We start from the raw sequence: 57,671 nt of genomic DNA on the forward strand, positions 1-57,671 counted from the left end.
GAGCGGACCGTCTCCCCGCGGAGCGGGTGCTGTATCGCTGCGCGATACACAAGCGGCCGGCCCCGCTCCGCGGGGCCGCCCGCTTCCGCTCCGCGGAAGCGGGCGCGGCTCGCTCCGCTCCCCGCCGAACCGAAGATGGCTCGCTCCGCTCGCCAACAACCCGTAGCGCTCCACACCATGTAAGCGAAGCGCAGCACTCCGCACTGCCCAAAACACCACGCCCGCGCTCCGCGCGGGCAAACATAACGCTTCGCTGTGAAAAGCCGTCATACCTCTACTTCATGCGGGCCATGACGGAACACCACGCCGCCAGGCCGGCCAACCCCCACTCCCGCGCGCCCCTGTCGAGGGCGGCGATGACGGACCATCAAAAGCCTCATACCGAGAATCCACACCTACACGCCACAGCAAGAGTGCATCAAAACGAATAGCAGATAAGAACTGGCCCACCCTGCCCCAGCTCCCTAAGGGTTGTCCCGTAAACAATCTACGAGTCGCCTCAGACATACTCGGTGCTCGTGTGGCCCACTGATCTATCCGGCGAGGGCAAGGTCGTGCCGATACCGAGCACGGCGTCGTGGACGCCCTCGAGGCGGCAGTCGCGAAAGATCTCCCAGGCCTTCAAGCGGGCGAGGACCTACTCGACACGGGCTCGGACCTGCGTATGGGACTTGTTGTGTCCCTCCTTCCAGTCCGGGAGCTCGGTCTGGCCACGCTGCCGGCGGTGCAGGATGACAAGTCCGGTGCCCAGGTAACCGCCGTCGGCGATCGTGAGGATCTTGCCGACGGCAGCCTTGGCCCCAAACTCCTCCCACGCCCTACAGTCGTTGCGGTTCCCCGCAAGCGGCCGGCCCACCACAACGACCAGACGGGTGTCAGCGTCGATGACGACCCGGCGGTAGGTGGAGTACCGATAGTTCTTCGACCGCTCGACGATCGGGCCGCGTCAGCGTCGCTTGAGCCACTTGGTCGCGGCAACCGCGAGGGCGATCGCAGCTACGGTGACGGCCACTGCCATGATCTTCATCCAGGTGTCCATCATTGCGATCATCGGTGACTCCTTATTGGTACATGGATAGGTTGGGGTTCTTCATGCTGATTCGAAGCTGCTGTCGTCGGCTTCGCGGTAGCTGAGAAGGTCTCCCGGCTGGCAGTCCAGCGCGTGGCAGATGCTGGTGAGGGTGGTGAAGCGAATCGCTTTTGCGCGGCCGTTCTTGAGGATCGACAGGTTGACGTTGGTGACACCGACCGCGGCCGCGAGTTCTGTGAGCGTCATACCTCGCTCTGCGAGGAGACGGTCGAGATGCACATGGATGGCGCGGTTCTCGTTCGCCTCTGCCGGCATCAGACAGTCCCTTCGAGGTCCTCACGCATGGCTGCGCCGACGTTCATGATCCGCGCGAAGGTCAGCAGCCCGAGACCCGTCAGCATCGCCAGATAGGGGGCTGTCATGGTGTTCACCACCGTGTCGGGGGAGAACGCGACGTCCTTGGCAAGTGTCGCCAGCAGAGCCGCCTGGGCTACCGCCTGGGCGACCTCGGCGACCAGGCTGCCGACCAGCAGCAGCCACCCCAGGAGCCGCAGCCTGGCGGCGGTCTGCTCGGTGTAGACGCCGTCTTGCGCGGCCGATTGCAGGAGCCGGTTGAGTACCAGGAGCCCGCAGATCAGGAGAATCAGCGACGGGACGTCGGTGCAGAGTCCAAGGAACCGCTGGTAGCCGCTGGGGTTCTCGACGCAGTACTCGGGGATCGCGGAGACATGGGCTCCCGGACGGGTGCCGAAGAGGGCTTCAGTGGCACTCGAACTGCCTGCCGTCCAGTGGGCGGTGACGCAGTTCTCCGCGGCACTCCAGAACGGGACGCCCTGGTTGAACAGGCTGAAGGCGAGGGCGATAAGAAGCAGGCCGACAAGCAGCCGCAGAAGGCCTGAGACCGTTTTGGAGAAGGGTTCGAGGAGCTTGCGGTCCTCAGCCATCACGACCTCCGTGTATCGTTTTTCGATGTTATCGAGAAACGATACACGGCGATCGGGGATGAGGGAAGCTCCTGCCAGCGCGCCACCTCCCCGCTCACCCGCGGGACCGGCGCGTCGCGCACACCAGTGCGCACTTCGGCGGCCGTGGCCCTCACCATTCCCGCGCTGGCACTCATGCCATGCGTGAGAAGGCAGAGGGACCACGGCCGCCGGAGTTGCCTGCATCAGCCGGCGGCGGGGGCAGGCGATCAGGCAGGCACGCCCCACGTCATGTCGGAGCGGGTCACACGCGCTTGAGGTATCCGCCCTTGAAGCCGTCCTGGTCGGCCCAGACGCGGTGACGGCAGGACCAGACGCCGTACACCGCGAACTCGCCCTTCCAAACCGTCTCCGAATGCGCATTGTTGCCCGGGTCGGCGGAGATCCAGTTCCTGATCGGGCTGTGCTCGAACTTCAGAGCCGGCACCCAGTTCGTGTGGCTTGCCCACCCTCCGTAGACCTTCGTGGTCCTCGTGGCGGTAGTGCGGTAGTTGACACCGAGCTTCACCGTCGTGACCTTGACCCCGAAGATCGTGTCGGAAACGCTGTGCCAGACGCTCTTGTCGCCCGCAGTCCCCCGCGCGGACACCACCCCACCCTCCTCTTCCCTGTCGATGACGATGTCGCCGTCGGCAAGCACACTCCGCTTGGCGGCAGGACTCTCCACCGCATCCATGAACGCCTCAAAGTGATCCGGCGCGTTCAGGTAGCCGATGAACTTCTTCTGCTTCTCCGCAGGCAGCTCCTTGAACTGCGCGATCGTCTCAGCCGCACCAGGCTCCGACTTGGCCTCGAGCCACGCGACGTACGCCTCCGGCGTAGAGGGGATCTGGCTCTCCGCAGCCACGGCCTGGCCAGGCAGCCCCGCCAGAGTCATGGCCCCCATCGCCGCGGCAAGAATCCCGACAAATCCTCGTCGGGTGGTATTACGCATTCCACTTCACCCGGGGCGGTTCACCCAATGCATTCAAGCAAGCAGTGAAACGCAAGGACGAGGAGCACAAAGCTCCTCCACGCACGGCAGAATCCCCCGACGCCCCCCGCGTAGGCCGCGGTTGGTCTCCCACGGCCGTGACAGAACCTTCACACCGTCACCACCAGCACGGCAACAGGTGATCAAGAATTCTGAGGTTAACTTGAGCATCCACGGCGACTACGCCTAATGGGAGCTACGGAACCGGGGAATGCTCGGTTCCGTAAGGGCTGTCCCGTAACTGCTGGTCACAGGTGAGATGATCTTGGTGTGGCTGGTGTGATCACGGCGTCGGAGCCGTCCTGGATAGCCCCGTTCACCGGGCTGAGCCCGAGGCAGTTCGGGAAGCTGGTGACGGTTCTGCGTCGTGAGGGTGCGGACAGGCTGTTGCAAGGGCCGGCCGTGGAGCCTTCCGCTGGAGGACCGGGCACTGCTGGTCGCGGCGTACTGGCGCACGAACCTGACCATGCAGCAGCTCGCCCCGCTGTTCGGGGTGTCCAAGTCGGCGGCGGACCGCATCATCGACCATCTCGGGCCGATGCTCGCCCTCCAGCCCCGCAAGCGGTTCGCCAAGGACACCGTGCTCATCGTGGACGGCACCCTGGTCCCCACCCGGGATCACACCATCGCCGAGCGGTCGAAGAACTACCGGTACTCCACCAACCACCCAGGGCTGTTGCAAGGTTAGTTGATCTTGTGTTCGTGCTGGTCAGCGGGCCGTGTCCGAGACGGACGAAGCTCCGTTGTGATCGATGACGTCTCAAGTCCTCGATGAGCAACGGAGCTTCGGTGCTTCCTGAGTCTGCCATGTCCTGCCGGTGTCCGGGGTGCGCTGGGGGCGTGTCACCCGATGCCGGGGTGTTCGCGCTGGTCAACAACCTGCGTGACCCGCGTGATCCGCGCGGGTGTCAGTACCCGCTCGGTGCGGTGCTGCTTGTCGCGCTGTGTGCGCCGGCCTGTCGTTTCGACTCCTTCCGGGCGATGGGGCAGTGGGCGGCGGTGGCGCCCAGTGCCACGCTGGAACGGCTGGGGCTGCGCCGCCGCGGCGCCTTCGGCCTGGTGAAGACACCGAGCTCGGACACGATCCGCCGCGTGGTCAACGCGGTCATGCCGGGCGGGCTGGAGGGACTGCTGCGGGCCTTCCAGGACAAGGCGCGGGTGGTGGCCGTGGACGGCAAGTGCCTGCGGGGCTCGCGGGACGCGGCCGGGCAGGCAGTGATGGTGCTGGGGGCGATGCTGCAGGACGGCACGCTGATCGCACAGCAGAAGGTGGCGGACAAGGGCAGCGAGATCACCGGCTTCGCCGCGCTGCTGGCCGCGCTGGAGCTGGAGGACGCGGTAGTGGTCGCGGACGCGCTGCATACCCAGCGCGAGCACGCCAGGGTCCTGGTGGAGGAGTTCGGCGCGCACTACGCCTTCCCCGTCAAGCGCAACCAGCCCGAGCTGTGGAAGGCGTGCCGGAAGGTTCCCTGGCAGGGCGTGCGGGCCGCCTTCCGCTCCACCGTACGTGCTCACGGCCGCATCGATACGCGGGTGGTGGAGGTGGTGAGCTTCGACGGCCTGGACTTCCCCTGCGCGCGTCAGGTCGCCCGCATCACCCGGTACCGCACCGTGCAGGCGACCGGGAAGCGCAGCCGGGAGACGGTGTACGTGATCACCGACCTGCCCTCCGGCCAGGCCGACCCGCAGCGCATCGGGGAGATCGTGCAGGCCGAGTGGGGCATCGAGAACAAGATCCATTATGTGCAGGATGCGACCTTCGGCGAGGATGCCTCCCGTATTCGTACCGGCCACGGACCGCAGAACATGGCCACGTTGAGGTCGGTCGCCATGAACTTCCCGCGCAGGATAGGCAGTTCGATCGCAGACGCGCGTCGACAGCTCGCCCTCGCGCCACACACCACTCCACTTGACCTCCTCGGTATCCCCTGTGACCTGCACATTCGTGCCTGAAATCCGACCTTGCAACAGCCCTGCCGGCGAAGGGGGGTGCTCGGCGATGCGAGGAAGCCGGCGGGTGGCGCACGTGTGGTGCCGGACGGTGGCCGAAACGGCCGGGGCCGGGGACGTCCTTCGTGCGGCGGACGTCGAGTGGGCCCTGGACGAGGCCGAGTTGCGGCGCAGAGAAACGTTACGCCGCCCATCGGACCGGTCCCTGTTCACCGCGGCCTGGGGGCTGGTGCGCCACGCTCTCAGCGAGGTCGAACCCCGGGTCGGTCCCCACGAGTGGCGATTCCTGCGCTCGGGTCTCGGCCGCCCCGAGGTGCACGCCCCCGACTGGTGCCGTTCGCTGCGGTTCAACCTCTCGCACACGGACGGGACGGTGGCCTGCGTGGTCACCCGGGAGCTGCGGTGCGGGGTGGACGTGGAGCGCTCCGGCCGCGCGCTGCCGCTGCCCCGGCTGGCCCGGGCGGTGCTGTCGCCGCGCGAGCGGCGGGAGCTGGACGCGGCCCCCGCCGGGCGGCGCCAGGAACTGTTCCTGCGCTACTGGACGGTGAAGGAGGCGTACCTGAAGGCGATCGGGAGCGGGCTGCGATTCCCCATGCCGGCCTGCGAGTTCGACGTGGGGACCGGCCGGCCACGGCTGCGTTCGCTCGGCGCGGGGCACGAGCACGCCCGGTACACGTTCCGGCAGTGGGCGGCGCCCGACGGCGGGTTCCTCGCGGTCGCGATCCAGGGCCGCACCGTGCACGGGCCGGAGCGGGACGTCCCGGTCCGGGTGCGGACACCCCGGCCCCGCGAAGAAAGTCCGCAGCCCACCGCCTTCTGATTGGATTCACGCATGAGCGAATCAACCAGCCCTTTCGAGGATCAGGCCCAGTGGGAGCACTGGCTGGAGGAGAACCACGAAAGCGCGGCCGGAGTGTGGGTGAAGATCGCCAAGAAGGACAGCGGCATTCCGAGCGTCACCTATGTGCGTCCTGCGCACGGTCCGGGAGATGGCCGGCGACCATGTACGGCACAACGCGTACTGCATCGACTTTCCGGCCGACGTCCCGGACACCGCCGACTTCCGGCGGGAGTGCGTCGCCGGGGCGCCGGCCGACGACCGGACGCGGGCGAGCACTCTGGAGCGGCTCGGCAGCGGCGTGGTGGACCTGCGCACCCTCCCGTCGTACGGGCAGGTACCGGCACCGGGCCGCAGCCCGAGTCGGTCCCGGTGCCGCCACGGTCGCCGCGCTGCTGCCCACCGGCTGCACAGGCACGGGACAAAGCCGCCGAGAGCCTCCGCGACGGCCCCGCCGACCGCCAAGGCGTCACCAACCGGCGCCCGCAAGTCCATGGGGCAGGTGCTGCGCGATATCCACGACGCTGCCCAAGGCGTCAGCGACGACCACACGCGGATCCGGCGGTGAGGACGCCGCCGCGCCCGGGAAGACCGGGTGCGGCCACCGGCCCTGCCCGGGCATCACACGGGAATCGGCGTCTCACCGGCATCCGCACCAGGACCTGCTCGCCCGCCACGGCACCGGCTTGCCCGCGCGGACCGGCCCGTCCGACCACACTGCTCCTCGCGGGCGGGCGCCCGGGGCGCCCGTCGCTCGTCTGAACGCGCCGGGCCGCGCGTGCGTAGGGAGAAGGGGACGACACGCCCCGCCGGGCTCCCGCATGCCCGACGTGCCCGGAACACCGCGACATCCACGAGGAGCGCCCGATGAACACCGCACGCCTCAGCGATCGGCTGACGGCCCGTCAACCAATCGTCCTGGGCCTGTTCCGCATCGTCCTCGGGGTGCTGTTCACCAGCGAGGGCGCGGCCACCCTCTTCGGCGTGCTGGACCGCAGGGCCAGTCCGGTGGGCGAGTGGCCGTTCTGGTACGCCGGGGTGATCGAGCTGGTGTGCGGCGCGCTGGTCCTCCTCGGTGCCGGGACGCGCGGGGCGGCCTTCCTCAGCTCCGGGATCATGGCGTTCGCCTACTTCACCGAACACCAGCAGGACGGCCTGTTCCCGTTGCAGAACGGCGGTCTCGCCCCCGCGCTGTTCTGCTGGGGCTTCCTGCTCCTGGTCTTCTTCGGTCCGGGCTCCCCGGGCCTGGCGGGCGGCCGCCGCGCACCCGGCTCCCGGCCGACCGGGAGCCCCCTCCCCCCGCAGCAGGCGCGGGACTGACGCCCGGGGCCGCCGCGCGCCCGAACCGCCGGCCCGGCGGTCGGGCGGGCCCCACGCCGGTTGGCGGTGCCGTGGCTGACGCCGTCAATCCCCTGGTTTCGTGGAGACCGGATCTCGGCGTCACACGGCGGCTTCTTCCTGGACCCCGTGAATCCCAACTTCCCCTGCGATCACGGACTCCACGCCACGAGGGGACACTCATGGCCTTTCGCCGAGAAGGGCCTCAGGGAGGTTGCAGCGGTGCGTACGGGGAAGTGGTGAAGAGTTCACGCACGGTTCCCGGTGCCCGGATTCGGCAGCGGAGCTTCGGAGAGCCCTTTCGGCGCTTCCGCACGACCCGGGTGCCAGACATGCGACGGGAGACCAGCCCACGATGTTCGATCAGGTACGGAACAGAGTACGGACAGCCGCGCTCGCCCTCTCGGCCGTCACAGCCCTCACCTTGTGTACGACCGGAGCGGCGGCGGACACCGCTCCCGCCGAACAGGGGCCGACCTCGGTGGTCTACGTCGAGGTGAACAGCAACAGCCTCCTCAACGTCGGCAGGTACACGCTCGCCGACGGTGGCGGCAACGCCTTCGACGTCGCCGTGATCTTCGCGGCGAACATCAACTACGACACGAACACGAAGTCGGCGTACCTGCACTTCAACGAGAACGTGCAGCGCGTCCTCGACAACGCGGCCACGGAGATACGGCCGCTCCAGCAGCAGGGCATCAAGGTCGTGCTCTCGGTACTCGGCAACCACCAGGGCGCGGGGTTCGCCAACTTCACCTCCCAGCAGGCGGCGTCGGCGTTCGCGAAGGAGATGTCGGACGCCGTGGCCCGGTACGGCCTCGACGGCATCGACTTCGACGACGAGTACGCCGAGTACGGCCGCAACGGCACGGCCCTGCCCAACGACAGTTCGTTCGTGCACCTGGTGACGGCGCTGCGGGCGAACATGCCGGACAAGATCATCAGCCTCTACAACATCGGTCCGGCAGCCTCGCGCCTGTCCTACGACGGCGTCGACATCTCCTCCGCGTTCGACTACGCCTCGAACCCGTACTACGGCACCTGGGGGGTTCCCCGCGTCGCACTGCCCAAGTCGCGGTTGTCGCCGGCAGCCGTCTGGATCGGCCGCACCTCGCCGAGCACATCCGCCTACCTCGCCCGCCGCACCGTCACCGAGGGCTACGGCGTCTATCTCACGTACGACCTCGACGGCACCGATCGCAGCGCCGACGTCTCCGCGTTCACCAGGGAGCTGTACGGCAGTGACGCCGTCTACACGCCGTAGGCCACCCGCGCGTCCCCGCACGCGCCCCGTTCCGCGGCCAGCCCGCCCCGTCCCATAGCCCCGCGCCCGCACAGGCACTTTGACAACGATGTCTGAACGGAGGTCGGACGCCTGCCTGTTGCCTCGCGGCGGGGCGGCAGGCAGGCCCTCGCGGCATCCCCGGGAGGGAAGATCCCGCGGTGCGGCCGTACCTGGACGGGCACACGGCTTCTCCACGAGATAGCCCCTCCGGTTGCGCGGACGGTGACACCCCGCGTTCGGCGGGGACATGTCGCCGGCCGTCACCGGCCCTTCCACAGCGAGGGCGGCGCTGCCGTGAGGGCCTTCGCCCTCACCGGGCGCGATCCCCGGCACGGCGTGTCTGATCCGCCGAGCCAGGGGAAGCTCTGGGACGAGAGTCGGATGCGGCCGGGCCCACCCGGGCCGGAACAGGGGGACCCATGGGCTGGGCCGAGCAGATGCGGGAGGCAGAGCACCGGTTGGAGGAGGGCGACCTCGACGAGGCGATCGACCGCTTCGGGGCCGCCCTGCGGGAGGGCGACCTCCAGAGCGCAGGTGTCGACCGGGAGACCGACATCCGGCGGAGCCTGGCCCGGCTTCACAAGACCAGGGACGACTACCCGAAAGCCCGAGCGGCTCTCGACACCGCGTTGAGCAGACTGCGATCCCATCCCCGGGCCGTGCGGGCCGAGGCGCTCGTACTGGTGGACCTGGCCTCGCTCCAGCGGGAGTGGGGCGACAACATCGAAGCGGAACGTACCCTCTCGCGAGTACCGGCCGGGTCCGGCTCGCTGGACGACGAGGTACTGGCCGCGCTCCACGTGGAGCGCGGCATCGTACGCAAGGACCTGGGCCGGCTGAGCGATGCGCGTGGAGACCTCGAGGAGGGGCTGCGGCTGGCCCGGCGGGCCCGGCTGACCGGTCTGGCCGGGCATGCCAGGACAGGTCTGGGACTGCTCGCCGTACTGCTCAACGACCTCAAGGGAGCCGAACGGCACTACCGTGCCGCCCGCCGCGCCTACCGGTCGATCCCCGACGCCGAGAACGAGTCGATCATCTGGCACAACCTCGGTGTCCTGTACGACAAGCAGGACCGGCCCGCCGACGCGTTGCGGTGCTACCGCAAGGCGCTGGAGATGGACGCGGCACTTGGTTCCGAGGTGGGCGTCGCGGAGAACCTCTCCGCGACGGCCTCGCTGCTGCAGGCCCGCGGGCGGGCAGCCGATGCGCGCGCCCTGCACCTCCGCGCCCTGGAGCTGTACACCGGGGTCGAGCACAAGCAGGGTGCCGTGACCGCTCTCGTGAACCTTGCGATCGTGGCCAGGCAGTCGGGCGAGCCGGTCGAGGAACACCTGCGGGCGGCGCTGCGGCTGGCCGAGGAGGTGGGCAACCCGCGCGATGTCGCCGACGTCCGGTTCGTATGGGGCGACTGCCATCTCGTGGACGGACGGACGGACGACGCCTTCGCGCACTACCTGGAGGCGGCGCGGGCCCAGTCCGGGATGCGCAGCATGCTGAGCGAGCGGGAAGCACTGAGCTACTTCGACGAGTCACGCGGCGACGAGGTGCTGGACAGGCTGGTCCGGCTGTCCGCCGACGCGGGAGACACGCGCCGCGCGCTGATGTGTGCCGAAGCGGCCAAGGGCCGGGAACTGATCCGCCGTCTGGCCGGGGCCCCAGGGCCCGATGGAACGGATCGTCGGCTGCGTTCGCCGGACCCGGAACTGGCGCTCTTCACGGCGGACGAAGGCGCCTGGTTCGAGCAGGTGACCGCACTACTGCAGCACCACGGCAGCGGGGGCCGCCCGTGTCACCTCGTGGAGTTCCACCTCGCCGAGAAGACCGCCGTGGTGTTCGTCCTCACCGCGCACGATACCGAGCCCATCGCGGTTCCGGTCAGCACCGACCGCGCGCTGCTCCGGGACGTGACGCGGCGATGGGCCGGCAACGGCGCGGTCCGGGGAGACCGTCGCGAGGAATGGCTTCAGCTGACGGTCCCGCTGCTGGAACCGCTTGCGGACCGGATTCCCCCCGGCGAACGAATCGTCCTGGTCCCCCACGACGCGCTCCATCGCGTACCGCTCCACGCCGTCCCGCTGCAGGGGACACCGCTGGGCATTCGCAACCCGGTCACCTACGCCCCCAGCATCACGGTGCTGGAACACATCAGGCAGCGCGCGCACCATACCGGCGATGCCCTCGTGATCGACACCTCGGGCCACTCCGGTGACCTCGTCTTCGCCTCCGAGCAGGCCCTGAGCGTCACGGAGACACTGACCGGCGCGGGCCATCGGGTCACCGCACTGCCCGCGGCGAACACCGCCCGAAGGCCGCCGGGCCGCCGGGAGGTGCTCGGCGCACTGCGGAGTGTGGACGGGCCTCGCATCCTGCACATCGCCGGACACGGACGATTCGATCCGCAGGACCCCATGCGGTCCGGTATTCCGCTGGGCGAACGGTCGCTGACCGCACGCGATCTCGCGGAGCTGCGGCTGCGCTGCGAACTGGTGACGGTGGGGACCTGTGAGAGCGGCGTGGTGGACCGGCACCCGGGGGACGAGTTGCTCGGTCTCGCCCGCGCTCTGGTCATCGCCGGCGCGGACGCCTTGCTGCTCAGCCTGTGGGAAGTGGACCAGCTCTCCACCGGCATGCTGCTGCGGCACTTCTACGGTGCGTGGCTCACCGACGGGGAGCCGAAGGCGCAAGCGCTTCGGACGGCGCAACGCGCCCTGCGTGACAGCACCGCTCACGACGCCCGCCGCTACGCGCAGACGGCGCGTGAGCGCTCCACGATCGATCCGCACGCCGAGGCCGCGATCAAGCTGGCCGAAGCCAAGGTGTGCCTGGCAGCCCGTGACCACACCGCAGCCCACGCCCTGGCAGCCGACGCCGACGGCTCGCACACTCTGTCGGATTCGGAACGCCTCGATGCCGAACGGGTGCAGAGGATGGCCAGACTGGGCAGTCTGGACGAGTCGGAGCCGGACTACGATCGCCGACTGTACGACGACATGCGCCACTGGGCCGCCTTCGTGCTCGTCGGACTGGGCGGCTGATCGGAAGGGGGATCGCCGTGGTGGACTGGGGAGCACGCGTACGAGAGGTCATGGAAGGGGAGATCCCCGCGTCGGACGAGGCCGGGGAGACCCCCGTGGTGGCGTGCGCTCCGGACGTCGGCCTGGACGCCGTGCTCGCCGACGTGAACGTACTCGACCTGCTGGAGGCCGGGATGCCGGGGCTCGTGGTGGTCGACGCCGGACGTCCCGTCGGGTACGTGCCCGCGCGCGTGCTGCGGGAGCACCTGCTGGAGTACCTGCCCGACACCGGAACCATGGGCCCGGAGGCACTCGACGGCGACCTCCAGCCGCCGCCGGCATTGACGTTGACCTGCTCGGTCTGCCGCACGTCGAACACCGTGCTCGTCTACGTCCGGGGCCGCACGCTGTGCACACAGGGCCACACACTGACCCTTGACTGGGCCTGACATGCTCACCGGGACACTGGAGAAGCTCGGCGGGCAGCTCGGGCGGCGCTTCCTGATCGCGGTGTGGCTGCCCAACCTCCTCTTCTGGGGTGGTCTCACGGCCCTGGCCGTCACGGGGTGGGGCTGGACGGAGGCCGCGCGATGGTGGCACGAGCGCAGCACCGAGGCCCGGGCCGCGATGGCGTTGGGAGCCTTCACCGCCTCGCTGCTGATCGGCTCCGTGTGGTCGGCGCGTCTTCCGGCACTGGTGCGACTGCTCGCGGGCTACTGGCCCGGACTCCCTGGCCTGGCCCGGCTGCGCCGGCGGCGCGCCGGGCGGTACCGGCGGCGGCACGGGACCGTGGTGACGGATCCGAGGGTCTTCGCGCGCGAGGCCCCGTACTACCCCTCGGCGGCCGAGGACGTGATGCCGACCCGCTTCGGCAACGTGCTCCGATCCGCCGAGACCCACCCGTACGACCGCTACGGGATCGACGCCGTCCTCGTCTGGCCCCGGCTCTACCCGGTGCTCCCGCAGCGCTTCGCCGCCCAGCTCGCGGTTGCCGCGTCCGACGTCGATCTGATGGTGACGCTGTGCGGTCTGGGCGTGCTGTTCGCCGGGGGCGGCGGGGTGCTCGCGGCAGCCGTCGTGTCCTGGTACGCCGCGCTGCTGTGCTGTGGCGGCGGGCTGCTGCTGGCATGGATCGCCTACCGCGGGGCGGTCCAGACCGCGCTCGCCTACGCGGCAATGGTCAAATCGGCGTTCGACGTGCACCGCGGCCGCCTCATCGACGCCATGGGCCTGGAGCGGCCGGTGAGCTGGAAGACGGAACTCGACCAGTGGCGACAGCTCGGACACGTCTGGCTGCAGGGGACACCTGAAGACGGACCGGGAGCCGGGAAGCTGCGCTATCCGGAACGGCCCTGCCCGCCCTGCCCGGTGTGCCACCCCGTCCGATCCGGAAGCCCGTCCCCGACGCCGTGACACGGTGCCTCCCACGAGCCCGAGCGTCGGCCACACCCCCCGGGCGGCGGCCCGGCACTGTCCCAGCCGCCCTCCAGGGGCCGGCCGATCAGAGGACGCGCTCCCAGGGCCTCCGGCGGAGCCGGGAGCGGGCCCGCAGTCCGCCAGAACCGCCAGAACCGCCAGGACCGCCAGAGCCGCCACGACCGGCGTCCCCGGCGTCATCCGCCGGGTCCGCGACCGGGCCACCCCCGACCCGGGTGCCCGCGGGCCGCACCGGGGCGGGGAAGACCGGGGCAGCGCTCGCGCCATCGCCGCCGACCCGGCCTTCCGCCGGGGTCCGGTCTTCCCCGTCCCGCCGCCGGTCGGCGCCGCCCTCGGCACCGGCGCGACACGCCCGGTGCGGGGACCGCCTCGGCCGCCGCGGTGGCCGGGACTGCCCGTTCCGTCCACCGGCGCCTCCTCCTCCGGGCCGGAACAGGTCGCAACGCCGGCGTCCGGCCCGGTCGAAATCCGGACAGCCACGTGGGCCGACGGCGGGCAATCGGCCCACGGTGACATTGCGCCCGCGCCACCGGACGAATGAGAAAGCGAGCGGGAATTCCCGCTTGGACGCCGTTCTTCCTGCGTCCGGAAACAGCCTGATGAGAAGTTGCCGCATTCAACGGAATATTTCGTTCCGACTATGTGTCGCCATCCTGTCGCCATAAGCGGCCGCAGGTTTTCCGCCATCACGCAGAGCGATCCCGCACCGACGGCGAGTGGCGATCGTCACAGACCCGCAGCGTGAGACCTCCCGTATCGGTGCGATAGCGTCGATGTACAGCACACCGGCGTCAGGGATCCTCTGTCGGCGGACCATGTCCCGCCGACGGTGAAACCAGAATTTTGCGACGGCTTCACGGAACCGGAACATGACGCGGACAAGGATTCCCTGACACCTGTTCATGGTTCACCGCGACATCGCGCCGGGTGAACGAGAAACCACCGGGAGAAGTTCGTGTACCACAGTCGCTTAGAGTCCATCGGGGCCTATCTGCCATCGGCATCCATGAGCACTCCGGAACTCCTCGCCCGTATGGAGAAAGCGCCTGAGTTCGACCTGCAGAGAATTACCGGAATGGCCGAGCGCCGGGTCGCGGACGACACCGCCGGCAACCCCGAGGACTGCCTCACCATGGCCCTCTCGGCGGCCCGCACATGCCTCGGCCGCTCGCGCTACGCCGCCGGCGAGATCGACATCGTGGTCTCGTGCTCCATCAGCCGTACGACGGACGGCCGGCGCCACCAGTTCGAGCCCTCGTTCGCCCGGCGCATCGCCGGGGAACTGGGCGCGCACGAGGCGATCCACTTCGATGTGTCCAACGCCTGCGCAGGCATGATGACCGGTGTCTACCTCGTGGACCGGATGATCCGCTCCGGTGAGGTGCGCAGCGGTCTGGTGCTCAGCGGAGAGCACATCACCCCGATCGCCTTCACCGCCGCGCGCGAGATGGCCGACAGCCGGGACCCGCAGTTCGCCTCGCTCTCCGTCGGCGACTCCGCCGTCGCCGTCCTCGTCGACCGCGCCGCCGACGACGCCGACGTCATCCACGACATCGAGCTGATGACCTGCTCGGAGTACGCGCATCTGTGCCTGGGCATGCCCAGCGACGACACCGGCGATCTGGCCATGTACACCAACAACAAGGAGATGCACGCCGAGGACCGTCTCTCGCTGTGGCCGGCCTTCCACCGCGACAGGCTCGCCGGCGACGGCCGCCGGTTCGCCGACGAGGGGTACGACTTCGTGATCCAGCACCAGGTCGGCAGCCGCTTCATCGACTTCATGAACCGGGTGGGCGAGAGCGGTTTCGGGACACCGATGCCCGAGTCGCTGTCGGTGGTCGGGGAGTTCGCCAACACCGCGACCACATCCCACTACCTGGCCCTGCACCAGGCGCTCACGGAGCGCCGCATCCCCAGGGGCTCGAAGATCCTCATGGTGCCCGCCGCCTCCGGCGTGGTGACCGGGTTCCTGTCCGCCACCGTCTCCTCCCTGGAGGTGTGAGCATGGCCACCGTCATCACCTCGACGGCGCTCAGCCCGGCCGACGAGACCGGCAGCGCGATCGGATACGCGGCGTCCGCCGGCAGTGCGTGCCTGCGGCGGGCGGGGCTCACCCCCGCGGACGTCGACGTGCTGATCAACGTCGGCGTCTACCGCGACTCCAACCTCTCCGAGCCTTCGATCGCCGCGCTCATCCAGAAGCGCATCGGCATCAACCCGGACTACCTCCACGCCACCGAACGGCGTGCCGCGTTCTCGTTCGACCTGATGAACGGTGCCTGCGGTGTGCTCAACGCCGTCCAGGCCGGGGGTTCGCTGCTGGCGGCCGGCAGCGCCCGCCGGGTGCTGGTCGTCTCGGCCGACACCCACCCCTCGACGGACCCCGCACGAGCGGGGACGGCCGAATTCCCGTACGCGAGCACCGGCGCGGCCCTGCTGCTGGAACGCGGGCCCGGTGACCGCGGCTTCGGGCGGGTGCACCACCGCTCGGCGCGGGGAGCCCACGGCGTCAACGGATACCTGCCGCTGTACGAGGCCGGCTCCGACGGCCGGAACACCATAGCCGTCGACCGCGAGCGAGGCGTGGTGGAGCGGATGCTCGATCTCGCGGTCGACTCGGTGCGCGGCGCGCTGGCGGCCGAGTACGGTGCGGAAGCGGCCCAGGCTCCGACGGTCCTGGACGGCACGCTGCTGATCACCTCTCAGCCGTCGCACGACTTCGCCTCCCGTCTGTCCAAGCGCCTGGGCCTGGCATCCGACGCCGCGGTGACCGTCGAAGGGCTCACGGGCGACCCGCACACCTCGGCACTCGCCTACGGTTTCACCCAGGCCCGGGACTCGGGACGGCTCCGGGGCCACGACCGGATCCTCTTCCTCGCCGTCGGGGCGGGCCTGAGTTCGGCGACGTCCCTCTACCGGCTGAGCGGCGGCGCCGAGGAAGCGGCCCGCTGATGTCCGCCACCGTCACCGGGACGGCCCGGCACACGTCCCTGCCCGGGCTGCTCGCCCGGCACGCCGCCCGCACCCCCGGCAGGACGGCCGTCGTCCATCCCTCCGGAGGGCGGGGACCGTCCGGATCACCCGCCTACACGTCGGTCGGCTACGGCGACTTCGCCGCCCGGGTCACCGCGTGCTCCGCCGGTCTGCGCGCTCGGGGCATCGGCCCCGGTACCCGTACGGCCCTGCTGGTGACCCCCGGCGCCGACCTGCTCGTCCTGGTCTTCGCCCTGCTGCACACGGGCGCGGTTCCCGTGGTGGTGGACCCCGGCATGGGACTGGGACGCATGCTGGACTGCATCCGCCGGGTGGGGGTCCAGGCCTTCGTCGGCGTACCGTCCGCGCAGCTGCTCCGGCGCCTCCGGCCGCGTGCCTTCGCCGGAGTGAAGAGCGTGGTCACGCTGCCCCGGGGAGGCGGGCTCGGGGAGCTGACCGCACTCGGCGCGGACCGGCCCCAGCCGCCTCCGCACGCGTGCGGGCCGGACGACGTCGCGCTGATCGGCTACACCACCGGCAGTACGGGTCCGGCCAAGCCCGTCGAGATCACCGCCGGCATGCTGCGGGGGATGGCGCACGGCGTCGAGGCCGGCCACTTCACCGCCGAGATGACCAGCACCCTGGTCACCATGCCGCTGATGGGTGTGTTCGACCTCGCGGCGGGCCGCACGGTGGTGGTGCCGAGGATGAACATGGGCCGGGTCGGCGCCGCCGACCCGAGGCTGCTCACCGACGCGATCCGGCGCTTCGGTGTGCACGCCGTGTTCGCCTCGCCCGCCCTGCTGGGACCGCTCTCGGCCCATCTGGCGGACACCGGCACCCGGGTGCCGTCACTGCGTCTGGTCGTCTCCGGTGGAGCCCCGGTGAGTCCTGGGCTGATGCGCGCGCTGCGCGCCGTACTGCCGGGCGACGCCCGGGTGTTCAGCACCTACGGATCGACCGAGGCGCTGCCGGTGGCGCTGGTCGAGAGCCGGGAGGCACTGGCCGGACCCGCCGACGGCCCGGCCGCCGCCCTCGGCGTCTGCGTGGGGCGGCCCGCGCCCGGCGCGACGGTCCGCACCATCGAGGTCGGCGACGGGCCCATACCCTCCTGGACACCGGGACTCCCCGTCGCCGAAGGCGAGATCGGCGAGATCGTGGTCAGCGGCGAGGCGGTCAGCCCGCGCTACTTCCGCTCACCCTGGGCCGACGCCGCGCACAAGATCCAGGACGGCGGGCGCCGCTGGCACCGCACCGGTGACGTCGGATGGATCGACGGCGAGGGCCGCATCTGGTTCTGCGGACGCAAGAGCCACCGCGTCCGCACGGCGCACGGCGACCTGCACACCGTGCGGTGCGAAGGGGTCTTCAACTCCCATCCGCAGGTCCAACGCACGGCGCTGGTGGGCTTCGGCCCGCACGGTGGGCAGCGGCCCGTGCTGTGCGTGGAACTCCGGCCGGACACGGGTCCGGGGCACTGGCCGCGGATCGAGCGGGAGTTGCGCGCTCTGGGCGCCGGCAACCCGGTGACCAAGGGGATCGAGGACTTCCTGCCGCACCCGGGGTTCCCCGTGGACATCCGCCACAACGCCAAGATCCGCCGGGAGCTGCTGGCCGGCTGGGCCGAGGACCGGCTCACCGGCAGCCGCCGCCCGACCGCCGCGGACCGGGCGCTGCGCGCCGTCCCGCTGCTCGGCTGGGCCTATCTGGCCGCCTGGCCGCTGCTGCCCTGGGACCACCCGGCGCTGACCGCGCTGTGGTGGCTCGACGCCTTCCTGAGCGTCGTCGTCCATGCGCTCCAGATACCGTCCGCCCTGCGCAGGGAGCGGGAACTGGCCACCGGGCGGAGGCCCTGGGCGACGGCCGCGCTGACGATGCTGTTCGGTGCGACCCGGTGGCGCCGGCACGGCGGCCGGCCGAAGGGGGCGGCCTCGTGAAGGTACTGGTGACGGGCGCGTCCGGGTTCCTGGGCAGCCACATCGTCGACGCCTGCCTGCGCGCGGGCGACACGGTGCGGGTCCTGGTCCGCGAGGAGAGCGACCTCAGCCGTCTGCGCACCGTCGCGGGTGTCGAGTTCGCGTACGGAGATCTGCGCGACACCGCGTCCCTGCGGAGGGCGGCGGAAGGAGTCGACGTCGTGCACCACAGCGCGGCCCGAGTCTCCGACCGGGGCACCCGGGCCCAGTTCCGGGACGAGAACGTCCGGGGCACCGAGCGGCTGATGGCGGCGGCCCGGCGGGGCGGGGCACGGCGCTTCGTGTTCATCGGCAGCCCCAGCGCGCTGATGGGCGTCCGCGGCGGTGACCGGCTCGGCATCGACGAGAGCGAGCCCTACCCCGCACGGCACCTCAACCTCTACTCGCAGACCAAGGCCGAGGCGGAGCGTCTCGTCCTGGCCGCCGACCGCGGGGAGTTCACCACCGTCGCACTGCGCCCGCGGGCCGTGTGGGGCCCGCGTGACCACTCCGGATTCATGCCCCGGCTGATCGCGAAGATGATGACGGGAAGCCTGCCCGACCTCTCCGGCGGCAGGCCGGTCCACGCCTCGCTGTGCTACTGCGAGAACGCCGCCGACGCCTGCGTACGGGCGGCACGTGCCGACGGGGTCGGCGGCCGGGCGTACTTCGTCGCCGACCGGGAGCCGGTGGAGGTGTGGAGCATGCTCGCCGCCCTCGCCGGAAGGTTCGGGGGCAGGCCCCCCACCCGGCAGGTCCCCCTCGGACCGCTGCGGGCGCTCGCCGCCACGGCGGACACGCTCTGGAAGCTGCCGCCGCTGGCCAAGCACTCCTCCCCGCCGCTGTCCCGGTACACGCTGGCCCTGCTGACGCGTTCGGCGACCTACGACACCGCGGCCGCACGGCGGGACCTGGCCCCGCCGCCGGTCGCCCACGACACGGGGATGGCCCGGCTCGAGGCCTGGATCGACAGCATCGGCGGCGTCGACGCGTACATCAGGAAGGTGCGGTAGTCATGAGCAGGCAGCACGCCACCGCGGGCGGCGGTGCCGGTACCGGGACGGGCGGCCGGGCGGCCTTCCGCCGCCCCGTCTCCCCCACCGAGTGGTCCTACCTCGCCGCGGCCCGGCTGGGCGGCGAACTGCTGGTGCTCCAGCTGGTGGTCGAGGGCACCGGGCCGATCGACGCCCTGGCCCTCGGCCGTGCCGTGGCCGAGGCCTCGGCTTCCTGCCCCGGCTCGCGGCTGGTGCGCCGGGGCAGGATGTGGGTCGACAGCGGGCGTTCCCCACGGGTCGTGGTCGCCGAAGGAGCGTCTTTCGACCGCACGGCGCTCACCGGACCGCCGGAACTGCGCACCCCGCTCGCCCGCGCCGAAAACCGCCCGGGCTGCGAAGTGCTGCTGCTCAGCGGCGAACCCGGCACCGTGGTCTTCAGGGCGTCCCACGCCGTGATGGACCTCAGGGGCGTCTCGCTGTGGGCCGCGGAGGTGTTCCGGGCCCTGCGCGGTGAACCGCCGCGGGGCGCCGCGGACCCGCTGACCGACTACGCGCTCCTGGAGGCGGTGGGCCGGGCCGGCCGGCGGCCCCGTCTCGGGCTCGACCAGCACTCACCGCTCGGCGGCCGGCCCGGCAGCGGTTCGGTGTGGCGGCGGCGTACGGTGGCGGGCCGCCATCCGGCGCTGGCCGCCAAGGTGGCGGCGGCGGTCGCCGAGGCCGTACCCGGCCCGGGGGCCCGGATCATGGTGCCCGTGGACCTGCGGCGCCACGGCCCCGGTGTGTCGTCGACGGCCAACCTGGCCCTGCCGGTGTTCCTGGACGTCCCGTCCGGCCAGAGCGCTAACACCGTGCAGCGGCGGCTGCTGGGCGCGCTGGCCTCCCGGCGGGAACTGGCGGCCGGCGCGGAAGCGGCCCTGGCGCGCCTGCCGCTTCCGGCGGCGGCGGCGCTGGTGGGCTCGTCACGGGCAGCCGCCTCGGCACGGCACCGGTACCCGGCGTCGGCCATCGTGTCGAACGCGGGCCGTCTGGCGCCTGCCGACTTCCAGGCCGGGGAGTTCACCGCGACGACCGTGTACGCCCTGCCGGTGCACGCTCCCCTGGTACCGGTCGGCATCGCGCTGCTGGAACTGCCCGAGCACGTCGAGATCGTGGTCTCCGGCCGTGGGGCCGCTGACGTCGGCGAGCGCTGCGAGGCCCTGCTGGACCGCATCGGCTCGGCGCTGGGCGCGGACACACCGGCCTCGTTCCCGCCGGTCCCGGCAGCGCCGCGGGAGCCCGGCGCCGCCGGGCCGCTGCTCGCGCCCGGACCCGGCGGCCTTCCCCCGCTGGACGGCTCGGTGGTGCAGCTGTTCCGGGCGCAGGTCGCCCGCCGGCCGGACGCACCCGCCGTGCTCGGCGACGGCCTGCGTTGGTCGTACGCGGAACTGGACCGCCGCTCCGACGCCGTCGCGGCCGGACTGCTCGCCCGCGGCGTCCGGCGCGGCGAGGTCGTCGGCGTCCTGGCCGACCGCTCGGCGCCGGGCCTGGCCGGGGTCTGGGGCGTGCTGAAGGCGGGCGCCGCCTTCCTGCCCGTCGACGTACGCAATCCGGCGCGGCGGGTCGAGGAACTGCTGCGCGACGCGGGGGCCCGCATCTGCCTCGCGGAGGCGGCCTGGTGCGACCGGGCTCGGGGCAGCGGCTGCGCGACGCTCCTCCTCGAGCACGTCGCGGGCGACGGAGCGACCGCCGACGAGCGAGGCCGGGCGGCCCTCGCCGCCGCCGCTCCCGGACCCGACGACCTGGCGTACGTCGTCCACACCTCGGGCTCCACCGGCAGGCCCAAGGGCGTCGAGATCGAGCACCGCAGCCTGACCAACGTCGTCGGGTGGATCGCCCCCTTCATGCGCTGCGACGAGGAGACCCGGGCCGCGTACTCCTTCTCCCCCGCGTTCGACCTCTCGGTCATGCAGATCTTCCCGCCCCTGGTGCACGGCGGCGCCGTGGTGCCGGTGCCCGGTGAACTCGACCACGTCAAGCTGCGCGAGTTGTTCTCCGGACGGCTGGCCAACACGCTCGGGCTGACGCCGACCCATCTCGACCTGGCCTGGCGCCTCGGGATCCGCCCCACGGGCATCCGCGCCCTCCAGTCGGGCGGCGAGAACCTCACCGCGGCGAGCCGCGACCGGGCACGCGCGTCCTTCGGGCCCGACTGCCTCTTCGTGAACGTCTACGGCCCCACCGAGGCCACGGTGGCCTGCACCGTCGCCGTCGTGGGCGACGGCACCGGGCGCCCGTCCGCACCGATCGGGGTGCCGGTGCACCGCACGTCGGTGGCCGTACTCGACGAGCGGGGACACGAAGTCCCGGACGGCGAGCCGGGCGAACTCCACGTGACCGGCGTCCAGTTGGCGCGCGGCTACCTCGGCCGCCCCGACCTGACGGCCGAGCGCTTCGTCTACCTCCCGGACGGCCGGCGCGCCTACCGCACGGGCGATCTGGTGCTCCGCCTGCCCGACGGACAGCTGGAGTACACCGGCCGGATCGACTCCCAGGTGAAGATCCGCGGTCACCGTGTCGAGCCGGGCGAGGTCGAGGCCGCGCTCACCGCCCTGCCGGACGTCGCGCAGGCCGCGGTGGTCGCCCGCCGCAGGAACGACACCGGCGCGCAGGCGCTGTGCGCCTTCGTGGTGCCGGTCCGGGGCGCCACCGCCTTCGACGAGGCGGGCCTACGGGCGGAACTCGGGCGCTCGCTGCCGTCCCACCTGGTGCCGACGGTGATGCGCGCGGTCACCCGGCTGCCGGAGACGGCCAGCGGCAAGACCGACCGCGGCGCGCTGCCGAACCCCTTCGACGAGGCGCCCGCTCCCACGGGGGCGGCGGACGGGCCGGAACCCGCGACCGGACCGCGCCCCGCGGGGGCCGCGGACGAGCCCGGGCCCGGTGCGGCAGCGGTGACGGCCGGGATCTGGGCCCGTGTCCTGCGCTGCGAGGCCGCGGACCTCGACGCCTCGTCCGACTTCCACGCGCTGGGCGGCGACTCGCTCGCCGTCCTGGAGATGCTGGCAGCGCTGGGCCGGGAACTGCCGGGGAGGGAGCTGTCGGGGAGGGACGCGGAGCAGCGGTTCCTGGCGCGGCTCGGCCCACTGAGCGGCACGCTGACGCTCGGCCGGGTGGTCGAGGCCGTCGAGGCGCTGCGGAGCGAGTCGTGATCTTCGTCGGAGAGGGCGCCCTGCTGTGGCGCGCCGTTCGGCACACCCTCGACAGCGACCTGCCGGTGGACCTGGTCTGCGGGCCTGCCCCGGCGGTGGAAGCCGCTCGGCCCGATGTTCCCTTCCGGGCCGCCGCGGACGTCAACTCCGTGGCCGGCGAGCTGGTCGCCGCCAGCACGGACGGCGTCGTCTGGTCGCTGAACAACAGGATGATCTTCCGTGCGCCGGTGCTGTCCAGCGGGCTGCGGGTCCTCAACGTCCACCACGGCCCGCTGCCCGCCTACCGGGGGCTGCCCGAAGTGGCCCTGGTCTACGCGATGCTGCGCGGCGAGCGGGAGTTCGCCGCGACCCTCCACCGGGTGGACGCGGGAATCGACACCGGGCCGGAACTGGCCGCCGACCGCTATCCGATCGGGCGCGACGAGCCGTTCCACACGGTCCTGCGCCGGGGGCTGCGGATCTGCCAAGGGCTCTTCGAGCGATGTCTGCCCCTGGTGGCGGCCGACCCCGACTGGAGCGGCGAACCGGACCGCCCGGACCGCCCGGGCGGCGGCGGGCCCGGCGGGTACTTCGGCCGCAGGGAACTGGCCCGTCTGCCGGAGCACCGGGACCACCCGGATTTCGGCCGGGCCACCGACCTGGGCTTCCTGGCGGGCTATCTCCCGGAACTCGCCTCGGTCCTGGAGTGAGGCGGCCGAGGGTCCCGCGGGGCCGCATGCAGCGCGGTCGCCGCCCGTCGCGGTGCCGCCCGTCCGCGCGGCGCCTCCGGCCGCTGCGGCCCGCTGCGGTGGCGGGCGTGCCGCCAGTGGCGGGGGCGGGGCGCCGGCGCGGCCGGTTCCCGGGCCGGCGTCGGGCGACGTTCGCCCCGTCGCGACGCCCGGCACGGCGACCCGCCGCGCCGCCGAACCGACCGGGCAGGCCCACCACGAGGCCGATCCGGCACCTCGCGATCCACCGCACCGGACGCCGCTCCGCTCCGCCGCCGCCGACGACGACGGGCAAACCCCGCCTGACGCGGCACTGGTTCCTGCCGAAGACGGCGGGACACGGCCGTGGAACGCCGCCGGGGTGGCGCCTCCTGCTCCCCACCAGCCTTCCCCAGCACCGCCCTGCGGGGTCCGGCCGCTGGTCACCGCGGTGATGGCGGTTTTCGCCCCGCCATGAGCGGAGGCCGGCAGTCCCCGCCTAGAGTCGCCCGGAGCAGCGGCACTTGTACGCGCCGCTCGCGTGCGGGGCTTCGACATCGACTCGGAGAAGGTGGACGACCATGCTGAAGCACAGGGGTTACCGAGTGGCCGGCTGTCTGCTGGCGGCCGTCGTGGGGGTCGCGGTCGCGGCGCCGACGGCATCCGCGCAGGCGTCCGGTCCCACCGGCGCTCAGGGGATCAACTGCAGCGCCGGCTCCTTCGGTTCCGACGGCAACCAGTGGTACTACAACGTCTCCTGCTCGGCGACCGGTTCGACGCAGTGGTGGGCCAACATCAGCTGTACGGACAACACCACCCGCAGCGCCGGCCCCTACACCACGTTCCGCAACGTCCGGGTCTACTGCCCCCCGAACACCCTGCCCGTACAGGGCTGGGTCAGCTACACCGTCTGACACCAGGACGCCCCGGGGCGGACTCGTCCATGGCCACCCGCCGCGGACCCGCCGGTCCGGAGCCGAACCGCCCACGGTTCCGGCCGGCGGCAACTCCCCTGCCGAGGGCGGCCGTCCGGTGCGCTGCTCCCGGTGATGCCGGTTCGGCCGCGGTGGCAGTGGACATCACACGGGGGGAAGATCACGCTGGGGGAAGACCACACCGTGGGAGATCCCGCCGCCTCGTACCCGCCGGGCCGTGGAACGGGCGACGGTTGCGAGCCCGCACCGCAGGCCCGGGGCCGGTTCCGGTCGCCGCGTCCCTCCGGCGCTGTCCCCGCCGCGCGTCGTGCCGCGGCCCTGGTCGGCCGGGCGCAGGAAGCACGGCCGGTCGAGGTGGACGGCCTCGGTGCGCAGGCAGCCGGCGCGAGGCGGGCACGGGTCCGCCGGCGGCGTCGCCGGGTCGCCGGCCACCGGGCCCGGGCCCGGGCGGGGCGGGCGGGTCCTCAGCGGAGGCCGGGCGGGGCGGGAGCGTGTTCGGCATCGGCGTCTTCTCCCTTCGACACCGTGGTGCCGGACGGTGACGGAAGAGCGGGCTCGGGCAGGGTGCGGAACAGCAGCCAGGCCAGTACGGGCATCAGGACCAGCGGAGTCAGGGCCGTCTGCAGCGACGTGCGGTCGGCCAGGGCCCCGATGACGGGGCCGGCCAGGCCGCCGACGCTCACGGTGAGGCCGAGGGTGATGCCGCTGGCGGTGCCGACCCGCGAGGGCAGGTAGTCCTGGCCGAGGGTGACCTGGAGCGAGAACGGGACGTACAGGCCGACGGAGGTCAGGGCGACGAACGGGTAGAGGGCGGGGCCGGGGACGAACACCACTCCGGCGATGGCCCCGGCCGTCAGCAGGTACGACCAGCGCGACACCCGGACCCGGTCCCAGCGGTCGGCCAGCGCGCCGCCCAGCACGCTGCCCACCGCACCGCCCAGGTACAGCAGGAACAGTGCGGCCGTGCCGGCCGCCCTGCTGCCGTCCATGCGCTCGGCGGCGTAGAGCGAGATGAACGTGCCCAGGCCGATGAACGCCACCGAGCGGCACACCACGGCCAAGGACAGCCGGACGAACGACGCCGTGTCGTCCCGGCGGCCCGTGGCGGAGGACCCGTCCGTGCCGGAGAGCCTCCTCTCCAGTCCGCGCAGCACGGGCAGGCAGAGCGCGGCGCCGACCACGGCCGGCAGCAGGAGCAGCGGTGTCAGCCGCAGGCCGCCGGCGGCGACCACGGCGGCGACGGCGAGCGGAGCCAGCGCGAAGCCGAGGTTTCCGCCGAGGGAGAACCACCCCATCGCGCTGTGGCCAGGGCCGCCGGCGGCCCTGGCCACCCGCGCGGACTCCGGGTGGTACGCCGCCACCCCGATCCCGGAGACCGCGACGACCGCGAGCGTGACGGCGTAGGAGTCGCTCACCCCGCTCAGGGCGATGCCCAGGCCCGCGAGCAGGGTGCTGACCGGGAGCAGCCAGGGCACGGCCCGGCGGTCGGTGAGCGCGCCGAAGAGCGGCTGGGCCACCGAGGACAGCATCGAGGCGGCGAGCACGACGCCCGAGGCGGCCGCGTAGCTGTAGGCGCGCTCGGCGACGAAGAAGGGCACGAGGGCGGCGACGGCGCCCTGGTAGACGTCGACGCAGCCGTGGCCCACGGACAGCAGGGTGATATGGAGGTTTCTTCGCACCTCGCCATCCTGTGCGGCGCCCGGCGCGTCGCACTTCCGATAAACTGCCAGACAATGCCGGAAGTCCGCCACACCCCCGTGGCCCCCACCCGCACCCAGCGCCTGGCCTCCGGTGGGGAGATCGAGGCGCACCGGCACGACGACCACCAGATCGTCTACGCGGGCCGCGGGGTGCTGGCCGTCACCACCGGCGCCGGTTCCTGGGTCGCCCCGGCGACGCGCGCCATCTGGGTCCCGGCCGGCACCGTCCATGCCCACCAGGCGCACGGCGACCTCGAACTGCATCTGGTGGGGCTGCCCGCGCGGGAGAACCCCCTGCGTCTGGACGGCCCCGCCGTGCTCTCGGTGAGCCCGCTGCTGCGCGAGCTGATCATCGAACACACCCGCACCGAGGACGACGACAGTCCGGAGGGGACCCGGCTGCGCGCGGTCCTGCTCGACCAGCTGCGGATCTCGGTGCAGCAGCCCCTGCACCTGCCCACCCCGGCCGACCCGGTGCTGCGCCGGGTCTGCGCCCTCCTGAGCGCAGACCCGGCGGACAGCCGCACGCTCGCCCTCCTGGGGCGTGAGGTCGGAGCGAGCGAGCGCACACTCTCCCGCCTGTTCGCCGGCGACCTCGGGATGACCTTCCCCCAGTGGCGCACCCAGCTGCGCCTGCATCGCGCCCTGGTCCTGCTGGCCGAGCAGACCCCCGTGACCCAGGTGGCGAACCGGTGCGGATGGTCCTCGACCAGCGCCTTCATCGACGTCTTCCGCCGGGCGTTCGGCCACACACCCGGTACCCACCTGCGATGACCGGACGCCCGGCGGCCCCGCCCCGGCGGCCGGGATCGCCGGGGTCGCGCCGGGGTCGCCTAGGTCGCCGGGCCGGGGTCGCCGGGGAACGGGTCCTCCCCCGCCGGCCCTCCGGCCGGACCCCCCTTCCGCCGGACCCCCTTGCGACCGGTTGCCCCGCCGGGCGCCCCGGCCCCGCCGCCGTCACCCCGCGGCGTGGCGGGCCTCCCGGCGGTCGGCCGCGAACAGCGCCAGCGCGGGGACCAGGGTGAAGCCGTAGATGACGAGCAGCCAGCCGAAGGAGGAGGCGAAGGCGTCCGGGGTCAGTCCGTGGTAGCGGTGCGCAGCCCGGTCCAGCACCACCGTCACCACGGCGAGGGCGGCGGAGCCGCCGATGCGCTGGACGAGGTTGAGCTGTGCGGAGGCGTCGGGGATGGACTCGGCCCGGATCGACTGGTAGGCCCTGGTCATCGCGGGGACGATGGTCAGGCCGGTGCCCAGGCCCCGGACCGCGAGGCTCGCGCAGAGCAGGGGATAGGGAGTGGTCGAGGACAGGCCGGTGAGCGGCACGGTGGCGAGCATGGTGAGTGCGACGCCGATGACGACGGTCGCGCCTCCACCCGTCCGCTTCATCAGGACGCGGCACAGCCACGACGCGGCGACCACTCCGACGCCTCCCGCCGACATCAGGAGACCGGTCGTGACGGCCGGCTCGCCGCGCGCCGACTGGAAGTACAGCGGGATGAGCATCATCGGGGAGTACAGCACGAAGCCGAGGCAGAGGATGTTGACCGCGGCGGTCCGGTAGACGCGGTGGCCGAACAGGCGCACGTCGAGCAGGGGGAAGTCGGCGCGCAGTTCCCGGACCACGAACACCGCGCCGCTCAGCACGGCGAGCAGCAGCGGGACCAGCAGGTCCGCGGAAGCGGTCCAGCCGAGTCGGGAGAAGGCGCGGAGGGCCAGGACCGTGCAGACGGTGAGGGTCGCCGAGGACAGCAGGCCCACCACGTCCAGGGGTCTGGCCTGCCGGCTGTGCGGGGGATCCCGGGGCACACGGCGCAGGGTGACGAGGACGAGGGCGGCGCACAGGGGGACGTTCACCGCGTAGACCGCGCGCCAGCCCCCCGCCTGCACGAGCAGTCCTCCGATCGCGGGTCCCAGGAGGGGGCTGATCAGCATCACGCTGCCGTTCAGCCCCTGGACCCGGCCCAGTTGCCCGCGCGGGACCCCGCGGGTGAGCAGGATCGTCGACGCGGGGACGAGCACTCCGGCGGCCGCTCCCGACAGGGCGCGGGCGGCTGTGAGCTCCGGCAGGCTGCGGCTGAGCGCGCAGGCCGCCGAGCCGAGCAGGAAGAGGGTGGTCGCCCAGGCGAAGACGCGTCTGACCCCGAAGCGGGTGACGAGCCAGCCCGTGGCCGGCATGAGCGCGGCCAGGGCGAGGAGGTACGTCGTCACCGCCCACTGCACCCGGCTGATGCTGCCGAGTCGGGCGGCGGTGTCGTGCAGGGACACGTTCACGATGGTGGTGTCGAGCAGGGCGAGGAAGTTGCCGCTGATCGCCGCGGCGGACGTCCAGGCTCCGGGGGCGGGCGGCCCGGCGGGCTCCGCGGGGGCGCCGGAAGCCTCCGGGGCGCGGTCGCGGGCCGGGGAGTCCGGACCGGCCACCCGCACCTTCCGGGCCTTCCGGGCCTTCCGTATCTCCGGCATCTCCCGTGTCTCACGCATCTCACGCGTCTCACGCGTCTCCGGCGCCTCGCGCACCTTCTGCTCCCCCGCTCCGGCCGCCGGGGGCGCGGGGAGCCGGGCCGCCCCGGGGTGCGGGTCGGGGGACTCCCGGGGCCTCGGGGGGTGTACGGCCGGTTCGGGGGTTCCGGAGGCTTCCGGCGAGCAGGGCGAGCCGTCATCGGTCTGTTCGGTCGTCGACATGCGGGGGCGTCCTTCGGGGTCCGCGGGGCAGGGGCCGGGTCAGTGCGCGTCGCCCAGCGCGTCCTCGACGTCGTCGAGGAGCGCTTCGGCCGCCTCGCGTGCGCCAGGGCGGTTGCGGCATGCGAGGGTCAGCTCGGTCGAGTTCCCCACCTGGCAGGCGCTCACGAACATCTCGACATAGGGCACGAGCATGGGGAGGGTGTAGAAGGCGGTGGGCCGGAACCGGCCGGTGCTCAGTTCGCCGGTGTCGATCGGGCCGTGGTCGGAGACGATGGCCGTACCGGGGAAGTGGGAGCCGTCGCCTGCCCATGCCTCGCCGATGGTGTTGGCGAAGGGGTTGTTCCGCCGGAAGTCCCCGCCGAGCGACGCGACCTCGCGCTTGCGGAGCAGGGCGCGGATGAGTTCGCCGTGCAGCCGCTTCCAGTCGTCGTCGCGGTTGACGTCCAGCACCAGCTGGGAGGTGAGGTTCGCGGTGGAACGCACCGAGGGGTCGTGGCGGCGCAGGTCGACGGGCACGATCAGGCGCCCCGTGTCCGTGGTGATGCTCCGGGAGACGGCGGCGGCCACCCGGGCGGTGACCGCCGTCGGGCGTGCGGGCACCCGGCGGCGGGTCCACAGGGGCGTGCCGTCGGGCGGCCCGGCTCCGAGGATCGCGGGCTGCCCCCGGAGCCGGGCGGGCGGCTTCAGCGGGGGTACCCGTCCGGCGGCGGTGCGGAAGTGGCCGTCGTCGGCGTCCGAGAGGGCGCCGAGGGGCTCCTCCCCTCGCAGCGCGCGGAAGACGTCGGCGATCCAGTGCCGCAGCCCCCGGCCGTCGGTGACGACATGGCTGGCGCGGACGACCAGGCGGGTGGCCGGTCCTTGCCCGACGCCGACCTCGCAGACGGGACCGGTCACCACGTCGAGGTCGCGGTGGAAGAAAGACGCGCCGAGGTCCGCCGCCCCGGGGAGTTCCACGACCGGGGGGAAGGGGCCGTCCGCGCGCCAGAGAGCGGACCGCCGGCGTACGGCGAGTCCCGGGTTGGCGAGCGTGGCGGTGTGCACGGCCTCCCGCAGGGCGTCGGCGCCGATGTGCCCCTCGCCTTCGAGGACCATCTGGATCAGCTGCGGGCAGCCTGCCGCCGAGGCGGTGAGATAGCCGCGTTCGATCGGTGAGATGCGGCGCGTGTAGGGCCGTTCGGCCCTGGGCTCGGAGGTGGCGTTCATCCTTGGTCCAGGGTGGTCGGATCGACGCTGCGGGCGGCGGGTGCGGTGGGGGACGGCCGCCACCACCACCGCACCGCCGCGGGCCGGGAGCCGGCGAGGGCGAGGTGGGTGTCCGTGCCGAGGGTGGTGGAGCACACCAGGTAGGGAGGGGCGTTGGTGGGGCGCCATCCCGGTCTCCAGCCGGGCAGCCGCACCCCCGCGAAGGTGTCCTTGGTGAGGTGCGAGGCCTTGATGAGCGCCTCGCACTCGGCGAAGTCGCGCAGCCGGGCCGGTCCCGGCAGGCCGAGGAGGGAGCCGAGCCACCGCAGGGCGGCGGGCCGGTCCCGTTCGTCCTGGAGGTCCACTCCCACGTGCGGGCCGGCCGACAGGGCCACGGCACCGAGGGTGCCGCAGTGCGTCACCGAGGCGGTCAGGCCGTGGGCGGGCAGGCTCCAGCGCAGGTGCCGGTCGCGCGCGAGATCACTCGCCGTCACGGCGAGGCCGTACAGCTCGCCGGCCGCGGCGATGACCAGCGAGCGCCCGGAGCCGTTGAGGCGGTGGCCCATCCGGTCGCTGGGCAGGTGGGGGTGGCGGGTGATCAGGCAGTCGATCACGCACGGTTCGGGTCGGGTGCGGCCGTGGGAGCCGCGCTCCGCGTCCTGTGCTCCTCTCGTGCCGCAGCGTCCCGCAAGCGCCGGCCGGTGTTCCACGGGTGGTACCTCCACGGTGGGTCGCGTTCCGCCCTGCCCGGTCCCGGCGGCCCTCGGCGGGGGGCCTGCCGGGGGCGCCGGCCAGGACTACGTGTCGAGGACGGCCGCCGCGTAGCTGCCGCCGTAGGCGAAGCCGGACAGCAGGACGCGGCCGGGCGGCGCCGCACCGCACAGCGCGGCCACGAGTCCCAGCGCGGCGGCGCTGCCGTAGGTCTCTCCCAGCAGCGCCTTGGGGGCCGCCACGGGCCGGCCGGCGAGGCCGGCGAGCTTCAGTGCCCGGGTCTGGGCGATGTCGACGAGGCTGTAGCCGGAGGCCGCCGAGACGACGGTGCCGATCCCGTCCGGGGCTGTGCCCGCCTCGGCCATCGCGGTGCGCAGCGCGCGTGCCCAGGCCTCGCCGTCGCGGCCGATCCCGCCGAGGCCCGCCGGTTCGCCGGAGGCGCCGAACCCCCGCACCGCGGCGAGGGTGTCCGCGCCGCGGGAGGCGGCCGCCTCCTCGCTCTCGAGCAGGATCGCGGCGGCGCCCTCGGTGAGCACGGTGCCGGTGCGGCCCCCGGGGACCACGTGCGCGGTGCGTGCGTAGCCGGGGAGGGCGGCCTGTGTGGCGAGGGCCTTGCCGGGGAACTCGTCGGCGGCCACGACCATGATCCGGTCGGCCGCCCCGCGGGCGATGACCCGGGCCGCCAGTTGCAGCGCGAGGAGGGAACTGGTGCCTCCGTTGGCGATGGTGGCGGTGTAGCCGCGGTAGCGGTTCAGCATCGCCACGTGCCCGGCCGCCGCGTTGACGACGGTGTTGGCGAACAGCGCGGGGTTGGCGCCCGCGATGCCGTGCCGCAGCACGCCCTCGTGGAACCGGAGCACCGAAGTGTAGGGCCCGTAGCCGGTGGCGAACACGATGCCGGTCGCCTCGGCCTCGGCGCGCGAGGGTTTTCCGTGCCGGCCGTAGAGGTCGGCGACCGCGGCGGTGGCGAGCAGGCTCAGCGGGTCCATGCGGCGGGCGCGGCTGGGGTTGATGGCGCGGGACACCGCGTCGGCGTCGACGCGGCCGACCGGCACCTCGCCGATGCCCCGGACGTGTTCGGTGCGGGTGTAGCAGGGGCGACGGCCGCTGAGTGCGGCGACGAGGGCGGCGGTGTCGGCGGCGTCGCCCGCGAGGCCGGCCGCGCCGGTCACCACGACCCGGTGCGGCGGCTCGGTGCGCCGGGTGCCCCGCCCGGTCCGCCCCGGGCGGTTGAGGACCACGGAGGCGTTGTTGCCGCCGAACGCGAAGGAGTTCGACAGCACCACGCCGGGCCTGCCCTCGCGTCCGGTGCCCGGAACGATGTCGAGCCCGCTGGGGGGCTCCAGTCCGCGCGTGTTGACGGTCGGCGGCAGGACGCCGCGGTCGATCGCCAGGGCGCTGACGACCGCTTCCACCGCGCCCGCCGCACCGAGCGTGTGGCCGAGTATCGACTTCGTGGAGCTGACCGGCGGAGGAGTGGCGCCGAACAGCTTCCTGACCGCTTTCGGTTCCGAGGAGTCGTTGGCCGGTGTCCCGGTGCCGTGCAGGTTGAGGTAGTCGACGTCGTCCGGGCCGAGTCCGGCCGTCTCCAGGGCCTGGGCCATCGCGGCGCAGGCCCCTTTCCCGCTCGGGTCCGGGGCGGTCTGGTGGTATCCGTCGCAGGACAGGCCGTAGCCCCCGAGTTCGGCGAGGACGCGTGCGCCGCGCCGCTCGGCCCGGTCCGCCGGCTCCAGGACCATGAACGCGGCTCCCTCCCCGAGGGTCAGGCCCGTCGAGGCCGACATGGGCGAACAGGGCTCCGGATCGAGGGCGCCCAGGGAGCTGAACCCGTAGGCGGAGAGCGTGGCCAGGGGGTCCACTCCGCCGCACAGCACGTAGTCGACGTCCTCGCGCCACAGGAGTTCGGCCGCGTAGCCCAGTGCCACGGCGCCGGCCGCGCAGGCGTTGGAGAGCACCACGCGGGGGCCCCGCAGGTCGAACTCGGAGGCGATGTAGTCGCCGACGCAGGGCAGTTGCGCGGTCACCGCCCGCTGTGCGTCCAGTTCGCCCGCGAAGACGAGGCCGGCGTGGACGTCCTCCAGGGTGGGCATCGCACCGAGGCTGGAGCCGACCACGACCGCCACCCGCTCCCGGTCGACCGAGGACAGGTCGAGCCCGCTGTCCCGCAGGGCCTCGCGGACGGCGGTGGCGGCCAGGCCGTAGCAGCGGTCCAGGCCGTCCGCCTGCTCCGCGGTGACCATGCCCGCCCAGTCGGTCAGCAGCTCCGAGGTGTCGAACAGGGTGTTGGGGCGGATGCCGGGGGCGCCTGCCGCGATGGAGGCCCAGCAGGTGTCGACGTCCTCCCCTGCCCCGGTGACCAGCCCGAGGCCGGTGAGGGCGATGGCGGGGGCGGGGGCGGGCATCAGGAGATCCTCGTGGTCAGCGAGCGGGCGACGACCCGCGGGAGGGTCACGGTGGACAGCGGGCGGCGGCGGGCCCGCTCGTCTTCGGCGGCCAGGTCGAGGCCGGGGACCCAGAAGGGCGCGTCCAGGAGGGCGAGTACGAGTTCTTCGTCGCCGTTGGCGGAAGGGGCCTGCCACAGGACCGTGCCGACGCCCCTACCGGCCGCCGTCACCTCGGCACCGGTGGCGAACCGGCTGCCGGGCGGGGCGGTGAGGGCGGTCAGCCGGGGGCCGTCCGCGGCGGGCCGCGTGAGGCCGCCGGACCCGCGGAACTCACCCGGCCGGTCCCAGTCGACCATCCAGGAGAGATCGGCCCGGTCCACCGTGAGGCCGAGGAACCCGGTGGCGCAGAGAGCCGTTCCGGCCTCCGCCCGGACGCGGTCCAGCCCCTCGCGGCCGACCGGATGTCCGCCCTGCTCCCGCACGGCGGCCAGGACCGCCCGGTGCGCCGCCTCGGGGGCGTCGGAGACGAGCAGGTATCCGTACTCGCCGGTGGTGCCGACGCGCGCCAGGTGGGCGACCGCCGCCGGGGCACCCGGCACGGCCGCCTCCGTGACGGCGTGCAGGGGCAGTCCGGAGATGTCGAAGTCGACGAAGGCGGCGGCCACGGCCCAGGCGGCCGGGCCCTCGAACGCCGTGACGCCCCAGCCCTCGGGCTCGATCTCGGCGGTGACGCCCGGCGGCACGTCCGGCCCGTCCAGATGTCCGCGCAGTTCCCCGGCCGTGAGCGGCGTGCGGGGAAGCAGCCAGGACTCCTCGCCCGTCTCGCAGTGCAGCAGGACCGCGAACGGGGTGCCGTCGTCGTGGAGGGCGAGTGCCTCCCGGACGGTGTCCGGCTCCACGAAGTCCGCGGACTTGGTCAGGAGGCCGTCCAGGAAGGACAGCCTGTCGTCTCCGGTGAGCCGCACCAGCGGCGCGTCGATCCGGTAGGCGCCGACGGACGTGCGCACGGTGGCGTAGTCGTCGGCCATGGTGCGCAGGGCGGCGTCGGTGGTCGTGGTCATGGTGGGCGGTTTCCCTTCGCAGCGGTGGTGGGGGCGGGTCAGAGGGTGGGTTCGTCGTGTACGGACAGGTGCCAGGTGGTGCTTCTCCGGCCCGCCGGGGAGACGCAGCCGACGAGGAGGCCGGACGGAGTGGAGCGGAGGGCGATCTCCCGCTCCCCGCCGGATCCGGGTGAGGGCCGGCAGTCCAGCCAGCTGCCGTCGGAGAGGCGGACCGCGGCGGCCGCGGCCCACACCTGCCGGAATCCCGTGGAGGCCAGCGCCCACCGGGTTCCGGCCGACTCGAGCATGACGGTGGTCTTCCGCGGGGTGTCGGGGGTGATCCACAGGACGGCCTCCGCCTCGTCCCCGGCCTCGTCCCCGGCCGGTGGAGTCCGCACGTCCACCCGGACGGGCTCGGTGGTGTCGCCGGGGGCGGTGATCTCCCAGCCGGTGCGCGTGTGCGGGCAGTAGAGGGCGAGCGGGTGCTCCGCCTCCCACCCGGCCGGGGACCGCACGCCCCAGCCCAGTCCGGCGGACCGGTGGTACCGCTGCCTCTCCCTGGTCACCCACATACCCGCGGACCAGCGGGGGTTGCAGCCGAACGCCCGGGAGCGGGGGTGGGGACTGCGCAGGACCCTGGTCGCGCCCTCCGTCCACCGGGTCACCCCGGCGGCCGCGGCGTCGAGTTCCAGCCTGCGCGGCCCCCCGGTCCCGGGCGGTGTGCGGAGGGCGGCAGCGGCGCGCGGCGCCGCGGTGGGTGCGGCGGCCGGCCGGATCACGGTGCGCAGGCGGGCCACCCCGTCCGGGCCGCGCTCGAGGCCGCGCTCGACCAGGGCGCTGTGCACCAGCCGCACCGGTTCGCCCACCGGCATCCGGATCTCGGTGGAGGAGCCGAGCCAGGCCAGTTCGCGGCCTACGGGGACGGGCTCCGATGCGGCCACCACCTCGGAGGCGTCGCGGACGCCGACGTCCAGGCCCAGGGGGTGGCGCCGCCCGTCGGCGTGGACGAAGACGGCCTGGCGCAGACCCACCGTCTGGAAGATCCGGCCCGGCGGGGCGGTGAAGGCGAAGTCCTGCCGGAGGACTCCCCCGTCGAGGGTGATCGTGCCCACGACCTCGCCCTCCCGGCACCGCTCCGTGACGCGGACCCCGCCGCCGACGCGGACGACGTCCAGATCGCGCGGTTCGCCCTCGCGCCAGCCGGAGGGGCCGTTGGCCTGGCAGCCGGGCCAGGTGGAGATGAACACCGGCCCGTGGTGGCCCTCGTGCCATACCCGTACGGTCGCGTCGTCGCCGTCCACCTCGCACACCGCACCGCCGGCCGCGAACCGGTGCGGTGCCGCCCCCCGCGGGGCGCGGACGCGGTACGGCGGCTCGGCCGGCCGCAGGGGGCGGGTCGTGCCGTCGGGACGACCGACCGCGGCCTGGCGGACCGTGCCGCGGTCGACGTCCACGCTCGCGGTGAGCCGGAAGTCGCCCAGGAGGAGGCGGTAGTGCACGGTACGGGCGCCGCCGGCCGGGCGGACGTCGGAGCGCAGGTCGTCGTCCCGGGAGTCGACGAGCGTCGCGAAGCTGGTGACCTCGCGCAGCGCCGACCTCGCGTCGTCGCCGAGGTCCCCGGCGACGCTGCGCAGCACGAGCGGTATGTAGTTGTGCAGTTCGACGTTGCCGTCCTCACCGGGCGTGGTCCGGCCCACGCAGACGCAGCCCACGCGCCGGTAGAGCCGGAACGCCACGGTGTTGGCGGGGTTGACGGTCAGCCGCAGGACGAGGCAGCCGGACCGCATCATCCACTCGACCGCCTCGGTGAACAGCCGGCCGGTGAGCACTCCGTTGCGGTAGGCCGGGGCGACGAAGAACATGTCGGCGATCAGCTCGCCGGCCCGGGCGGATCTCCGTCCGGTGCTGTTGAACAGCCCGAAGGTGCCCACCACTCGCCCCTCGTCCACCGCGACGAGGAACGCCGCCGTGTCCCGTTCGGCGAGTTCGCGCACCACCTCGCCGGGGGTGATCCCGCCCGCCACGGGGTTGGGGTTGTCGTGGTGGCGGTTGAAGAGCTCCGCGATGCCCTGCGCGTCGCCCACCCGGTAGTGGCGGATCGTGACGGACATTCCACTTCTTCCTCTCTTCGGTCGGATGGATGACGGGCCGGGGCGGGGTGCCGCGCGGCTGCCCGGCCCCCCTGCCCGGCGCCGCACCGGGGCGTGTCGCGACGGCAGCTCCGTCCGCCCGCAGGGCGGGGCCTGCGGCGTCTGGTGCGTGCGACCGCAAGGCGGAGGATCATCCCCGTACCGGACGTACGTGCATGCCCCCGGCAACGCAGCGCGGCGGCGCCTCCCGTGCCCGAGGGGCGACGGGGAGTGCGTGCCGGGCGCCGCGGGCCGGGAGGGGCTTTCACCGCACGCCCCGGGCGGCTCTGCGTTCCGACGTGACCACCAGGGAGCCGGAGGCGACCCGCTCCCGGCCGACGCTCGCGCTCACGGACACCCGGCGCAGCGCGCCCAGGCGCTCGCCGAGCGTGGCCTCCAGCGTCAGCTGGTCGCCCGGCACGACGAGCCGGGAGAACCGCATATGGCTGATGGAGCCCAGGTAGCCCACGCTCTGCGCGGCGTCGGCGGTACCGGCGGTACCGGCGTCCGGTCCCGCCGCCTCGATGATCTCGGCGACGTAGACGACCGCCACCAGTTGCGCCATCGACTCGACGATCATGACTCCGGGCATGACCGAGTGGTCGGGGTAGTGCCCGGCGAAGTAGGGCTCGTTCACCGAGACGCTCTTCACCCCCCGGCCGGACACGCCGGGTACCACGTCGTAGGCGCGGTCGATCATCAGCATCGGCCAGCGGTGCGGCAGCATCCGCTTGATGTCGTCGCAGGAGTAGCTGCGCTTCCCGGTGGTCCCCGCGTCCCGGCGGCCGGAACCGGCGGGTGGTGCGGTGGCGGCCGTCATGGCCGGGCCTCGCGGGCCGCGACGAAGTCGACCAGCGCGTTGACGGAGCCGAAGGCCTCGAAGTCGTCGTCGCTGATCAGCACGGCGTACTCGCTGTTGATCATGACGACGATCTCCAGGGTGTCCAGGGAGTCCATCTCCAGGCCCCGGCCGAACAGCGGCTGGTTGTCGGAGACGACGGCCGGTTCCACGTCCAGACCGAGGCGGTCGATGATCATCGACTTGACATGCATGTTCTTCTCCAGGCGGGTCTGGGCCCGGGCGCGGATCTGCTCGAAGGCGGCGACGGACACGGGGTTTCCTCTCGTCGGGGGGTGGGGGGTCGTCGATGTGCCGGACGGCACGGCTGGACGGGGATCGCTCAGACGGGGATCATTCCGCCGTCGACGGTGAGCACCTTGCCGGTGATGTACGAGGCGCCGGGGCCGGCCAGGAAGGCGGCGGCGTGCGCCACTTCGCGCGGCGTCCCCATGCGTCCCATCGGTATGGACTGCTGGGCGTGGGCCCGTCGGGCGGCCGGCAGCTTCCGCACCATGTCGGTGTCGATGAATCCGGGGGCCACCACGTTGACCCGGATGCCGCGTGCGGCGACCTCGTACGCCAGCGTCCTGGCCATGGAGATCACCCCGGCCTTGCTGGCCGCGTAGTTGGCCTGGCCCGCCCGGCCCGCGACGCCGCTGGTGGACGCGATGAGGACGATCGCACCGCCGGTGACGTACATCAGCTTGGTCGCCTCACGCGCGGTGAGGAAGCTGCCGGTGAGGTTGGTGTCGATCACCTGCCGCCACTTGGCGCCGCTCATGGCGGCCAGATGACCGTCGGCGGTCACCCCGGAGTTGAGCACCGCCACGTCGAGCGAGCCCCAGACGGCCCTCAGCTGCCGGTACATCGCGGTGACCTGCGCCTCGTCGGAGACGTCCGCCTGGAGCAGCAGGCTCTGCCTGCCGAGCCCGCGGATCCGCCGGGCGACGTCCTCGGCCTTGGACGCGTTGGAGCGGTAGTTGACGGCGACGTCGCAGCCGTGCTCGGCCAGGGTGACGGCGATCGCCGCGCCGATGCCCCGGGACGCGCCGGTGACCAGGGCCTTCGTGCCCTCGGGGAAGAGGCTCCCGGGGCCGCTCATGCGGACTTCTCCGCCATGGCCGCCGTCACCCGGTGGCTGCCGGGGGCGAAACCCCCGATTTCGGTGCCCAGCCCCGCGCGGATGGCTGACCCGAGCACCTCCCGGGCGACCGCGAGGTCGAGGATGCCCAGGCCGAAGGGGGAGAAGACGGTGGTGCCGGCGGTGTCGGGCCGTACCGAGCCGTCGAGCACGGAGGCGATCTCGGCGTGCACGAAGTCCCGGTTGCCGGTCTCCTGTTCGGCCATGTGGAGGGAGGTGTGCTCGCGGACGGCGTGCTCGGTGTCGTCGACCACGTTGCGGGCGGCGAGCACCGACGCGGTGCTGAGATCGCGCAGCGAGAGGTGCAGGATCACCTGGCCGTCGGGCCGGTGGGGATGGGAGGCGAGGTCGAGCCAGTAGCCCGAGTCGGTGGTCGCCACACTCACCGTGCGGGCGCTGAGCGCGGCGGCGGCGTCGCCGGTGCGGAAGGCGATCCCCGGGTGCAGGACGCGCAGTTCGGCGGCGAGGACCTCGGCGCGGTCCGGCACCGCGTCGTGGAGCAGCACCGCCTCGAGCTCCGGATGTACCCGCGCGAGGAAGGCCAGGACCCGCTGGTTGATCGTGCCGCACCCGATGAGCGCCGCGGTGCGCACCGCGCACGCGCCGTGGAGCGCCGCACTGGCGAGGGCGGCGCTCGCGGCGGTCCGCGAGGCGGAGATCCGGCTGCCCTCGAGAAGCGCGATCGGGTAGCCGGTGCGCAGGTCGTTGAGGACCAGGACGGAGGACGCCCGCTGCAGTCCCCCGTCGACGTTCCCCGGGAAGGAGGAGATCCACTTCATGCCCATCACGGGTTCGGGACCCCCCAGGTAGGCGGGCAGGGAGATGATGCGGGAGCCGGCGGGCTCCGGCGGGCGCAGGAAACCGGAGAACGGCACCCGCGTGCGGCCCTGGCCGTGGAGGAGGTAGGCGGCGCGCACCGCGTCGAGAACGGCGGGTTCACGATCCGTCAGGGCGGCTGCGACGTCGTCTCGGTTGAGGATCCTCATGCCTCGTTCCTGTCCTGTTCGTGGTGGGGCGGGCGGTTCGGGTACGGCCGGAGGTGGGTGTCCACCCAGGAGTCGGAGTAGATGGTGTCCAGATAGCGGTCGCCGCCGTCGGGAAGCACCACGACGCAGGTGGCGCCCGGTTCGATCGAGGACGAGCACCGCTGCAGGGCGCTGACGACGGCGCCGGAGGAGCCGCCGGCGAGGATGGACTCGCGGGCGAGCAGCCGGCGGCAGCCGCGTACGCATTCGTGGTCGGTGACCTTGACGACCCGGTCCGCGAGTTCCGGTCGCAGGAGCGGCGGCACGATCGCCGCTCCGTGTCCGGGGATCCTGCGCGGGTGGCGGAGGCTGCCCGGTTCGGGGGGCCCGAAGATCACGCTGCCCACGGCGTCCACCGCCGTCACCCTGGTGGCCAGCCCGTTCTCGCGGCAGTAGTCCGCGCAGCCGCGGAGCGTTCCGGTGGTGCTGGTCGCGAGGAAGAGGTGGTCCGGTGCGCGGGGAAGGGCCTCGCAGATCTCGCGCATCGTGTGGTGGTGCGCCAGGGCGTTGCACTCGTTCGCGTACTGGTTGGGCCAGTAGGCGTCGGGGACGGCTTCCAGCAGTGCCCGGACCCTCGCGATGCGGGCGGGCAGGTACTGGCCGGAGGCGGGGTCGCGGTCGACGACCTCGACCCGCGCGCCGTAGGCCCGCATGATGGCGACGTTCTGCGCGGTGGTGTGGGGGTCCACGACGCAGACGAGGGCGATTCCGTGGAAGTTGCAGAGCTGGGCGAGCGCGATCCCGAGGTTGCCGGAGGACGACTCGACCACCGTGGAGACCCCGGGGACGACCTTCGACGTCCGGATGGCCTCTTCGAGCATCGACTTCGCCGCGCGGTCCTTGATGCTTCCGCCGGGGTTGAAGCGCTCGCACTTCGCGTACACCTGGAAGCGCTCCGGTGGGAAGAGGCGGTCGAGTGCGACGAGCGGAGTTCCGCCGATCGTCGCGGTGATGTCGGGGTCCCTCGGGCGGCGGGTCGTGGAGAGGGCCGAGCCGTCTCGGGTTACCGGGCTCATTCCGGCACCTTTCTGCTGATCTGCAGGCGTAGTTCGCTGACGTACCGTTCGCCGTGGGAGTCCGTCAGCCAGCAATCGGCGGGGGACGGCAGGGGCTCGCTGAGGCTCACGGTCGCTTCGGAGTCCTGGCGGCACGCGGCGCGGACCAGGTTGGCGAAGCACAGCACCAGCGTCGGGCTGGTGAAGTCGACGAGGTACGGCTTGGTCTCCGCCTGGAACTTGACGAAGAGCAGATCGGGCAGCGCGTTGCGGGCGCACCAGCCCCGTACGGCCAGGTAGTCGCGCTCGGCGTCCGCCTTCTCCGGCAGGCCCACCCCCCCGGCCGGCTGCCGCCAGGTCTCCCGGAACAGGACCAGGCCGCCGACGGTGACACGGGGAGTGTGCGCCCCGTCGAGCCCGATCTTGAAGGCGTCGGCGGCGATCACCGAGATCGGTACCGCGAGGAGTTCGGCGACGTTCCACTCGCTGCCGTCGGGTGTGGTCGCGGTGACGGTGCCGTCCGTCTCGCACAGGGTGACCGCCACCGCCGGATCCACCCGCGCGCGGTCGTCGAAGGGGGCCCGGGTGAAGCCGATGAGCCGGTCGGACGTCCCGACGGGAGCGGGGACCACCCGGCCGCTGTTGCGCGTCCAGTCGACCGGCAGCAGCGGCACCAGGCGCCGCGCGCCCACGGCCGCGTTGACCCTGTCGCGAAGCGAGGGCCCGTCGGTGGTCCAGTCGAGCGCCCCCGGGTCCAGCGTCGCGAGGCAGGCGTGCAGTTCGCCGAGCACGGCCGTGTAGCGGCCGGCGTTCACCGCGTCGACCGAGGGGGCGGCGATCTGAAGGTCGGGGCTGTGCAGGGCGAGATGCGGCGAGCGCACCGGCCCGGTGGCGAACAGCCCCCGGGCCCGCTCCTCGATGTCCTCGACGGGGAACTCGAGGCACTCGGGCAGTTCGGCCGCCGGGTCCACCCCGAGCGCCTGCTGCCACTTGAGGGCCAGTTCGCGGGTGGCGGTCCGCACGGGGGCCGCGGTGTCCCCCCAGAAGAGGTTGAGCACCCTCGGCCACACGTCGGCGAGAGCCACCGTGCCGCCCCGGCCGCGGGCGGCCTCGCGGACGAAGCCCGCGACCTCCGCCTCCACGAGTTCGGCCAGGCGGTTGCCGAACCAGTCCGCGGCGCCGGCCACGAGGGCCAGCGGGCGGGCGATGCCGTCGAGGAAGTCTCGTCCCAGGTCCATGCGGCAGTCCCGGAGGGAGTCCTGGTAGCACAGCGTGCGGCCGGCGTACATCTTTCCCTGCTCGCGTGAGGCGGCCTGCCCGGTGGTGCGGACGAAGAACGCGTCGAGCCGGTCGAGCGCGTCGGCGAGTTCCTCCGCGCTGCGTGCGCGGTCGATCCTGTCCCGCAGCCCGTCGAGTTCCGCGAGTACGCTCCCGAACCGGGCGAGCAGCGCGGGATCGCCGATGCCCGCCACGCGCCTGCGCAGCACCTCCTCGGCGCGTACGTCGACGGGGATGTTGGCGTCCCAGGTCAGCACGCGCTGCCGCAGGAGCCGCTTCAGGGCCTTCTCCACCCGCTCCCGGGCCGACGCCGGATCCCAGCCCGCGGCCCGCGCGATGGCCTCGGCGCTGCGGTCGCCGTCGGCGAGGCGCAGGACGCGGACGTCGTCGTCCCCCGGGCGGATCGTGCGGCCGCCCGGGAGGACCAGCCGGTCCCCGGCGAGGTGGACGTCCGCCCTGAGCATCGGCGGGAACCACCAGCGGGCACCCGGCTGCGCCACCATCCAGTCGGCGAGTGCGGCCACCGCCCAGCGCTCGAAGGACGTCCGGCTCTCCGACGTCAGCGCGGGCCCGTGGTCGAGGTCCACGGCACGCCGCCCCCGGCCGACGCTGATCCACGCGCCGGGGCCGAAGAAGCCGATCATGTCGGCCTTGGCGCAGTAGCGCAGCCAGTACATGGCGACGCCGCGTTCCCGCCGCCGGCGCCTGCTCGCGCTGCCACGGCAGGCCGCCACCGAGTCCAGCACGTGGTACACCGTGCGGTTCTGCCAGGCGACGGCACGTCGGAACTTGTCGTCCGCGGCCAGGCCGGCCAGTGCCTGCGACTCGGCGGCGCTGTCCGCCCGGTAGGCGGCGCGGAAGGCGTCCAGGCCATCGGGCTCGAGGCCCTCGGACTCGAGGCCATCGGACTCGAGGAGCCGGGCGGCCCGGGCCGCCCGGGGACCCCCGAGCAGTTCCAGCCCGGACACGGGGAAGCCGGCGCCGCGCAGCAGTCCGACGTCCCACACCCGCCAGTCGCTGCCGGCGAGCGGATAGGACGGGCCGAACGCCGCAGGGCCGAGGGTGCGGTCCCGGCGCGGCGGTTCGCCCGTACAGCGTCGAAGCGGTGGCGCTGGACGCCCGGTGCGGTCCCGGCGCGGCGGTTCGCTCATGCCGCGCCTCCCCGGAGCGCGGTGGCGAGGCGGGAGACGCCCACGGCGACCCGGTCCCGGGGCACATGGCTGAAGCACAGCCGCAGGGCGTCGGAAGGCCCCCCGTCGATCCGGAAGTGGCTGCCGGGGACGAAGGAGACGCCGTGCCCGGCGGCCACGGCGGCGAGAGGGCCGGTGTCGAGGCCGTCGCGGTGGCGCAGCCACAGGTAGAAGCCCCCCTGCGGCCGCCGCCACGTCCACGGCCCGCCGTCGCCGAGTTCGCGCTCCAGGGCGTCCGCCATGAGCGCGCAGCGTTCGCGGTAGGCGGCCCGGTACCGGTCGATCAGCTCCGTCCATCCGCTGCGCGCGTGGAACGCGGCGATCGCGGCCTGGGCCAGCGGGGACGGGGACAGCGCCATCACCTCCGTGGTGCGGCGCAGCGCCGCGGCCTGCTCACGGGGTGCGGCGATCCAGCCGCAGCGCAGGCCCGGCGCGAAGACCTTGGAGAAGGTGCCGAGGTAGACGACGCGGTCCGGGGCGAGCGCCTTGAGGCTGTCGGTGGTCTGCCCGTCGAAGCCCAGCAGCCCGTAGGGGTTGTCCTCGATCACCGTCAGGTCGAGTTCGCCGGCCACCGCGAGCAGTTCCCTGCGCCGGTCTGCGGGGAGGGTGGCTCCGGTGGGGTTCTGGAAGGTCGGGTTGCAGTAGGCGAGTCGTGCGGTACGTCCCTCCCTACGCAGTTGCAGAATCGTTTCACGCAGGCCTTCCGGTGCCAGGCCCCGGGCGTCCCGGGGTATGGCGCGCAGCCTCAGCCCGGCCGTGCGGAAGGCCGCCGCGGCGCCCGGGTAGACGGGGGTCTGCACGAGCACGGTCTCCCCGGGCTCCGCCAGCGCCAGTCCCGCCGCCATCAGCCCCATCTGGGAGCCGCTCGTCGGGACCAGGTCGGCGGCCGCCGGGCAGGCGCCCTCGCGCCCCATCAGGTCGCCGATCGCCGGAACGAGCGCCTGGGCGACGTGCGGGGTGCTGTACTGGAGGGCGATCCTGCCGCCGAGCCTTACGAGCCCGGACATCTGGCGCGCGATCGCGTCCAGGGGCAGCACGTCGAGGTCGGGCAGCCCGCCGGCGAAGGAGACCGTGTCGCCGCCCCGCTCGAACAGACGCGGCATCTCCACGGCGGGTCGCATGTCCGTCCACATGGCGGTCAGTCCCCCGTCCTGGCGGTCCGCTGCTCCTGGACGGCGCGCCACAGGCCCGCCGGGGAGGCCTGAGCGGGGTCGGCGAGGACGCCGGGGTGGAGTTCCACCTCGAACTCCTCCTCGATCGCCATCAGCAGGGCGATCGTGCGGAGCGAGTCCGCGCCGAGGTCCACGAGAGGGGTCTGCGGGTCGGTCACCGTGACGGAGCAGATCCGTTCCACGAGACGGTCAAACTGCGGCTGGTTCATGGGGGGTCCTGGTCTGTGCGGAGGAGGGTGCGGTGGTGTCGTGGTCCCGAGCCGGCGCGGCGCACAGGCGCCGCACGGCCTCTCGGTCCGGCTTTCCGTTGGCGGTCAGTGGCACGGACGGGATCGGGATGATCCGGTCGGGCAGCCGGGCGCGGTCCAGGAGCCGTGCGAGGCGCCTGCGGACCTCCTCCGGACTGTGGGAGGTCTGCACCGCCAGCCGCAGCGCCCCGTCCTCGTGCTCGGGGCGCAGCGCGACCGCCGCGGTCACCCCGGGGATCCGTTCGGCGGCGTCCTCGATCTCGGTGAGGCCCATGCGGACGCCGCGCCTCTTGATCATGTCGTCGTCGCGGCCGACGAAGTAGAGCAGGCCGGCCGCGTCGAGGTATCCCCGGTCTCCGGTGTGGAGTTCGAGCGAGCCGTCGGGACGGCGGACGTACCGGTTCTGGTCCTCCGGGGGGACCCCCCAGTAGCCGTCCATCACCGTGCTGCCCCACACCACGATCTCCCCGACCTCGCCCGGGCCGAGGGCGCACCCGTCCGCGCCGGTGACGCGCACGTGGTCGCCGGGGATCGGCCGGCCCACGGAATCCGGGTGGGCCGCGTACAGCACGGGATCGAGCACCGAGATGCGCTGGCACTCCGTCATCCCGTACATCGAGGCGAACACCGAACCGGGGAAGAGTTCCAGCAGCTCCGACACGACCGCCCTGCCCGGGCGGGCTCCCGTGTTGGTGAACAGCCGGACGCCGGTGGGCCGGCGCAGCCTGCGCTGCAGCAGGGTGAGCATCTGGGCCAGCGACGGCACGAGGGGCACGATCGTGACCCCGTGCCGCTCGATGGCGCTCAGCAGCGCCCGGTCGCCGCCGCGCTCCACCAGGACCAGGGTGGATCCGGCCTGGGCGCAGAGCAGCGCCTGGTAGAGCCCGTAGTCGAAGGAGAGCGGCAGGCGGCACAGCACGACGTCGTCGGCGCGGTAGCCGAGGCACGCGTCGACCGCCCGTACCGCCGCGAGGACCTGCCGGTGGGGGCACACCACGCCCTTCGGCCGGCCGGTCGTGCCGGAGGTGTAGACGAGCAGGGCGACGTCGTCGTCCGAGACGGCGCCGGCGAAGCAGTCGGGGGGAGAGTCCTGGATCTCCCCCCGGGCGCGGTCGACCTCCACGGTGCGCCGGGCCCGGCGGCCCGCGGTGGGGGTGCAGACAGCCAGGGCGGCCCCGCAGTCGCCGACGATGTGGTCGACCTGGGCGTCGGTCAGTTCCGGGTGGACCGGCACGAAGACGGCGCCGACGCGGAGCGTGGCGTGGAACAGGGCGAGGAAGGCACCGTCGTTGCCTCCGGCGTACACCACGCGGGCTCCGCCGGTGACGCCGTGGGCGCGCAGCCAGCCCACCGCCCGGTCCACCCTCGTGCCCAGTTCGCGGTACGAGAGGCTGCCGTCGGGGGCGACCACGGCCGGATGGCCGGCGCGCTCGGCACGGGCGCGTGCGAAGAGGTCAGAGACCGGCATGGGTCGCCCCCCTCGTCCGGGAAGCCGCGGTGAGGCGCGCCCGGACCCTCGGGAGGTCCCCCGGCGTGCTGACGGACATCACGAACAGCCCGGGAAGCCGGCGCCTGACGAGGTTGGCGAGCGTGCGGGACGGGGGCAGGGCCACGGTCACGTCCGGCGCGATCCGCCCGAGGGCGCGCAGGCACAGGTCCCAGCGCACCGGCTGCACGACCTGGTCGACCAGCCGCCGCCGGATCGTCTCCGGCCTGGTGAGCGGCTCGCCGTCGGCATTGGAGAGCAGCAGCCCGCGGGGCGGCCGGAACGGCGTCACCGCGGCCGCGGCGGCCAGGCGCCGCCGTGCGGGTTCCATGTGGCGGGTGTGGAAGGCCCCCGCGACCTTCAGCGGCTTGACCGTGCTCCCGGCGGGAGGCCTGGCCGCCAGGCGCCGCAGGTCCTCGGCCAGTCCCGCGGCCACGATCTGGCCGGCGCCGTTGAACGTCGCCGCGGTGAGGCCGTGTTCGGCGATCGCGGCGAGCGTGTCCGACTCGTCGCCGCCCACCACGGCGGCCATCGAGGTGGGCACCACGGCACAGGCGTCGGCCATGGCACGGCCGCGGATGGCGGCCAGGCGTACCGCGTCGGTGGGGCTCAGCACCCCGGCACAGGCCGCGGCGGTGATCTCGCCCACCGAGTGGCCCGCGGCCACCGCGGACGCTTCTCCGTGTTCCCCGGGTTGCCCGGGTTCCACGGGTTGCCCGGGTTCCCCGGGTTCCTCGAATTGCTCGTGGGCCAGCAGCCCCTGGGCGACCAGCAGGGGCTGGGTGTTCTCGGTCCGGGCGACCTCGGCGGCCGAGGCTCTGGTGCCGAGGTGCACCAGATCGACGTCGGCGGCCTCGGACCAGGCCCGGACCCGCGCGGCGAGCGCCGGGTCGCGCAGCCAGGCGGCCAGCATCCCGGGGGTCTGGGAGCCCTGTCCCGGTGCGATGAAGGCAATCACCAGCTCTACACCCTTCTTGGTGGGGAGGACATGTCGCGCACGGCCGTCGGCGGACGGTGCCGCACGGGCGGCGGGGTCGTAGGGGCTTGGGGTCGTAGGGGCTTGGGGTCGTAGGGACCAGGGGGCTGGGGGGCCAGGGGTTTGAGCAGGCCGGTGGGCACGGGGGTTGCCGAACGGCGGTGCGCTACAGACGGCTTGTGCTGTGCCTGAAGCGGCGGATCGCCATGAAGGAGAAGGCGGCCAGCCAGGCGGCCACGTTCAGCGCGGCGCCCGCCAGACCGGAGTGCTCACCGCTGAACGAGTAGCCGTCGGTGAGGGCGTAGCGGGCCAGCGCCGAGACGCCGTACAGGGGTGTGTACCGGGCGATCTCGAGCAGGGTGCCGCTGAGCGGGATGAACAGGTTGCCGAGGAAGGCGAGCGCGGTCATCACCAACCCGGGTATGTGGGTGACGGTTTCGGGCTTGAGGGCCAGCCCCAGCGCGATGCCGAGGGCGGCGAAGACGGCGGAACCGAGCCAGGCGGCGAGCAGCGACGTGACCCAGACGCTCGGCTCCGCGCGAGCGCCGGTGGCGAATCCGACCACCCCGACGACGGCGACGGGTACGGCGGCCATCATCACCGAGCAGAGCACCTTCACGAGGAGGTACCCGGGTGGAGCGAGCGGGCTCAGGGCGATCGTGCGCATCCAGCCGGTGGACTTCTCGATCGAGATGGTCGCCGCGGAACTGATGGCCGCCATCGCCGCTCCGTAGACGGCGAGGCCCGTCATCATCCAGGCGGCGAAGTTGCCGTGCGCGAGCGTCCCGCCGTCCGGGCCCGTCCGGAACAGGGCCAGGTAGAGGACCGCGGGCAGCAGGATGGTGAAGACCGCGGTCTGGCGGCTGAATCGCCGCCGGAGTTCGAAGGAGACGAAGGTGGGGTTCACTCCGCCGAAAGGCGAGGTCCGTACGCGGGGGGCGGATGTCTCTGCGGTGCTCATCGCCGGACCTCCCGGACGTCTCGGTCTCGGTCTCGGTCGTGGTCGTGGTCGTGGTCGTGGTCGGTGATGGCCAGGAAGGCATCCTCGAGGCTGCGCGGCGCGACCTCGATCTCGGTGGCGGACGTCCGGTGGAGCAGCAGACGCAGCACGGAGTCGGAGTCCGTGCAGTCGAAGCAGTGGCGGTCGCCGCGCACCGTGCTGGAGCGGACCTCGGGAGAAGCGGCCACCAGGGCGGCCTCCACGGCGGTCATCCGGGCCGAGACGGCGCGTCCGCTGATGGCGGCTCTGATGGTGGACACGGAGCCGTCGGCGACGAGCCTGCCGCGGTCGATCATCACGACCCGGTCGGCGAACTGCTCCGCCTCCTCCACGTAGTGGGTGGCGAACATGACCGTCGTGCCGCGCGCCGCGTCCTGCCGCACGGCGGCCCAGAACTCCCGGCGGGCCGCCACGTCCATGCCGGCCGTCGGTTCGTCCAGGACCAGGAACTCGGGCTCGGGCAGCAGGGCGAGAGCGAAGCGCAGCCGTTGCTGCTCGCCTCCCGAGCACTCGGCGACCTTCCGCCGCCGCAGCGCGGTGATGCCGGCCCGGCGGATGGCGCTCTCGGGATCCGCACCGGGGTGCAGCGAGCCGAGCATCCGCACGGTGGCCCGGACGGTCAGGTCGGGCAGCAGCCCGCCCGTCTGCAGTACGGCACCGACCCGTCCGGAACGCACCGCCTGCTGCGGGGGCCCGCCGAAGAGCCGCACCTCGCCCGAATCCGGTGCGAGCAGTCCCAGCAGTATGTCGATGGTGGTGGTCTTCCCGGCGCCGTTCGGCCCCAGGAACGCCACGACCTCTCCTCGCCGTATGCGTAGATCGAGACCGTTGACGGCGGCGAACTCAGCGCCTTTCGTATCGGCGTAGCGCTTGACGATCTTACTCAGCACGGCGACCTCGGCAGAGATCGTCTCTCTGGATTCCGGTCGTTGCCGGACATGGGCCATCATGAGAATCTCCATAATTTGCTAGAGTTACCTCGCGGCTATTTGCAAGAGATCTGTAGAGTTGTGATCTACTTCACGGCCGTGCCGCGGGTGCCGGAGTTCGCATGAAGCTCGCTGGAAAGCCGGCCCGGTCTCCTCTCGGCGCACCCGGCGCACCCGGCCGGCCGGCGCCGCCTCGACGCAGCGGGGGCCCACCGGCCTCCGCCCCGGCGTTCCGGCGGGCCCCCGCCACCCCGCCTCTCCGCATCGCGGCCGCCCGGGGTGCCGACCCGGGGTGTCACCGCGGATCGGGGAGTCCACGGCCTCCCGGCGGGGCGGCCTCGAACAGCACCGCACCGGACCCGCCGGCCGGCGGCCGCCACCCGGCGGAAGCGGCCCGGAGCCGTCGGGGTGGGGGCCGGATGCGCGGCCCGGCCGGCACCCGTCTTCATGGGTCCTCATTCGTTCTCGCCTCATGGTGGGTCTCTCAACGAGTGCTTCACCGCGGCCTGTTCACCGGCCGCCGAGGACAGAGCGGTGACAAGCCGCCCGCGGCAGCGATGCACGGGGGCGGCCGTCGATGGGGCGCGAGGGCTTCGAGCACCCTCGCGGTTCGCTCTTCCTGCCAGCCGGAAAAAGCCGAGCGGGTGCCGGGACGGCACTCACACTCGCGTTACTGACTGCAAAGATCGACCAGTGCTCATGCACGTGGCCGCCCTTGTGGTGATGAACCTAGCGAGGAAATCGGACCATATCGGTAAGGAGATGGTGCGGAGATGGCAAAGTGCTTTCCTGCTATATGCAATTAATGTTTGCGTGCGCTTGTGAAACCGATGGTGGGCAAAGGCTCCGGCCGGAATCGACGAGGGGTGCGCGGCCGGGAGCCGGCCCGGCCCGGGCCGGCTCCCGGCGGACTCGATGACTCCCGGCGGACTCGGCCCCGGCGCGATGTCCGGGCGCCATGCCCGGGCGCGTCCCGCACGCCTCCGGCGAGCGCGGGCGGGACGGGTGCGCGGGTTCGGCGGGAGCCGGTTCGCCGGTTCGCCGGGACGGCGGCGCGGCGGGGCGGCGGCGCGGCGGGACGGCGGGACGGGAATCCCCGCCGGCGGGACGGCGGGACGGGAGTCGCGCCGGCGGGCAATGCGGCGGTCGGCCGTGCGGCGAGGAGAAGCCGGGTTGCCGCCGGCTGCGCGGGGCGCGGCGGGGGAGGCGGGTGCCGACCGGGTGGGGAGCAGGCCCGGTTCGCTCACGGCGTGTTGCGGGGCCCGGGAGCGCGCCCCGCATCGCGCCGCGCCGCGTTCGTCCGGCACGGGAAGCGACGCGCTGCCCGCCGGAACCGGCGGCTGCGGGCCGCCGCGCCGGCCGGAAACCGGTGGCGCCGTCCACACGCCATCCCAACGCCGCCCGCACGCCGCCCGCACGCCATCCACACACCACCCGCACGCCATCCGGACGCGGCGGGTCCGCTCATACGGCCGGCGGAAGCCGGCTCCGTTCAGGAGGCGGCGGCCTTGCCCCGGATGTGCGCGACGTAGCGGACGGTGAAGAGCATCGGGACGGCGAATCCGGCGAGTTGCACGACGATCGCCGCGGTCGAGTGGGCGCTTCCGGCGTATGCCTCCAGTGCGAGGACGACCGCGGTCAGGGCGAAGGCCGCCGTCCACACGGCGGTGATGACGACATTGGTACGGATGAAGGCCCTGCGGGTCCAGACCTCCCTCGGCGTGGTGCGCCGGGCGATGCCCAGGGTGAACGGCCTGCCTATGGCCAGGGAGGCCCCGGCGATGACCGCGAGGGTGCCGGAGGCGAGCGCGGCGGAGTACTCGTGCAGGCCCGACTGCGGATCGCTGAAGGCCGTGAAGGCCAACGCGGCGAAGAAGAAGGCCGAGCCGAGTTCGATGATCAGGGCGTCGAATCCGCTCCCGGCCCGCCGCTGAAGGCGAATGATCACGATGGCGACCGCCAGCGCGGCCAGTGACGCCCACTGCCAGTGCTGCGAGGGGACTGCCGCGAAGACGATCCACGGCAGGAACGTCCGCAGGTAGGACATGATCCCTCCCAAGGGTATCAGTTATGACATGTCGAAAGTAGAAGGTGCAGGGTCGATATGTCAATTGTGGAATGTAGGGTGTGGGCATGAGCCTCAGACACGCACTGCTCGGTCTCCTGTCGGAGCGCCCCGCCAGCGGATACGACCTGCTGAAGCGCTTCGAGACCTCACTGGCCAACGTCTGGCCCGCGACCCAGAGCCAGATCTACACCGAGCTGACCAGGCTGGCGGGCGCCGGTCTCATCACGGTGGCGGCCGAGGGGCCGCGCGGCCGCAAGGAGTACGTCCTCACCGACACGGGACTGTCCGAACTGCGGCACTGGCTGACCGAGACGAAGCCCCAACTCAGCACCCGCAGCGACGTGCTGCTGCGCGTCTTCTTCCTCGGTGTGCTGGAGCCCGGGCAGGCGCGCGCCTATCTGACCGGGCTCATCGAGATGTCCGAGGAGGGATACCGGGAGCTGCGCGGACTCACGGACGCCATCGACTGGGGCGACGACGATCTCTCGGTGTACGGACGGATCGCCCTGGAGTACGGCCTGCGGTTCAACGCGATGCGCCGCGAGTGGGCCGAGTGGGCCGCCGGAGAGATCAACTGAACCCGGCGGCCTGACGGACCGCCGGCACCGGTCAACCGGAGACTCCGCAGCCGCCGGGACGACCGGCGCCGCTCGCCCCGCGGCCGGTGCGGCCACCACCTCCGCGAAGTGGGGCGCCGGTCGCGAGGCGCACGACCGGTCACCCGCCCGCGGCGCGGCGGCGCCATGGCCGGAACGCCGCCCGGGTCGGCATCGCCACCGCCCGCACCACGCCACCGCCCGCACCACCCCGGCCGCCTCCCGGCCACCGCAACCGCCTCCCGGCCACCGCAACCGTCTGCCGGCGCGCCATCGAGCCGTCGCGCTCCCGGCCGCGCCCACCCCGGGCCCGGCGACCGCGACGAGGACCGCGGCGCGGATCGCGCCGGAGATCCTGGACCGGCCGCCGCCGCCGGCGGTCCGGCAGGATCGGCGCCGACCGGCCCTTCCGCCCCCGAGGCCGCGAGAGGGCTCGGGGCGGACGTGTGGGCCCCGCCGATTCGCACGGCAGGCCGCCGCGGGCCCCGCCGGCAGGCCACCGCCGCGGTCCGCGGCATCGAACTCCGCCTATCGCACCGGTCGGTGTCCGGCGGCCTTCCCGTTCCCGCATCTCTCGCACTCCGCCCGCTGCCGGTGTACGGCCGGTGCGAACGCCGGTCGAACGCCGGTGGGGGGGATCCGGCCGGAAACCGGCGGGGCCCGCGGAACCCCGCTCCCCCGGCCCGGCACACGGGAGCAGGCGGTGCGCTGCCGCCTCCCGCCAGCGGGCAGCGGGCAACGGGCAACCGGCAGCGGCCGTCGTGGCGAGCGGCCGCAGACCGCGGCACCGGGGGCGGTTCACGCCGGCCCGGCTCGCATCCCGGGCTTCCGGCAGGCGTTCCCCGGGTGCGGTCCCGTCGGCAGGAAGGGACACCCGGTGCGGTCGAGAGCGGTTCCTCAAACCTGCGGACTGACGGTCTTGTACATCCTATATTTCACCTTTGCCCGATGTTTAGTGTAATGCGCGCTACAGTTCCCTTGCCTACGAGGCATCGTGCAGCGTTCTCCCCCGCTACCTCCTTTGGGGCCCGCAAGGGGGTCTTCGGCCTTCGGGTCCGGCATCACTCGACCCCTCCCGCTCGCTCACCGTCGTACCGAGCGCCGAGCCGGCAGCTCGGAAAGGACTGATCCTCATGGCCTCTCCCGCTATCGGCCGCCTCGCGTCATCCCGTGCCCGGCTGCGCCTTCGCCGATTCATGTGGAGACCGGGGCGGGGGCTGCCGGACCGCGCCCGCGGTCCGGCGAACCCTGCCCTGTCCTTCGGTGCCCGTCAGGCGGCGCTCTGGTCCCGTATGACGCTGCCCCTGCGGCCACTGGAATCCCCCCGTGCGCGGGCCACCGAGCGGGAGACGTCCTGGCCCCTGCGGCGGGAGCCCGCCTCGGTCCGCCGGGCCAGGCACCTGGCGGTCGCACAGCTCGGTCTCTGGGGGCTGCGGGAGCCGCCTGACCTGGAGGAGACCGTCGTGCTCCTGGTCAGCGAACTGGTCACCAACTCGGTGCGCCATACACGCGGTCCCCTGCGGCTCAATCTGCGGGTCCGCGACGGCCGCCTCTGCTGCGAGGTGGAGGACACCAACAGCGACGGCCCGGCGGGCGACCCGGCAGGCGACCCGGCGGGCCGCGCGGCCGGGCACGGGGGCGACAGCTGGGCCGAAGGAGGCCGGGGCATCGGCATCCTCGACGCCCTCGCCGACGCATGGGGCAGCTTCCGCACCGCCACCGGCAAGACGACATGGTTCGAAGTCGAGGCGAACGCGCCGGCGGTCGCCTGACACCGCTCGGCGGCGCTGTGGCCCGCGGGCGTCAACGGCCGGGCGGCTTGCGCGAAGTCGGCTGCTGATCCGGCCTGGGTCCTTGTGCCGGTCGAGGCTCCATCGCCGCCCGGCCCGCGGCCACGAAGCCGTTCCCATCTGTTCCGCACCGTTCCGCGCCATGAACTACCCCAAGGAGCCGAGTTGGCGGATGCGGCGCCATATGGCCGCAGGGCGGCCCCGGTTCCTGCATGAACGTGGTGAACGTGATGTCCGGCGGATCGGCACCGTCCGGGCGGGGACGCGGCTCGTGGACCGCGTTGTGCTGCCGGCGGGCGGCCGGCCGCGTGGACGCGCGCTCCGGATGCCGGTCGGATGCAGATCGAACCCCGGTCGAACGCCGGTCGAGAAGGGGTGGGCGGCTGTTGACCGGCAGACGCGCAGCGGAACCGCGGGAGCGGCTGAGCAGCCGGGCGGGGAGGTCGGTGGGATACGGGCCGGGCGGGCCCGGCCCGCCCGGCCCCTCCCCCACTGCCGGCTTCAGCGCACCGGCCCGCTGACGCGCTCGACCTGCTGGGTTCCGCTGCGGGTCCGATAGGAGCGGACCCAGCCGGCCGTTGCGTCGGCCCTCCTCCGGTCGGACAGGATGTAGTAGTCCATCTGCGAGCGCTCGGCGGTCACGTCCAGCACGCCGTAGCCGTGGTGGTCCAAGTCGAGCCACTTCACATGGCGGTTGGCGGCCCTGACGGCGGTGGCCGCCACGAGGGACACCGTGCCGGGGGCCACCCGCAGGACGTCGTCGAGGTTCTCTGTGGTCACCGACGCCACCACGAACTCGGTCGCCGCCGACCTCGAAACCGGGTACGTGGCCGCCGTGACCGGCACGTCGTTGGCCCACGCCGTGTGGATGTCGCCGGTGAGGAAGACGGTGTTCTCGATCCCCCGGTCGGTCAGATGCCTCAGCAGTTCCCTCCGGTCGTCGGTGTAGCCGTCCCACTGGTCCACGTTGACCGCGAGCCCCTCCCTCGGCAGCCCGAGCACTTCGGCTATCGGCCCCAGCAGATGGGCGGGCAGCGCGCCGAAGGCGAGCGGTGAGATCATCACCGAGGTGCCGACGAGCTTCCAGGCGGCGTCGGAGGACGCCAGGCCCGCCTTCAGCCAGTCGAGCTGGGCCCGGCCGGTGATCGTGCGCTCCGGGTCGTCGACCCTGCCGCTGCCCACCGACGCCTGCTCGGAGCGGAAGGACCGCAGGTCCAGCAGATGCAGATCGGCCAGCCTGCCGAAGCGCAGCCGGCGGTAGACCGTGCCCTCCGTGGAGGTGCGCACCGGCATCCACTCGAAGTAGGCCTGCTTCGCCGCGGCGGCCCGGGCCGCGTAGTCGCCCTCGGTGCCGGGAGTGTGGTTCTGCGCGCCGCCGGACCAGGCGTCGTTGGCGATCTCGTGGTCGTCCCAGATCGCGACGAGCGGATGGGCGGCGTGCATCGCCTGGAGGTCGGGGTCGGTCTTGTACGTGCCGTGCCGGGTACGGTAGTCGGAGAGTGTCGTGATCTCGTGGGCGGGCTCGTGCCGGCGCACCACGTGGTCGTCGTCCGGAAGATGCCGGTGCCGTACTCGTAGATGTAGTCGCCGAGGTGCAGGACCGCGTCCAGGTCGGCGCGGGCCGCGAGATGGCGGTACGCGGCGAAGTACCCGGACTCCCAGTTGGCGCAGGACACCACGCCGAAGCGCACCCCCGGCGCGGCGGCGTCCGCCGCGGGCGCGGTCCGGGTACGGCCGACGGGGGAGACCGCGGTGCCGGAGAGGAAGCGGAAGTAGTAGGCGGTCGCCGGGCGCAGGCCCCTGACGTCGACCTTGACGGTGTGGTCGGCGGCCGCGGTGGCGGTGGTCCGGCCAGCGGCGACGATGCGGGTGAACTCCCCGTCCTCCGCGGCCTGCCAGTCCACTTCGACATCGGGTCCCTTGCCGGAGCCGGGCGGCGCGTCGGGGACCGGGGTGACGCGGGTCCACAGCAGTACGCCGTCGGGAAGAGGGTCCCCGGACGCGACTCCGTGCACGAAGGCAGGGGCCTGCTCCCGGGCGGACGCGGGCGAGGCCGCGTGGGTGCCGGCCGTCACGGATCCGGCGACAGCGGTGGCGGCGGCGGCCTTGACGACCGTGCGCCGACTGGTGGTTGTGCGGACTCTGTCCTTCACGTCGGGTCAGGCTACCGGCCGGTCGCCCGAACGGGCAGTCGGATTCAGGCACGTTCGGCACGACCGGCCGGCACAGGGGGCTCCGGTGGGAGAGCGCGGCCGATTCCGAGATCACGATCGCGCCATCGCATACCGGCACCGTCCCCCGGGAGCCTGCGGGAGCGATCGCCGCGAGCCGGCCGCGCCGCCGGACGGACGCCGCCGTGCGTGGTCTCGGGTACGCACCGGACGCCCGGCGCCGGCGGGGATGAACGAACGCCGGCATCGGGGCTTGCGGGTTTCCGCGGCTCACGGATGTCGCGGACGTCACGGGCGTCGCGGGCGTCGCGGGCCTCACGGACGTCACGGGCGTCGCGGATGTCGCGGATGTCGCGGGCGTCTCGCGGGCGTCGCGGGCCTCCTTCCTCCGGGTGCGGCGGTGGCCGGATCAGCCGGTGGGCAGGGTGGTCTTCGGCTCCTCGCGCGCCTCGGTGCGGCCGCCGCGCGCGGTGCCGCCGTCGATGTCGACGGCGGGCAGGAGGCGGTCGAGCCACGCCGGGAGCCACCAGCAGGCGTCGCCCAGGAGCTTCATCGTGGCGGGGACGAGCACCATCCGGACGACCGTGGCGTCGACGGCGATGGCGGTCGCCAGGCCGAGTCCCAGCATCTTGGTGGTCGGGTCCTCACCGAGGACGAAGCCGAGGAACACCGACACCATGATGAGCGCGGCCGAGGTGATCACCCGGGCGGTTCCGGCGAGACCGCGCACCACGGAGCCGTCGTTGTCGCCGGTCGCGAGATAGTGCTCGCGCACCCGGGAGAGCAGGAACACCTCGTAGTCCATCGACAGCCCGAACACGATGGCGAACATGAACATCGGGATGAACGACACGATCGGCACGGGGGATTCGAGGCCGATCAGCGAGGCCCCCCACCCCCACTGGAACACCATCACCAGCACCCCGTACGCGGCGCCGATGCTCAGCAGGTTCAGCGCGGCGGCCTTGAGCGGGACGAGGACCGAGCGGAACACCACGGTCAGCAGCAGCAGCGACAGCAGGACCACCGCCGTGACGAACAGCAGCAGGCGGTCCTTCACCCGGTCGCCGAGATCGGCGAAGGCGGCCGTCTGCCCTCCGACGTGGGCGCGGGCCGGGCTGCCGTCGAGCACCGCGGGGAAGACCTCGGAGCGCAGCCGTTCGACCGTCGCCCGCGTCGCGTCGTCCTGGGGGGCGGTGGCCGCCACCGCCAGCAGCACGGCCACGTCCGCTTCCGTGTCGATCCGCGGCGGCGCCACCGAGGCGATCCCCGGGTCCCCGGTGACGGCGTCGTACAGCGGCTCGACCACGGAGGTGTCGCCGGCGAGGTCGACCGCGATGGCGAGAGGACCGTTGGCGCCCGGCCCGAAGCCGTCGGCGACCAGGTCGTACGCCTGACGCTCGGTCCGGGAGCCCGGCAGCGTGCCCTCGTCGGGGAAGCCGAGGCGCAGCGCGAGCACGGGCGCGGCCAGCGCGAGCAGCAGCACCGTGGTGGCGACGGCGTAGGCGGCGGCGTGGCGGGTGACGTGCGCGCCCCAGCGCCGCCAGCGGCGCCGGGTGCGGGGGTCGCGGCCGTCCCGCGGGGCCCGGCGCCGGGGCAGGCCGAACCGGTCGATGGAGCGCCCGGCGAGTCCGAGGAACGCGGGCAGCAGGGTGATCGAGGCCGCCACCATGATGAGCACCACGGCGGCGATGGCGACACCGGCCGCGGCGATGAAGGGAATTCCGGCGACCGCGAGCCCCAGGATCGAGACGACGACCGTGCCGCCCGCGAAGACGACGGCCTGGCCGGCGGTCGCGACCGCGCGTCCGGCCGACTCCTCGACGGCCATCCCGGCGGCCAGCTGCTCGCGGTGGCGGGTGACGAGGAAGAGCGCGTAGTCGATGCCCGCGCCGAGGCCGACCATGGAGGCGATCACCGGCGCCCAACTCGGTATCTCCACCAGATAGGTGATGAGCGGCATGGCGCTCACGCCCAGGGCCAGGCCGAAGAGCGCCATGCCGATCGGCAGGCCCATGGCGATCAGCGACCCGAAGGCGGCCAGCAGGACGACGACGGCGGCCAGCAGCCCGATGAGCTCACCGGTGCCGGTCTCCGGTTCCTCGAAGGACATGAACAGATCACCGCCCGCCTCGACCCGGAGCACGGTGTCGCCGGCACGGGCGGAGACGATCCTCTTCAGGTCCTCCAGATCACCGGCGTCGAGCTTCCCGACCACCGGATAGCGCAGGGTCACCAGCGCCACGCGCCCGTCGGGCGAGACGGTGCCGTTGGCCACGGCAGCTCTGCCCCCGCCGCGCAGACCGCCGGCCGGGTCGGATGCCGTCAGCACGGCCGGCAGTCGGGACAGCTCGGTCTGGAGGCCGGCAAGGGCCCGGCGGGCGGCAGGGCTGCCGAAGAACGTCTCGCCGTCGTCCCGCGGTGTCGCCGCGACGCGGGCGGTCAGGCCGGCATCGCCCGAACCCGCCTCGGACAGCAGCGCGGCCGCGCGCTGGGAGTCGAGCCCGGGGGCGTCGAAGGTGTCCTCGAGGTCGCGGCCGACGGCGGCCGAGGCGGTGATGACGACGACGGCGGCCAGGACCCAGGCGCCGATCGCGCGCCAGGGATGCCGGGCGGCGAACCGGCCGAGCCGGAACAGCAGGGACGACACGTCAGTTCTCCTCGGGGTGTCGGTGTGCCGGAGGCCGGTGTGCGCACCCGGCTCCGCCATGGTGTCGGCGGGCGGGGTGCGCACACCTCGGCCCAGGGGCCGTGAACCGCCGCCGAAAGCACGAAGCCGGCACCGTACTTTCGGCCGATCCGGCGGTGCGCGGGGGCCTCTACGATGAGCCGCGTGCGACACCTCATCCGCGCTCTTCGAGGCGAGACCCGCGCTCTGTGGGACAAGGGCCGTGCCCTGTGGGGGGAGACCGGTGCACCGGTCTCCCCCGGCCCCGGGCGGCGCGACCGGGCGCTGGCCGGGGTGCTGGTGCCCGTCGCCGTGCTGGAGGGGGTTCTCCGGCCGGATGTCCCCTGGCGGGCCCTGTCGTTGGTCGTCGGGGTCGGCCTCATCGCTACGCTGCTGTGGCGGCGTACCAGGCCGCTACTCATGGTCCTGGTCGCGTTCGGCACGCTGCTGCTCAGCCAGGTGTGGGCGCTGGTGCTGGGCGGAGGGCAGCCGGGGCTCAACACCATGATGTACATGCTGCTGCTGCCCTACGCGCTGTTCCGCTGGGGATCGAAGCGCGAGGCGATGATCGGCCTGCCGGTGATCCTGGTGCCTGCCGTGATCTCGGTCCCGCTCACCAGCACCAGTCCGGGCGACGCGATCGCCGGCTTCGCCCTTCTCTTCGCCGCGATGGCGCTGGGCGAGGCGCT

The 57,671-nt window shown here is 73.0% G+C and carries 43 protein-coding genes and 3 pseudogenes (1 of these 46 running past the window's edge); 20 read left to right on the forward strand and 26 right to left on the reverse strand.

Annotation, left to right across the window (positions count from 1 at the left end; all coding sequences use genetic code 11):
* Positions 1-499: 499 nt before the first annotated feature.
* The 4 genes and pseudogenes from DDQ41_RS00005 to DDQ41_RS31140 all read right to left on the reverse strand — a co-directional run.
* A pseudogene (locus DDQ41_RS00005) lies at positions 500-937 on the reverse strand (transposase); the annotation flags it as partial.
* Between the two features lie 153 nt (positions 938-1,090).
* Complete coding sequence (locus DDQ41_RS00010; RefSeq protein ID WP_109292576.1) at positions 1,091-1,345, reverse strand: helix-turn-helix domain-containing protein; 255 nt, start codon at positions 1,343-1,345, stop codon at positions 1,091-1,093.
* A complete protein-coding gene (locus tag DDQ41_RS31135; protein ID WP_162602599.1) occupies positions 1,345-1,974 on the reverse strand; it encodes a DUF2975 domain-containing protein in 630 nt (209 codons plus the stop codon). Before DDQ41_RS31135 ends, DDQ41_RS00010 begins: the two co-directional genes overlap by 1 nt.
* A gap of 283 nt (positions 1,975-2,257) precedes the next feature.
* Positions 2,258-2,947, reverse strand: coding sequence for a hypothetical protein (locus DDQ41_RS31140; protein ID WP_162602600.1), 690 nt, complete (start codon positions 2,945-2,947; stop codon positions 2,258-2,260).
* A gap of 309 nt (positions 2,948-3,256) precedes the next feature.
* Between DDQ41_RS31140 and DDQ41_RS00020 the strand changes: the two are divergent.
* The 16 genes and pseudogenes from DDQ41_RS00020 to DDQ41_RS00095 all read left to right on the forward strand — a co-directional run.
* A pseudogene (locus tag DDQ41_RS00020) lies at positions 3,257-3,653 on the forward strand (helix-turn-helix domain-containing protein); the annotation flags it as partial.
* Positions 3,654-3,826: 173 nt separating this feature from the next.
* A complete protein-coding gene (locus DDQ41_RS00025) occupies positions 3,827-4,939 on the forward strand; it encodes an ISAs1 family transposase (protein WP_262508301.1) in 1,113 nt (370 codons plus the stop codon).
* A 64-nt stretch (positions 4,940-5,003) separates the two neighbouring features.
* Positions 5,004-5,756, forward strand: a complete 753-nt coding sequence (locus DDQ41_RS00030) for a 4'-phosphopantetheinyl transferase family protein (protein WP_162602601.1) — start codon at positions 5,004-5,006, stop codon at positions 5,754-5,756.
* A gap of 169 nt (positions 5,757-5,925) precedes the next feature.
* Positions 5,926-6,342, forward strand: a complete 417-nt coding sequence (locus tag DDQ41_RS32835; protein WP_162602602.1) for a hypothetical protein — start codon at positions 5,926-5,928, stop codon at positions 6,340-6,342.
* Between the two features lie 299 nt (positions 6,343-6,641).
* Positions 6,642-7,094, forward strand: coding sequence for a DoxX family protein (locus DDQ41_RS00040; RefSeq protein WP_109292580.1), 453 nt, complete (start codon positions 6,642-6,644; stop codon positions 7,092-7,094).
* A gap of 373 nt (positions 7,095-7,467) precedes the next feature.
* Positions 7,468-8,376, forward strand: a complete 909-nt coding sequence (locus DDQ41_RS00045; RefSeq protein ID WP_109292581.1) for an endo-beta-N-acetylglucosaminidase H — start codon at positions 7,468-7,470, stop codon at positions 8,374-8,376.
* Positions 8,377-8,816: 440 nt separating this feature from the next.
* Positions 8,817-11,432: a CHAT domain-containing protein gene (locus DDQ41_RS00050; protein WP_109292582.1), complete on the forward strand. Its 2,616-nt coding sequence runs from the start codon at positions 8,817-8,819 to the stop codon at positions 11,430-11,432.
* A gap of 17 nt (positions 11,433-11,449) precedes the next feature.
* Positions 11,450-11,860 (forward strand): hypothetical protein, encoded by a 411-nt coding sequence (locus DDQ41_RS00055; RefSeq protein ID WP_162602603.1) that lies wholly within the window; start codon positions 11,450-11,452, stop codon positions 11,858-11,860.
* Complete coding sequence (locus DDQ41_RS00060) at positions 11,847-12,824, forward strand: hypothetical protein (protein ID WP_162602604.1); 978 nt, start codon at positions 11,847-11,849, stop codon at positions 12,822-12,824. The genes DDQ41_RS00055 and DDQ41_RS00060 overlap by 14 nt, the downstream gene beginning before the upstream one ends.
* Positions 12,825-13,854: 1,030 nt before the next feature.
* Complete coding sequence (locus DDQ41_RS00065; RefSeq protein WP_262508302.1) at positions 13,855-14,853, forward strand: 3-oxoacyl-ACP synthase III family protein; 999 nt, start codon at positions 13,855-13,857, stop codon at positions 14,851-14,853.
* Positions 14,854-14,855: 2 nt separating this feature from the next.
* Positions 14,856-15,803 (forward strand): 3-oxoacyl-[acyl-carrier-protein] synthase III C-terminal domain-containing protein, encoded by a 948-nt coding sequence (locus DDQ41_RS00070; protein WP_262508303.1) that lies wholly within the window; start codon positions 14,856-14,858, stop codon positions 15,801-15,803.
* Positions 15,803-17,761, forward strand: a complete 1,959-nt coding sequence (locus tag DDQ41_RS00075) for a fatty acid CoA ligase family protein (RefSeq protein ID WP_109292587.1) — start codon at positions 15,803-15,805, stop codon at positions 17,759-17,761. The genes DDQ41_RS00070 and DDQ41_RS00075 overlap by 1 nt, the downstream gene beginning before the upstream one ends.
* A complete protein-coding gene (locus tag DDQ41_RS00080) occupies positions 17,758-18,792 on the forward strand; it encodes an NAD-dependent epimerase/dehydratase family protein (RefSeq protein WP_245991402.1) in 1,035 nt (344 codons plus the stop codon). Before DDQ41_RS00075 ends, DDQ41_RS00080 begins: the two co-directional genes overlap by 4 nt.
* A gap of 2 nt (positions 18,793-18,794) precedes the next feature.
* The gene (locus DDQ41_RS00085) at positions 18,795-21,962 is read left to right on the forward strand and encodes a non-ribosomal peptide synthetase (RefSeq protein ID WP_109292589.1); all 3,168 of its coding nucleotides are present in this window, start codon (positions 18,795-18,797) and stop codon (positions 21,960-21,962) included.
* On the forward strand, positions 21,959-22,651 hold the full coding sequence (locus tag DDQ41_RS00090) for a formyltransferase family protein (protein WP_109292590.1): 693 nt from the start codon (positions 21,959-21,961) through the stop codon (positions 22,649-22,651). Before DDQ41_RS00085 ends, DDQ41_RS00090 begins: the two co-directional genes overlap by 4 nt.
* A gap of 578 nt (positions 22,652-23,229) precedes the next feature.
* Positions 23,230-23,562: a hypothetical protein gene (locus tag DDQ41_RS00095; RefSeq protein WP_109292591.1), complete on the forward strand. Its 333-nt coding sequence runs from the start codon at positions 23,230-23,232 to the stop codon at positions 23,560-23,562.
* 485 nt (positions 23,563-24,047) lie between these two features.
* On the opposite strand, the gene DDQ41_RS00105 is transcribed toward DDQ41_RS00095, so the two are convergent.
* Positions 24,048-25,262 (reverse strand): MFS transporter, encoded by a 1,215-nt coding sequence (locus DDQ41_RS00105; RefSeq protein ID WP_109292593.1) that lies wholly within the window; start codon positions 25,260-25,262, stop codon positions 24,048-24,050.
* Between the two features lie 54 nt (positions 25,263-25,316).
* On the opposite strand from DDQ41_RS00105, the gene DDQ41_RS00110 reads away from it, so the two are divergent.
* The gene (locus DDQ41_RS00110; protein ID WP_109292594.1) at positions 25,317-26,057 is read left to right on the forward strand and encodes an AraC family transcriptional regulator; all 741 of its coding nucleotides are present in this window, start codon (positions 25,317-25,319) and stop codon (positions 26,055-26,057) included.
* Positions 26,058-26,240: 183 nt separating this feature from the next.
* Here the strand turns inward: DDQ41_RS00110 and DDQ41_RS00115 are convergent, their stop codons facing one another.
* From DDQ41_RS00115 to DDQ41_RS00205, 19 genes are all read right to left on the reverse strand, one after another.
* Positions 26,241-27,962, reverse strand: coding sequence for a DHA2 family efflux MFS transporter permease subunit (locus tag DDQ41_RS00115; protein ID WP_262508304.1), 1,722 nt, complete (start codon positions 27,960-27,962; stop codon positions 26,241-26,243).
* A gap of 39 nt (positions 27,963-28,001) precedes the next feature.
* On the reverse strand, positions 28,002-29,165 hold the full coding sequence (locus DDQ41_RS00120) for a hypothetical protein (RefSeq protein ID WP_109292595.1): 1,164 nt from the start codon (positions 29,163-29,165) through the stop codon (positions 28,002-28,004).
* Positions 29,162-29,854, reverse strand: coding sequence for a 4'-phosphopantetheinyl transferase family protein (locus tag DDQ41_RS00125; protein ID WP_174720241.1), 693 nt, complete (start codon positions 29,852-29,854; stop codon positions 29,162-29,164). The genes DDQ41_RS00120 and DDQ41_RS00125 overlap by 4 nt, the downstream gene beginning before the upstream one ends.
* Positions 29,855-29,941: 87 nt before the next feature.
* Positions 29,942-32,257, reverse strand: coding sequence for a beta-ketoacyl-[acyl-carrier-protein] synthase family protein (locus tag DDQ41_RS00130; RefSeq protein ID WP_109292596.1), 2,316 nt, complete (start codon positions 32,255-32,257; stop codon positions 29,942-29,944).
* Complete coding sequence (locus tag DDQ41_RS00135; protein ID WP_109292597.1) at positions 32,257-33,300, reverse strand: aminomethyltransferase family protein; 1,044 nt, start codon at positions 33,298-33,300, stop codon at positions 32,257-32,259. Before DDQ41_RS00135 ends, DDQ41_RS00130 begins: the two co-directional genes overlap by 1 nt.
* A 38-nt stretch (positions 33,301-33,338) precedes the next feature.
* Positions 33,339-35,390, reverse strand: a complete 2,052-nt coding sequence (locus DDQ41_RS00140; protein ID WP_109292598.1) for a GNAT family N-acetyltransferase — start codon at positions 35,388-35,390, stop codon at positions 33,339-33,341.
* A 283-nt stretch (positions 35,391-35,673) separates the two neighbouring features.
* Positions 35,674-36,228: a 3-hydroxyacyl-ACP dehydratase FabZ gene (gene fabZ, locus DDQ41_RS00145; RefSeq protein WP_109292599.1), complete on the reverse strand. Its 555-nt coding sequence runs from the start codon at positions 36,226-36,228 to the stop codon at positions 35,674-35,676.
* Complete coding sequence (locus DDQ41_RS00150; RefSeq protein ID WP_109292600.1) at positions 36,225-36,521, reverse strand: acyl carrier protein; 297 nt, start codon at positions 36,519-36,521, stop codon at positions 36,225-36,227. Before DDQ41_RS00150 ends, fabZ begins: the two co-directional genes overlap by 4 nt.
* A gap of 68 nt (positions 36,522-36,589) precedes the next feature.
* Entirely contained in the window at positions 36,590-37,351 is a 762-nt protein-coding gene (locus tag DDQ41_RS00155) for an SDR family oxidoreductase (protein ID WP_109292601.1), read from the reverse strand.
* Positions 37,348-38,376 carry a 2,3-diaminopropionate biosynthesis protein SbnB gene (gene sbnB / locus DDQ41_RS00160; protein WP_109292602.1) on the reverse strand — a complete coding sequence of 343 codons (1,029 nt, stop codon included), beginning with the start codon at positions 38,374-38,376 and terminating at the stop codon, positions 37,348-37,350. Before sbnB ends, DDQ41_RS00155 begins: the two co-directional genes overlap by 4 nt.
* Positions 38,373-39,431: a 2,3-diaminopropionate biosynthesis protein SbnA gene (gene sbnA, locus DDQ41_RS00165; protein ID WP_109292603.1), complete on the reverse strand. Its 1,059-nt coding sequence runs from the start codon at positions 39,429-39,431 to the stop codon at positions 38,373-38,375. The genes sbnB and sbnA overlap by 4 nt, the downstream gene beginning before the upstream one ends.
* Positions 39,428-41,839, reverse strand: a complete 2,412-nt coding sequence (locus DDQ41_RS00170) for a lantibiotic dehydratase (protein WP_109292604.1) — start codon at positions 41,837-41,839, stop codon at positions 39,428-39,430. The genes sbnA and DDQ41_RS00170 overlap by 4 nt, the downstream gene beginning before the upstream one ends.
* Complete coding sequence (locus DDQ41_RS00175) at positions 41,836-42,999, reverse strand: aminotransferase-like domain-containing protein (protein WP_245991401.1); 1,164 nt, start codon at positions 42,997-42,999, stop codon at positions 41,836-41,838. Before DDQ41_RS00175 ends, DDQ41_RS00170 begins: the two co-directional genes overlap by 4 nt.
* A 17-nt stretch (positions 43,000-43,016) precedes the next feature.
* Positions 43,017-43,259, reverse strand: coding sequence for an acyl carrier protein (locus DDQ41_RS00180; RefSeq protein ID WP_109292606.1), 243 nt, complete (start codon positions 43,257-43,259; stop codon positions 43,017-43,019).
* The gene (locus DDQ41_RS00185) at positions 43,240-44,766 is read right to left on the reverse strand and encodes a class I adenylate-forming enzyme family protein (protein ID WP_109292607.1); all 1,527 of its coding nucleotides are present in this window, start codon (positions 44,764-44,766) and stop codon (positions 43,240-43,242) included. Before DDQ41_RS00185 ends, DDQ41_RS00180 begins: the two co-directional genes overlap by 20 nt.
* The gene (locus tag DDQ41_RS00190; RefSeq protein ID WP_109292608.1) at positions 44,753-45,742 is read right to left on the reverse strand and encodes an ACP S-malonyltransferase; all 990 of its coding nucleotides are present in this window, start codon (positions 45,740-45,742) and stop codon (positions 44,753-44,755) included. The genes DDQ41_RS00185 and DDQ41_RS00190 overlap by 14 nt, the downstream gene beginning before the upstream one ends.
* 184 nt (positions 45,743-45,926) lie before the next feature.
* Positions 45,927-46,721, reverse strand: coding sequence for an ABC transporter permease (locus tag DDQ41_RS00195; RefSeq protein WP_109292609.1), 795 nt, complete (start codon positions 46,719-46,721; stop codon positions 45,927-45,929).
* Entirely contained in the window at positions 46,718-47,710 is a 993-nt protein-coding gene (locus DDQ41_RS00200) for an ABC transporter ATP-binding protein (protein ID WP_262508305.1), read from the reverse strand. Before DDQ41_RS00200 ends, DDQ41_RS00195 begins: the two co-directional genes overlap by 4 nt.
* A gap of 1,471 nt (positions 47,711-49,181) precedes the next feature.
* The gene (locus DDQ41_RS00205; protein ID WP_109292610.1) at positions 49,182-49,736 is read right to left on the reverse strand and encodes a hypothetical protein; all 555 of its coding nucleotides are present in this window, start codon (positions 49,734-49,736) and stop codon (positions 49,182-49,184) included.
* Positions 49,737-49,822: 86 nt separating this feature from the next.
* Here DDQ41_RS00205 and DDQ41_RS00210 point away from each other — a divergent pair, with 86 nt between their 5' ends.
* Together DDQ41_RS00210 and DDQ41_RS00215 are read left to right on the forward strand one after the other, a co-directional pair.
* Positions 49,823-50,335: a PadR family transcriptional regulator gene (locus tag DDQ41_RS00210; protein ID WP_109297460.1), complete on the forward strand. Its 513-nt coding sequence runs from the start codon at positions 49,823-49,825 to the stop codon at positions 50,333-50,335.
* 1,151 nt (positions 50,336-51,486) lie between these two features.
* Positions 51,487-52,125 (forward strand): ATP-binding protein, encoded by a 639-nt coding sequence (locus tag DDQ41_RS00215; protein ID WP_262508306.1) that lies wholly within the window; start codon positions 51,487-51,489, stop codon positions 52,123-52,125.
* Between the two features lie 519 nt (positions 52,126-52,644).
* Here DDQ41_RS00215 and DDQ41_RS00220 read toward each other — a convergent pair.
* Both DDQ41_RS00220 and DDQ41_RS00230 read right to left on the reverse strand, forming a co-directional pair.
* Positions 52,645-54,296: pseudogene (locus DDQ41_RS00220) on the reverse strand (alkaline phosphatase D family protein).
* 427 nt (positions 54,297-54,723) lie between these two features.
* On the reverse strand, positions 54,724-56,964 hold the full coding sequence (locus DDQ41_RS00230) for an MMPL family transporter (RefSeq protein ID WP_109292613.1): 2,241 nt from the start codon (positions 56,962-56,964) through the stop codon (positions 54,724-54,726).
* A gap of 183 nt (positions 56,965-57,147) precedes the next feature.
* Between DDQ41_RS00230 and DDQ41_RS00235 the strand changes: the two genes are divergently transcribed.
* Positions 57,148-57,671 carry the start of a sensor histidine kinase gene (locus DDQ41_RS00235; protein WP_262508307.1) on the forward strand. 667 nt of this gene lie beyond the right edge of the window, so the window shows 524 of its 1,191 coding nt (coding positions 1-524); it begins with the start codon at positions 57,148-57,150; its stop codon lies off the right edge, out of view.

Source organism: Streptomyces spongiicola (genome assembly GCF_003122365.1).
GTDB classification, from domain to species: domain Bacteria; phylum Actinomycetota; class Actinomycetes; order Streptomycetales; family Streptomycetaceae; genus Streptomyces; species Streptomyces spongiicola.

What these genes read in the sequence shown, in the direction of transcription:
- DDQ41_RS00010 (WP_109292576.1), bottom strand. Translation starts at nt 1,345, where the DNA reads ATGCCGGCAGAGGCGAACGAGAACCGCGCCATCCATGTGCATCTCGAC.
- DDQ41_RS31135 (WP_162602599.1), bottom strand. Translation starts at nt 1,974, where the DNA reads ATGGCTGAGGACCGCAAGCTCCTCGAACCCTTCTCCAAAACGGTCTCA.
- DDQ41_RS31140 (WP_162602600.1), bottom strand. Translation starts at nt 2,947, where the DNA reads ATGCGTAATACCACCCGACGAGGATTTGTCGGGATTCTTGCCGCGGCG.
- DDQ41_RS32835 (WP_162602602.1), top strand. Translation starts at nt 5,926, where the DNA reads ATGGCCGGCGACCATGTACGGCACAACGCGTACTGCATCGACTTTCCG.
- DDQ41_RS00040 (WP_109292580.1), top strand. Translation starts at nt 6,642, where the DNA reads ATGAACACCGCACGCCTCAGCGATCGGCTGACGGCCCGTCAACCAATC.
- DDQ41_RS00045 (WP_109292581.1), top strand. Translation starts at nt 7,468, where the DNA reads ATGTTCGATCAGGTACGGAACAGAGTACGGACAGCCGCGCTCGCCCTC.
- DDQ41_RS00050 (WP_109292582.1), top strand. Translation starts at nt 8,817, where the DNA reads ATGGGCTGGGCCGAGCAGATGCGGGAGGCAGAGCACCGGTTGGAGGAG.
- DDQ41_RS00065 (WP_262508302.1), top strand. Translation starts at nt 13,855, where the DNA reads ATGAGCACTCCGGAACTCCTCGCCCGTATGGAGAAAGCGCCTGAGTTC.
- DDQ41_RS00070 (WP_262508303.1), top strand. Translation starts at nt 14,856, where the DNA reads ATGGCCACCGTCATCACCTCGACGGCGCTCAGCCCGGCCGACGAGACC.
- DDQ41_RS00075 (WP_109292587.1), top strand. Translation starts at nt 15,803, where the DNA reads ATGTCCGCCACCGTCACCGGGACGGCCCGGCACACGTCCCTGCCCGGG.
- DDQ41_RS00085 (WP_109292589.1), top strand. Translation starts at nt 18,795, where the DNA reads ATGAGCAGGCAGCACGCCACCGCGGGCGGCGGTGCCGGTACCGGGACG.
- DDQ41_RS00095 (WP_109292591.1), top strand. Translation starts at nt 23,230, where the DNA reads ATGCTGAAGCACAGGGGTTACCGAGTGGCCGGCTGTCTGCTGGCGGCC.
- DDQ41_RS00110 (WP_109292594.1), top strand. Translation starts at nt 25,317, where the DNA reads ATGCCGGAAGTCCGCCACACCCCCGTGGCCCCCACCCGCACCCAGCGC.
- DDQ41_RS00115 (WP_262508304.1), bottom strand. Translation starts at nt 27,962, where the DNA reads ATGTCGACGACCGAACAGACCGATGACGGCTCGCCCTGCTCGCCGGAA.
- DDQ41_RS00120 (WP_109292595.1), bottom strand. Translation starts at nt 29,165, where the DNA reads ATGAACGCCACCTCCGAGCCCAGGGCCGAACGGCCCTACACGCGCCGC.
- DDQ41_RS00130 (WP_109292596.1), bottom strand. Translation starts at nt 32,257, where the DNA reads ATGCCCGCCCCCGCCCCCGCCATCGCCCTCACCGGCCTCGGGCTGGTC.
- DDQ41_RS00135 (WP_109292597.1), bottom strand. Translation starts at nt 33,300, where the DNA reads ATGACCACGACCACCGACGCCGCCCTGCGCACCATGGCCGACGACTAC.
- DDQ41_RS00140 (WP_109292598.1), bottom strand. Translation starts at nt 35,390, where the DNA reads ATGTCCGTCACGATCCGCCACTACCGGGTGGGCGACGCGCAGGGCATC.
- fabZ (WP_109292599.1), bottom strand. Translation starts at nt 36,228, where the DNA reads ATGACGGCCGCCACCGCACCACCCGCCGGTTCCGGCCGCCGGGACGCG.
- DDQ41_RS00155 (WP_109292601.1), bottom strand. Translation starts at nt 37,351, where the DNA reads ATGAGCGGCCCCGGGAGCCTCTTCCCCGAGGGCACGAAGGCCCTGGTC.
- sbnB (WP_109292602.1), bottom strand. Translation starts at nt 38,376, where the DNA reads ATGAGGATCCTCAACCGAGACGACGTCGCAGCCGCCCTGACGGATCGT.
- sbnA (WP_109292603.1), bottom strand. Translation starts at nt 39,431, where the DNA reads ATGAGCCCGGTAACCCGAGACGGCTCGGCCCTCTCCACGACCCGCCGC.
- DDQ41_RS00170 (WP_109292604.1), bottom strand. Translation starts at nt 41,839, where the DNA reads ATGAGCGAACCGCCGCGCCGGGACCGCACCGGGCGTCCAGCGCCACCG.
- DDQ41_RS00175 (WP_245991401.1), bottom strand. Translation starts at nt 42,999, where the DNA reads ATGCGACCCGCCGTGGAGATGCCGCGTCTGTTCGAGCGGGGCGGCGAC.
- DDQ41_RS00180 (WP_109292606.1), bottom strand. Translation starts at nt 43,259, where the DNA reads ATGAACCAGCCGCAGTTTGACCGTCTCGTGGAACGGATCTGCTCCGTC.
- DDQ41_RS00185 (WP_109292607.1), bottom strand. Translation starts at nt 44,766, where the DNA reads ATGCCGGTCTCTGACCTCTTCGCACGCGCCCGTGCCGAGCGCGCCGGC.
- DDQ41_RS00195 (WP_109292609.1), bottom strand. Translation starts at nt 46,721, where the DNA reads ATGAGCACCGCAGAGACATCCGCCCCCCGCGTACGGACCTCGCCTTTC.
- DDQ41_RS00200 (WP_262508305.1), bottom strand. Translation starts at nt 47,710, where the DNA reads ATGATGGCCCATGTCCGGCAACGACCGGAATCCAGAGAGACGATCTCT.
- DDQ41_RS00205 (WP_109292610.1), bottom strand. Translation starts at nt 49,736, where the DNA reads ATGTCCTACCTGCGGACGTTCCTGCCGTGGATCGTCTTCGCGGCAGTC.
- DDQ41_RS00210 (WP_109297460.1), top strand. Translation starts at nt 49,823, where the DNA reads ATGAGCCTCAGACACGCACTGCTCGGTCTCCTGTCGGAGCGCCCCGCC.
- DDQ41_RS00215 (WP_262508306.1), top strand. Translation starts at nt 51,487, where the DNA reads ATGGCCTCTCCCGCTATCGGCCGCCTCGCGTCATCCCGTGCCCGGCTG.